Raw genomic sequence first — 57242 nt, 5'->3', positions numbered from 1 at the left:
CTGATGGCCACGATCACGACGGGGAAGACCAGCCGCATGCCGAAGACGGCGATCAGAATGCCGATCGTCAGGAAGATCTTCTGCCAGAAGGCGTTCATCTTCTTGAGGATGCCGGCGTTCACGACCGCGTTGTCGAAGGAGAGGGAGATCTCCAGGATCGACAGGATCAGGACGATCCCGAAGGCTTCCCAGCCCCACTGCCAGGCGGCGAAGGCCAGGCCGGCCGCCGTCACGGCGAACGACCAGCCGAAGGTTTTCAGAACCACTGGTTACCCAATCGTGTGATGGTCCCCCGGGTGAAGCCTGGGGGATTGCCCTCCCCCGCACCGCACGCGGCTTTACGAAACATTGACCCCGAAGTCTAGAGCGATGCCGCGCAGGCCCGATGCGTACCCCTGCCCCACCGCGCGGAACTTCCATTCGCCCTGGTAGCGGTAGAGCTCGCCGAAGATCATCGCCGTCTCGGTGGAGGCGTCCTCCGAGAGGTCGTAGCGGGCCAGTTCCTGGCCGTCGGCCTGGTTCACCACGCGGATGAAGGCGTTGCTGACCTGCCCGAAGGTCTGGCCGCGGTTGTCCGCCTCGTGGATGGAGACGGGGAAGACGATCTTGTCGACGTCGGCGGGGACCTGCGGGAGGTCCACGATCAGGGACTCGTCGTCGCCGTCACCCTCACCGGTGAGGTTGTCGCCCGTGTGCTGGACGGAGCCGTCCGGGCTGGTGAGCTGGTTGTAGAAGACGAACCACTCGTCGCCGAGCACCCGGCCGTCGCGGCACAGCAGTGCGCTCGCGTCGAGGTCGAAGGGCGCCCCGGTGGTGGAGCGTGCGTCCCAGCCGAGCCCGACGAGGACCTGGGTGAGATCGGGTGCGGCCTTGGAGAGGGAGACATTGCCTCCCTTGGCGAGTGTGACGCCCATGCTGGTGTGTCCTCCCCTTGGTGACGTGCGGTGCGAGGGTGCCTCGGTGAGGCACGACCGGCGCCGCACGGGGTGTGCGGCGCCGGAGGCGACCTCGGCCCCGCCCCTGCGGCTGCGGCCGTCCGGCCGACGGCCGTCGGCCGGAGTTGCGGGGGCGGGGCCGTGGGGCGTGCGGATCAGACGTTGACGCCGAAGTCCTGCGCGATGCCGCGCAGGCCCGAGGCGTAGCCCTGGCCGATGGCACGGAACTTCCACTCCGCGCCGTTGCGGTAGAGCTCGCCGAAGACCATGGCCGTCTCGGTGGAGGCGTCCTCCGAGAGGTCGTAGCGGGCGAGCTCGTTGTTGTCGGCCTGGTTCACCACGCGGATGAAGGCGTTGCGCACCTGGCCGAAGGACTGCTGACGGGTCTCGGCGTCGTAGATGGAGACCGGGAAGACGATCTTCTCGACGTCGGCGGGGACGGCGGACAGGTTGACCTTGATCTGCTCGTCGTCGCCCTCGCCCTCGCCGGTGAGGTTGTCGCCCGTGTGCTCCACGGAGCCGTCGGGGCTCTTGAGGTTGTTGAAGAAGACGAAGTTCGCGTCGTTGGTGACCTTGCCCTCGGCGTTGGTCAGCAGGGCGCTGGCGTCGAGGTCGAAGTCGGTGCCGGTGGTGGTCCGGACGTCCCAGCCCAGACCGACGGTCACCGCGGTCAGATTCGGTGCGGCCTTGGTCAGCGAGACGTTGCCGCCCTTGCTGAGGCTGACTCCCACGAGTCCCTCCAGTGGTGTTCAGGGGCAGCGCCCCCGGTGGTGCGTTCCTGTACGGATCAACGAGAGGATCCTAGTGACCGGTTCCCGGGCGAAACAGGCTTTCACCCGCGGGTCCGGTCGGGTGCTCACCCGCGGCGCCGCCTCACAGGGCGCCGAGGGCCGCGACGTAGTCGTTGAGGTCGCGGGCGTCGGGGAGCCCGTTGACGACGGTCCAGCGCACGATGCCCTCCTTGTCGATGATGAAGGTGCCGCGCACGGCGCAGCCCTTCTCCTCGTCGAAGACGCCGTAGGCCCGGGAGGTGTCGCCGTGCGGCCAGAAGTCCGACAGCAGCGGGTACTCCAGGCCCTCCTGCTCGGCGTAGACGCGCAGGGTGTGGATCGAGTCGTTGGAGACGGCGAGCAGCTGCGTGTCCTCGTTGACGAAGGTCGGCAGCTCGTCGCGGAGGGCGCACAGCTCGCCGGTGCAGACCCCGGTGAAGGCGAACGGGTAGAACAGCAGCACCACGTTCTTCTCGCCGCGGTAGTCGGAGAGTGCGACGGTGCGGCCGTGGTTGTCCTTGAGCTCGAACTCGGGAGCCTTGTCGCCGACCTCGATCGCCATGGGAAACCGCCCTTTCAGTGAGCCGGATCTGTGGGCCGAACCGGTGAGCCGGACCGGTCGGTCCCACCCTACGCAGCCGGTGCCGGGCCCGTGGAGGGCCCCCACCGGGCCATGGGGAAGGCCCCCGTCGACGCAGGCCGGTGCTCCGGGCGTCGGCGGGGGCCTTCGGGATGGTCCGCCGGGGGCGCGCGCTGTCAGCGCTTGGTCTTGGCCGCCTTCGGGGTGGACAGCCGGCTGCCGCTCCAGTCCTTGCCCACGCTGATGCTGCGGGCCTGGGTGAGTCCGGCCGTCTGCGCCGCCTCGTTGATGTCGCTGGGCTCGACATAGCCGTCACGGCCGGTCTTGGGGGTCATCAGCCAGATCTCCCCGCCCTCGTCGATCAGGCCGATGGCGTCCACCAGGGCGTCCGTGAGGTCGCCGTCCTCGTCGCGGAACCACAGCACCACGACGTCGGCGACGTCGTCGTAGTCCTCGTCGACGAGCTCCTGCCCGATAACGGCTTCGATTGCCTCGCGGAGTTCCTGCTCGACGTCGTCGTCGTAGCCGATCTCCTGGACCACCTGTCCGGGCTCGAACCCCAGCTTCGACGCCGGGTTGGTCCGCTCCTCCGCGTGGTCCGCGGTCGCGCTCACGGCTTGCCTCCTGATCGTTCTCGGAAAATGCGTCGGCCGCGCGCGTACGCGTGGCATGGGCCGTAGTCCACACGGGCGGGACGGATCGCGCAAGTACCCGGCCGTAGGGACCGCCGAAACGGTGACGTTTGCGGCCGTCTCGGCTCAACTCCAGGCGCTGCCGTCCGTTCGGTCGCACGATCCTCCCGGCCACGCCCTTTGAGGCCCTTTGCGCCAAACCTACCCCTCCATCCGTCGTTCGGAACCGGGCGGCCGGCCGAAACACGTGAACGGTGTGGGCGTAAGGTTGCGGTTCGGTATGGTCCGCTCCCTCGGTCCGACGGGGCCGGCCGCCGCCGCCGGGGGCCGGCGCGGGCCGCCCCGGGCGGTCCGGACCGCCGCCGCGGGCGCCTCGCGGGCCCGCACCGGCGCACCGGCGGACGGATCCGCCGGACACCGGGAGTTACCACTCGGTAGAGATGACGTACGCGGCCCAGCGGTACACGATGGATGCGGTGCGACAGCTCGACCGTCATCACGTCAGCGCGTCTTCCCGCGGCAGCGCGGCCAGACACCCCAAACAGTGAAGGAACAGCGTGGCTTCCGGATCCGATCGCAACCCGATCATCATTGGCGGCCTTCCCAGCCAGGTCCCCGACTTCGATCCCGAAGAGACGAAGGAGTGGCTGGACTCCCTCGACGCCGCCGTCGACGAGCGGGGCCGCGAGCGCGCCCGCTACCTCATGCTGCGCCTGATCGAGCGGGCCCGCGAGAAGCGCGTGGCCGTGCCCGAGATGCGCAGCACGGACTACGTCAACACCATCGCGACCAAGGCCGAGCCCTTCTTCCCCGGCAACGAGGAGATCGAGCGCCGGATCCTGAACGCCACCCGCTGGAACGCGGCGGTGATGGTCTCGCGCGCCCAGCGCCCCGGCATCGGGGTCGGCGGCCACATCGCCACCTTCGCCTCCTCCGCCTCCCTCTACGACGTGGGCTTCAACCACTTCTTCCGCGGCAAGGACGACGGCCGGGGCGGGGACCAGATCTTCTTCCAGGGGCACGCCTCCCCCGGCATCTACGCCCGCGCCTTCCTGCTGGACCGGCTCTCCGAGCAGCAGCTCGACGCCTTCCGCCAGGAGAAGTCCAAGGCGCCGAACGGCCTCTCCAGCTACCCGCACCCGCGGCTGATGCCGGACTTCTGGGAGTTCCCGACCGTGTCGATGGGCCTCGGGCCCATCAGCGCGATCTACCAGGCCCGGATGAACCGCTACATGGAGGCGCGCGGCATCGCCGACACCTCGGGCTCCCATGTGTGGGCCTATCTCGGCGACGGCGAGATGGACGAGCCCGAGTCGCTGGGCCAGCTGTCCATCGCGGCCCGCGAGGGCCTGGACAACCTCACCTTCGTGGTGAACTGCAACCTCCAGCGCCTCGACGGCCCGGTGCGCGGCAACGGCAAGATCATCCAGGAGCTGGAGTCGCAGTTCCGCGGTGCCGGCTGGAACGTGATCAAGCTGGTCTGGGACCGCACCTGGGACCCGCTGCTCGCGCAGGACCGCGACGGTGTGCTGGTCAACCGGCTGAACACCACCCCCGACGGGCAGTTCCAGACGTACGCCACCGAGACCGGCGCCTACATCCGCGACCACTTCTTCGGCGACGACCACCGCCTGCGCGCCATGGTCGAGAACATGACGGACCACCAGATCCTGATGCTGGGCCGCGGCGGCCACGACCACCGCAAGATCTACGCGGCCTACGCGGCGGCCCGGGAGCACAAGGGCCAGCCGACGGTGATCCTCGCGCAGACCGTGAAGGGCTGGACCCTCGGCCCGAACTTCGAGGGCCGCAACGCCACCCACCAGATGAAGAAGCTCACGGTCGACGACCTGAAGGGCTTCCGCGACCGCCTCCACATCCCCGTCACCGACGCCCAGCTGGAGTCCGGCCCGCCGCCGTACTACCACCCGGGCCGGGAGTCGGAGGAGATCCAGTACATGCACGACCGGCGCAAGGCGCTCGGCGGCTACGTGCCGACCCGTGTGGTGCGCTCCAAGCCGCTCGCGCTGCCCGACGACACGGCCTACGCGGCCGTGAAGAAGGGCTCCGGACAGCAGTCGATCGCCACGACCATGGCGTTCGTGCGGCTGCTGAAGGACCTCATGCGGGACAAGGAGATCGGCCGGCGCTTCGTGCTGATCGCGCCGGACGAGTACCGCACCTTCGGCATGGACTCCTTCTTCCCGAGCGCGAAGATCTACAACCCGCTGGGCCAGCAGTACGAGGCCGTCGACCGGGAGCTGCTGCTCGCCTACAAGGAGTCGCCGACGGGCCAGATGCTCCACGACGGGATCTCGGAGGCCGGCTGCACCGCCTCGCTGATCGCCGCCGGCTCGGCCTACGCCACGCACGGCGAGCCGCTGATCCCCGTCTACGTCTTCTACTCGATGTTCGGCTTCCAGCGGACCGGCGACCAGTTCTGGCAGATGGCCGACCAGCTGTCCCGCGGCTTCGTGCTGGGCGCCACGGCCGGGCGGACCACCCTGACCGGTGAGGGCCTCCAGCACGCCGACGGCCACTCCCAGCTGCTGGCCTCGACCAACCCGGGCTGTGTGGCCTACGACCCGGCCTTCGGCTTCGAGATCGCGCACATCGTCAAGGACGGCCTGCGCCGGATGTACGGCGGCGACACCGAGCACCCGCACGGCGAGGACGTCTTCTACTACCTCACCGTGTACAACGAGCCGATCCTGCACCCGGCCGAGCCGGCGGACGTGGACGTGGAGGGCATCCTCAAGGGCATCCACCTGCTGCGCCGCGGCGGGAAGGGCCGGATCCCGGCGCAGATCATGGCCTCCGGCGTGGCCGTGCCCTGGGCCGAGGAGGCGCAGCGGATCCTGGCCGAGGAGTGGGACGTCCGGGCGGACGTGTGGTCGGCGACCTCCTGGAACGAGCTGCGGCGCGAGGCGGTCGCGGTGGACGAGCACAACCTGCTCCACCCGGAGGAGGAGCAGCGGGTCCCCTATGTGACGCGGAAGCTCTCGGGCGCGCAGGGCCCGTTCGTCGCCGTGTCGGACTGGATGCGCTCGGTGCCGGACCAGATCGCGCGCTGGGTGCCGGGCACCTACACCTCGCTGGGTGCGGACGGTTTCGGCTTCGCGGACACCCGCGGGGCGGCCCGCCGCTACTTCCACATCGACGCCCAGTCGATCGTGCTGGCGGTCCTCACCGAGCTGGCCCGCGAGGGCGCGGTGGACCGCAGCGCGCTGAAGCAGGCGATCGACCGCTACCAGCTCCTCGACGTCGCGGCGGCCGAGCCGGGCGCGGCGGGCGGCGACGCGTAGCGGCGGCACGGACGAGGGGTTTCCGGGGGCGGCGGGCCGAGTGGTCCGCCGCCCCCGGGCCGTGCGGGACGGGGACCCGCCGCCCGGACCGTGTCCGGACCGTGTCCGGGGGTCCCTACGATGCTGGGCATGAAAGTCCGGAACGCGCAGGTCCGCTGGGAGCAGCGGATGCAGAACCCCCTGCTGGCCCTGGCGGTGGCCTTCGCCGTCGCCTACGCCGTGCCGATCATGACGCCCGGTGCCCCGTCGTGGGTCCACGGCGCCTGCACGGGCGTCGAGTGGCTGGTGTGGGCCGCGTTCGCGGTGGACTACACGGTCCGGCTGTCGCTGGCGCCCGCGAAGTGGGAGTTCGTGCGCCGCCATCCGCTGGACCTGTGCGCGGTGCTCCTGCCGCTGATCCAGCCGCTGCGGCTGCTGCGGCTGGTGTCCACCGTGCTGCTGGCGGGGCGGCGGGCCAGGATGGCGCCGCAGATCACGCTGACCACCTACGTCGGCGGTTCGGTGGTGGGCCTGATGATGTTCGGCTCCCTGGCGGTGCTGCGGGTGGAGCGGGACGCGCCCGAGGGCAACATCAAGACCCTCGGGGACGCCGTGTGGTGGTCCTTCACCACGATGACGACCGTCGGCTACGGCGACCTGGCGCCCACCACGGGGCTCGGGCGGCTGCTCGCGGTGGGGCTGATGATCTCCGGGATCGCCCTGCTGGGTGTCGTCACGGCCAACATCGCCGCCTGGTTCATCTCCCGCTTCGAGCGGGACGACGCGATGGAGCGCCGCCAGACGGAGCTCCTGGAGGCCCTCACGGCGGAGGTGCGGGTGCTGCGCTCGGAGGTGGCCCGGCTGTCCGCGGGCACGGCGCCGGACGGTCCCGGCGCCGCGGAGGCGGGGGCGGCGCCGGACGGGGCGGACGCCCCGGGGCGCTCCGGGGTGCCGGTGCAGGGGCCCGGGGGCTGAGCGGTGCGGCGAGGGCCAGGGCCCGGTACGGGCGGGCCGGATGCTCCCGGACCCGCCGGGCTCAGTGCTCCCAGACCGTGAAGGCCCGCACCCGGTAGGGGGAGAGCGGCACCCAGGTCCCGCTGCCCGGGTAGGTCTCGAACTCGCCCGTCCCGGCGCACTCGGCGGACTGGTAGGTGGTCACCGGGCGTCCCGTGCGGTTGGCGAGCGAGGCGGCGTCCGCCCCCGCGGGCAGGGGGGTGCAGTCCTCCACCCCGGTGGCCGCCAGTTCGTAGGTGCGGAGGGTGCCGCGGAAGCCCGGCTCCGTCCACAGGCACAGCTCCCCGGCGGCGCAGTCGCCGCCCCGGGCGGCGGCCGGTGCGGGCACGGCCGCGGCGGAGGGCGGCAGCGCCGCCGGGGAGAGCAGTGCGGCGAGGGCGGGGACGGCGGCGATCAGGGTCCTGGGCATGCGGGTCGACCCCCGTGGTGTCGGTGCGGGAGGGGAGGAGCGGTCCCCCGCAGCCTCGCGCCGCCCGCCCCGGCCGGGGAAGGGTCCTCGGCGAGGATCATCCGGACGGGCGACGGCCCCCCGCCGGGTGGGCGGGGGGCCGTCGCGCGGCACGGGGTGCGTCAGACGTGCACGCCGCCGCCGGCCGCGTCGGCGTTGGCACCGCGCCTGGCCAGCGTCGCGACCCCGGCCGCGACCACGGCCACCACACCCGCGACGGTGAACGCCAGGCTCATCCCGGACATGAAGGTGTCGTGGACGACCGTGCCGATGGCCGAGGCCAGCTCGGGGGTCATGCCCGGTGCGTCCGCGAGCCCGGCGGGCACGGCGCCGAACTCGGCGGCCTCCTCCAGCCGCGGGTCCGGCGGGGCGGGGATCCCGGCGGCCGTCCAGTTCTCCGCGAACTCGGCACTGACCCTGGAGGACATCACGGCGCCGAGCACGGCGGTGCCGAGCGCGCCGCCGACCTGCATCGCGGCCTGCTGGAGCCCGCCCGCCACACCGGAGAGCTCCAGCGGGGCGTTGCCGACGATCACCTCGGTGGCGCCGACCATCACCGGGGCGAGCCCGAGGCCGAGGAGGGCGAACCAGAGGGACATCGCGGTCGTGGAGGTGCCGTCGGTGAGGGTCGTCATGCCGAACATGGCGACGGCGGTGCAGACCATGCCGCCGACCAGCGGGACCCGCGGTCCGAACCGGGTGATCAGGGCCCCGGCGAGCGGCGAGGAGACGATCATCATGGCGGTCAGCGGCAGCAGCCGCAGCCCGCTGTCGACCGGGCTGAGCTCCCGGACGCCCTGGAGGTAGAAGGTCACGAAGAACAGCCCGCCCATGAAGGCGAAGGCCATGAGCACCATCAGCACGGTGCCGGCCGACAGCGGGACGGAGCGGAACATCCCGAGCGGGATGAGCGGTTCCCCGACCCGGGTCTCCCAGAGGGCGAACAGCACGAAGAGCAGGACGGCGCCGCCGAGGCACAGCCAGGTCCTCGTCCCGCCCCAGCCCCAGGACTCCCCGGCCTTGATCAGCCCGTAGACCAGGGCGCCCATGGCGCCCGAGAGCAGCAGGATGCCGGGGATGTCGAAGGAGCGCGGGGCGTTCTCGGCACGGTGGTCCCTGAGGATCACCAGGCCGAGGGCGAGGGCGACCACCCCGACCGGCACGTTGATGAAGAAGACCGACTGCCAGCTGACGTGCTCGACCAGCAGCCCGCCGAGGATCGGGCCGCCCGCGGTGGAGGCGCCGATCACCATGCCCCAGATGCCGATCGCCATGTTGAGCTTCTCGGCGGGGAAGGTGGCCCGCAGCAGACCGAGGGCGGCCGGCATCAGCAGGGCGCCGAACAGTCCCTGGAGGACCCGGAAGAGGATCACCAGGGCGATGGAGCCGGAGAGCCCGATGGCGGCCGAGGCCGCCGCGAAGCCGGCGATGCCGATGAGGAAGGTCTGGCGGTGGCCGAAGCGGTCGCCCAGCTTCCCGGCCGTGATCAGCGCGACGGCGAGGGCGAGCAGATAGCCGTTGGTGATCCACTGGACCTGGGAGAGGGAGGCGCCGAGGTCCTTCTGGATCGCCGGGTTGGCGATCGCGACGATGGTGCCGTCCAGGGCCACCATCATCACGCCGACGGCGACGCCGAACAGGGTCAGCCAGGGATGGCCGCGCAGCCCCCCGGACGGCGCGGGCGGCGCGGAGTCCCGGGAGCCTCCGGGCTGCTCCGGAGCCTTTTCGACGATGGTCTGACGAGTCATACCGGGAGGCTAATGTCAGTCGCTGACAGTTGACAAACGGGTTCGGGACCTCCGGCCGCCGACTCCCCCACCCGCCGCCCGCGGGTAGCCTGAGCAGTTCGGATGCTCTCGGAGAAGGACGGTGGCGTGGCGGTCGAGACGACCGGACTGCGGGCCCGCAGGAAGCGGCGCACCCGGGACGCGCTGGTGCGCGTCGCACTGGAGCTGTTCACCGGCCAGGGGTACGAGCGGACCACGGTGGACGAGATCGCGGAGGCCGTGGAGGTCTCGCAGCGCACGTTCTTCCGCTACTTCTCCAGCAAGGAGGAGGTGGCGTTCGCGGTCCAGGACCTGATGGAGTCGCACTACGTGGCGGCGCTGCGCGAACGCCCCGCGGGCGAGGGCCCGATCGAGGCGCTGACCGCGGCGGTGTTCGCGGCCTGGGACACGGTGGAGGAGGCCGTCTCCGAGATCATCCCGATCGATCTGCACATGCGCAGCTATCTGATGATCGAGTCCACCCCGGTGCTGCTCGCCGCGCACATGCGCCGCTCCGCCGAGTCGGAGGAACTCCTCGCCGGGCTGATCGCCCGGCGCGAGGGCCTGGACCCGGCGCACGACCCGCGGCCGCGGGTGGCCGTGGCCGCCTTCGGGGGCGTGATGCGGGCGGCGGGCCGGCAGTGGGGCCGGGGCGGGGACGCGAGCGTGGAGGCCATCCGCACGGTCACCGAGGAGTGGCTGGCCCATCTCGGCCCCGCCCTCGCGGCCGACTGGCGGCCCCCGTCCACGCCGCGGAACGCCTGAGGCCGCCCCGGCACCGACGCGAACAGGCCGGCCACCGGGCGTACTTCGGGGCTGCCCCTCCGTGCTTCCCGCGCACCGTACGCGCACGGAACGTCACCCTTCCCGCAGGCATTCCGTCCCCTCGCGTGATCTGCCTCACCCGCGCCGTGCGGGCGCTCCCGCGTCTCCTAGGGTGTCCCGCAGTGACTCCCATCGACACCGCCCCGCTCCCGACCGCTCGGCGCGCCCTGCTCGTCCTGGCCGTGGTCCTGATGATGCTGGCGACCACCGGCTGGACCGTCGTGCGACATCAGAAGGGCCCCCGCACCGCTCTCGCCGCCGAGTTGGCCCACTGGCGCGAGGCCGCCGCCGCCGGCGGGAGGCTGCCTCCCGCCGACGCCGCGCCCGCACGGATCGCCGCCTTCTTCCACTCGCTCACGCCCCGGGAGGGCTCCCGGCTCGCCGCGCGGTACCCGCATGTGGTCGGCAACCTCAACGGTGCCCCGGTGACACTGCGTTACCTCGCCAACCGTGCGGCGCTCGCCTCGGCGCTCGCACGGGAGGAGGAGCGGGTGGCCGGTAACGGACTGACCGCCGACGGGCGCCGCGAGGCCGCGCGGCGGGTGCACCGGTTCAGCTCGCTGATGGGCGAGGACCGCCGGATCCTCGCCTTCGACCCCTCGGGGCAGGGCAGGGTCGCGGAGGTCTTCGGCGACCTGGACGGGGCCGAGCGGGTCTCCGTCGTGGTGCCCGGGGTGGACACCAACGTACTGACCTTCCAGCGGACCGCCCGCCGGTACTCGGCGCCGGTCGGCATGGCGAGGGCGCTCCACGCCGCCGAGCGGCGGGCGGCCCCCTCGGTGCGCAGCGCCGTGGTCGCCTGGGCGGACTACACCTCTCCCGCCGGAGTGGGCATGGACTCGGCCACCGGACGCCTCGCCGAGCTGGGTGCGGTGCGGCTGACCGCCTTCACCGAGGCGCTGCCGGGCCGCTCCCGGGTGGCGCTGTTCTGCCACAGCTACGGCTCGGTCGTGTGCGGTGTGGCCGCCCGGCACCTGCCCGCCCGGGTGGTGGACGTCACCGTCGCCGGGAGCCCGGGGATGCGCGCCGACGACGTGGCCGGCCTCGGCACCACCGCGCGGATCTGGGCCGCCCGGGACGCCGACGACTGGATCGAGGACGTGCCGCACCTGGCGGTCGGCGACCTCGGGCACGGGGAGGACCCGGTGGCGCCGGAGTTCGGTGCGCGCGTGGTCTCCGCCGTGCGCGCGGTGGGCCACACCGGCTACTTCGAGCCGGGCACGGACAGCCTCGGCAACTTCGCGGCGATCGGCGTGGGAGCCTACTCGGCCGTCCACTGCGCCGACGGCGGTGCCTCCTGCCGGAAGGGGGCGTTCGGCGCGGAGAGCGGCGAACGCGCGTAGAGCACGGGGCGAACGGCTTGCCTCGGAGGGGCGACGGACAGGCCCCGGACGCATACGATGTGGCACATGGGTGACGTACTGGCCGGAATGCACGCCACGTGGGAGTTCGACACCGACTCCGTGCTCATCCGCTTCGAACGGGGTATCCGCGCACCGAGGTTGTTCTCCGTGCTGCGTGAACGGCGCATCCCCTACGAGGCGCTGGCCACGGTGGAGCTGTCCCCCGGCAAGCGGGGCACCGTCGTGCTGCACGCCGCCCCGAGACCCGGCGCGGACCCCCTGATGGAGGCGGCCGCGGGGCAGTTGAAGGAGGGGGTCGACCCCTACCGGCTGGTACTGCCCGGGGAACGCGAGACGCTGGCCGAGTACTACACCGAGGAGCTGCGGTCGCGGCTCGGCCCGGAGGCCGGGGAGAGCGCCGAACGCTACTTGGTGACCGCTCCCGAGGCACCGCTGGGCTTCAAGGCGTATGACGGAAAAGCGACGTTCGACGGCTCCCGGGTCGCGTTCCGCTGGTACTGGACGGGCGCGACCACCGCCAAGTGGAAGGCCGGCGACCAGAGTTTCGCGCTCTCGGAGCTCAGCGGCGTCGAGTGGCGCTCGCCGGAGGTGCTGGGCGGGTACCTGCGGCTGCTCCCCCGCGGCGGCGGCCCCGGCGCCCCGCAGCCGGACCAGGACCCCGCCGCGGTGGTCTTCGGCCTCGGCTACGGGCTGCTGCACGAGTCCCTGCCCTTCGCCGCCGCGGTGCTGCAGGCCGTGCGCAGCCAGAGTCCCGCCCCGGCTTTGACCGCCGCGCAGCCGCGCCGGGACCCCGCCGACATCGCGGACCGCATCCGCCACCTCGGCGACCTGCACGGGGCGGGTCTGGTGACGGACGAGGAGTTCAGCCGCAAGAAGGCGGAGCTGCTCGCGGAGTTGTGAGCACCGGCCGCGGCACCCGCCGGGGCCGGCCCCGGCGGGCGCCCTACTCCCGGGCCGCCGAGGTCGTCGACATGTCGGGGTAGCGGTCGCCGGCCACCCGGTCGGCGATGGGCTCCAGCGCGGCCAGCTCCTCCGCGTCCAGGTGGAGCCCGGTGGCGGCGACGTTCTCCCTCAGCCGGGACGGCTTGCGGGTGCCCGGGATCGGGACGACGGCCAGGCCGTGCACCTCGGCACGCTGCTGCACCCAGGCCAGGGCGACCTGCGCCGCCGTCGCCCCGCGGGCGGCGGCGATCTCGTGCACCGGCTTCAGCAGGGCGGCGTTCGCGGCCGCGTTCTCGCCGGTGAAGCGGGGCTGGTAGCGGCGGAAGTCGTCGGTGCCCAGGTCGGTGCCGGCGTCGGCGAAGGCGCCGGTGAGGAAACCCCGGCCGAGCGGCGAGTAGGGGACGAAGGCCACACCCAGTTCGGCCGCCGCGCCCACGGCGCTGCGCTCGACGTCGCGGCTGAACAGGGACCACTCCGACTGCAGGGCCGCGATCGGGTGGACCGCGTAGGCCTCGCGCAGCTCCGCGCCCGTCACCTCGCTCAGCCCGAGGTGGCGCACGAGACCGCGCTCGACCAGCTCCCCCATGGCACCGACGGACTCGGCCAGCGGCACCGCCGGGTCCCGGCGGTGCATGTAGTAGAGGTCGATCACGTCCACGCCGAGGCGGCGCAGGCTGCCCTCGACGGCCTGGCGTATGTACGCCGGGTCGTTGCGCACCATCCGCCTCTCGTCACCCGCGCTGCGGTCGACGGCGAACTTGGTGGCGATCGTGATCTCGTCGCGGTGGGCGGCGACGAACGGGGCGAGGAACTCCTCGTTCGCGCCCCGGCCGTAGATGTCGGCGGTGTCGAGGAGGGTGACCCCCCGCTCCAGCGCGGTGTCGAGGGTCTCGCGGGCGGCGGACTCGTCGGTGGCGCCGTAGAACTCGCTCATGCCCATGCAGCCGAGTCCCTGGACGCCCACGAGGGGGCCCTGTGCGCCGAGGCGCACCTGGTCGATCACGGGGTCTGCCATGGTGGTTCAGTCCTTCCCGGACGCCGCGACGGCGTCGTGGTAGTAAGCGATCTTGCGGTCGAGGACGGCGAGGGTGTCCCGGAGTTCGGCGATCCGGGCGGCCGTGTCCTCGCGGGTGCGCTCCAGCAGGGCGCGGCGGGCGTCGAAGGTCTCCTCGCCGATCCGGACCATCTCGGCGTAGGCGACCATGTCGGCGACCGGCATCCCGGTCAGCCGGAGCTTGGCCACGAAGGCCAGCCAGTCCAGGTCGCGGTTGCTGAAGCGGCGCTGCCCGGTGTGCGAGCGGTCCACGTGCGGCATCAGCCCGATGCGCTCGTACCAGCGCAGGGTGTGCGCGGTGAGGCCGGTGAGCGACGCCACCTCGCCGATGGTGTAGCGGTCGCGGCCGTCGGGGCGCGGGTGGCGCGGCTCGGAGGGGCCGGTGCCGCGGCCCGCGGGGGCGGCGGCCGGCGCCGGGATGCTCGGGATCACCGTCATGTCCTCCACGCTAGGAGGTTGGAGTGCACTCCAGGCAAGCGCGGGCCTGCGCCGGCCTGGCAAGCGCGGGCCCGCGCGGAAACTCCCGGCGGCCGCCGGGGCGCCCGGACTACCCTGTCGCTCCATGATCCCGCTGCGCCGCGCCATGCCCGAGGACGCCGAGGAACTGGTACGTCTCCGTACGGTCATGCAGGAGTCCCTCTCCGGCCCCGATCCGGACACCGGTCCGGACACCGACTGGCAGCCTGCCGCGGTCGCGACCCTGCGCAGGCGGCTGGCCGAGGCGGACGGGGACCTCGCCGCGTACGTCGTCGAACGCCCCGGGGGCGGTCTGGCCGCCTGCGCGGTCGGGACCGTCGAGTACCGCCTCGGCGGCCCGGGGAACCCCCAGGGCACGACCGGGTACGTGTTCAGTGTCGCAACGGATGCCGACATGCGCCGCCGCGGCTTCTCCCGGGCGTGCATGGAGGGGCTGCTGGGCTGGTTCCGCGACCGCGGCGTCCGGCGGGTGGACCTGCGCGCCTCCGAGGAGGCGGAGCCGCTGTACACCTCGCTCGGTTTCGTGCGCACTCCCGACCCGGCGATGCGGCTGCGCTGCTGACGCGGCCCGGCCTGCGGGCCCGCGGGGCGGGTCCCGCCCGCGGGAGGGGCCTGTCCGGCGGGGCACTAGGCTCGGGGCCATGCAGAGCCTGGCGATGATCGAGAACTGGCCGGTACCCACCGCGGCGGTCGCCGTCGTACGCGCGGACGGGAGCCTCGCCGGGGCCCACGGGCCCACCGGCCGGCGCTTCCCGCTGGCCTCGGTGACCAAGCCCCTCGCCGCCTACGCCGCCCTGATCGCGTACGAGGAGGGGGCCGTCGAGCTGGACGAGCCCGCCGGGCCTGCGGGCTCCACCGTGCGCCATCTGCTCGCCCACACCTCCGGGCTGGCCTTCGACGAGGACCGGGTGACGGCCGCGCCGGGCACCCGCAGGATCTACTCGAACGCGGGCTTCGAGGCGCTGGGCGACCACATCGCGAAGGCGACGGACATCCCCTTCGCCGACTACCTGCGCCAGGCCGTCCTGGAGCCGCTCGGCATGGCGTCCACCACCCTGGAGGGCTCCCCGGCGAAGGACGCGGTGTCCACCGTGGACGACCTGGTGCGCTTCGCCGCCGAGGTGCAGGCGCCCCGGCTGCTGGACCCGCGCACGGTGCTTGAGGCGATGACGGTGGCCCACCCCGGGCTGTCCGGCGTGCTGCCCGGCTACGGGCAGCAGAAGCCCAACGACTGGGGCCTCGGCTTCGAGATCCGCGACGGGAAGTCGCCCCACTGGACCGGCTCCGCCTCCTCGCCGCGCACCTTCGGCCACTTCGGCCAGTCCGGCACCTTCCTGTGGATCGACCCGGACGCGGGGGCCGCCTGTGTGGCCCTGAGCGACCGGGACTTCGGCCCGTGGGCGATCGAGGCGTGGCCCCCGCTGACGGACGCGGTGCTCGCGGAGCTCCGGGGACGGTAGGCGCGGACCGGCCCGGCCGGGTGCCGCCTCAGTCCGTCGGTGCCGGGGCGGGGAGCGGGGCGCAGCGCTCCGCGGGCAGCGGGCCGTCGCTCCCGGTGACCACCACGGAGAGGTCCCCCTCGCGGTCCTGTGCGTGGGCGACCGTGCAGACCAGCTGCCGCAGGCCCGCCTCCCCGATGCCGCCCACCGGGGCGCCCAGGACCAGGGTGGCCGTGGTCCCTGAGGCGGTGACCTCGCGGACCGCGGCGGGCCCGGGGAGCGTCGGGTCGTTGTCCAGGCCGGCCCGCCGCTCGTCCTCGTCCGGCCCGGCGAGCAGCGCGGTGACCGTCCGCACGGGCGGCGGCGGCCCGGGCCTGCCCTCCTCCGTCGGGTGGCGCCCGTCGAGCGCGCCGTCCGGCGGCCCCTCCGCGGTCTCGCGGGGGACGGGCACCACCGCCCCCTCGGGGGTGCGCAGGAAGAGCAGCATCCGCACCTCCCAGGCCGGGAGCACGTCCACGGTGGCCGGGCCGCCCGCCGCGATGACGTCGGTCTCCCGGATGCCGCAGCCCCCGGCTGCCGGGAGTGCCGCGAGGGCGGCGGCGCACAGGGCCCAGGTGCGCAGCGGCCCGGGGCGGCGGGCCCGCCGGGGCCGCGCGGCGCGGGGGTACCGGGTGGTGCGGGGGACGCCGGGGGCGCGTCGGTTCCGGGTGGTGGTCGCGGTCATGGGGAGGCCGCCGCTGCTCCGGCGCCGTCCAGGGGGAGTTCCACCGTGAGGACCGCCCCGCCGCCGGGGGCGTTGGCCGCCTCGACGGTGCCGCCGTGGAGGCGCACGTTCTCCAGGGTGATCGCCAGCCCGAGGCCGCTGCCCGCGGACCGGGTGCGGGCGGCGTCGGCCTTGTAGAAGCGGTCGAAGATGTGCGGCAGGACCTCGGGCCGGATGCCGGGGCCCGCGTCGGCGACCTCGACGAGCAGGGTCCCGCGCCCGTCGGCGCCCGAGCGGGTGCGGGCGCGCACGGTGACCGGTTCGCCTCCGTGGCGCAGCGCGTTGCCGACGAGGTTGGCGAGGACCACGTCGAAGCGGCGCGGGTCGAGCCGGATGCGGACCCCCTCGGGCAGGTCGGTGCGGACCCTGCCGGTCCAGCGGCGGCTGTGCAGCGTCCGCAGGATCGCCTCCGCCGCGTCGACCTCGTCGGTGTTCAGCTCCGCCGCCCGGGCGTCGAAGCGGGAGATCTCCATCAGGTCCTCCACGAGTACCGCGAGCCGACCGGTCTCGGTGCTCACCAGCCGTACGGCGCGTGCGGTGTCCGGGTCCAGGCCGCCGGCGTCCTCGTCCAGCACCTCGGTGACGGCCAGCATCCCCGCGAGCGGGGTGCGCAGTTCGTGCGAGACGTCGGCGGCGAAGCGGCGGGCCCGGACCTCGGCCTGCTGCAGTTCGTCCACGGAGTGCTCCAGTTGGCCCGCCGACTCGTTGAACGTCCGTGCCAGGTCGGCCAGTTCGTCCCGCCCCCGGACGGGGATGCGGGCGTCGAGCCGCCCGCTGCCCATCGAGCGGGCCGCGCCGCGCAGCTCCCGCACCGGCCGCAGCACGCTGCGGGAGGCGAGCAGCGCCGGTACCAGGGCGGCCGCCAGCCCCGGCAGCGCCCCGTCGCGGGCGGCGGTGACGAGCGCGCCGACCGCGGCCTGCTCCGCGGTCATCTGCATGACGGCGAAGAGCACCAGACCGGACGGGAGCGTGCCGCCGCCCGGCCCGACCTGGACCATCACGGGCACACCGATGGTCAGATAGGGGACGCCGTCGCTGACGACCCGCTCGAAGGAGGCGTGGCTGCTGGTCAGGACGGCCCGCCGCAGCCCGGGGGTGACGACCGTGGAGGTCGGGTTCGTCCCCGAGGAGACGCGCAGGGAACCGTACTCGGCGAAGACCACCCAGGGGTGCGGCTTGGCGGTGGCGGCGATGCCCCGCAGCAGTTCCTGGAGGACCCCGGGGTCCACCGGCAGCGCGGGGGCCAGGTTCTGCGCCTGCTCCCGGAAGGAGGCGACCGCGGTGTCCTGGGAGCTGACGAGGACCGCGTTGCGGGCCTCGCGGTAGGTGAGCGCCGCGGTGGTGCCCGAGCTGGCGACGGCCACCAGGAGGAAGGCCAGCACCAGGCGGGTGCGTAGCCCGAAGGCCAGGGTGCGGCGCACCCCTGAGCGGCGGCGCACCCGGCGGGGGCGGGTGCCCCCGGGGGGGGCCTCCGGCGCGGTGGGGACCGGCGAACCGGGCCCGCCCGGCGGGGGGTCCTCCCCCGCTACGGCGTACCCGGGCCCCGCCATCGGGCCCGCGGCTCCGCTCACAGCGGGCCGAAGCGGTAGCCGAAGCCCCGCAGGGTCTGGATGTAGCGGGGGTTCCCCGGTGTGTCCTCGATCTTGGTGCGCAGCCGCCGCACACAGGCGTCGACCAGCCGGGCGTCCCCGTGGTAGCTGTGCTCCCACACGTGCTCCAGCAGCTGCTGGCGGCTGAAGACCTGCTCGGGTGCGGCCGTGAGGTGGAGCAGCAGCCTCAGCTCCGAGGGGGCCAGCGCGAGCCGGACACCGCCCTTGGCGACGGTGAGCCCGGCCCGGTCCACGGCGAGCTCCCCGTGGTGCTCGACGGCGGGGCGGCCCGCGCCCGGGTCCTCGATGCGGCGCAGCACCGCGCGGATACGGGCCGCGACCACCTCGGTCCTGGCGGGCTTGACGATGTAGTCGTCGGCACCCGCCTCCAGGCCGACCACCACGTCGAAGTCGTCGCCCCGGGCGGTGAGCATGATGATCGGCAGCTGGCTGCTCTCCCGGACGCGGCGGCAGAGCTGGACGCCGTTCATCCCGGGAAGCATCAGGTCGAGCAGCAGCAGGTCGGGGCGGAAGGCGTTCAGCGCGTCCAGTCCGGCCTCACCGGTCGCGGCCGTGCGCACCTCGTGGCCGCGGCGGCGCAGCCCGAGCTCGACCCCCTCCCGCACGGAGGGGTCGTCTTCGACGAGCAGGACGCGGGGCATGGCGGTGTCTCCTGAGTGGTCGGGGGCGTTCCGGCGCCGGGAGGAGGCGCGGGGCGCCCGGCGGGGCGGTCTCCCCGGGCGGCGGGGCCGGCCGCCCTCCGCGACACCCACCCCCGCCTTGACGACGCACCTCCGCGGGCCGCCGGTTCCCTCACCGGCCGCTCCGCGGGCGCCGGAGCCGGGCCGCGGCCCGCCCGGTCCACACCTCCAGCTCGGTCAGCCGCAGCGGGCGCGCGCACAGCAGGAACGCTCCGGCGATCGCCGCCGCCCCGGCGGTCGCGGCGGCGGGCGGCCCCGCGGGCGCGGCCCACCGCGCCACGAGGTACCCCAGCACGGTGGCCGGAACGGCGGCGACGGCCAGCCGGGCCTGGGCGGCGGCCGTGGCGGAGCGCAGGAGCCCCCGCCGCGGCGGGCCGGCGGCCCCGGCGGCCGGTCCGGGCACCGGGTCGGGGCGGGACAGCCGCCGGTGGAGCACGGCGGCCGTGACCGCCCACCCGGCGAGCAGCGCGGCGGAGTACGCCCCGGCGATGCCGGTGACCGCCCAGCGGGCGGGCAGCAGCCACCAGGCCGCGAGCGACAGGGCGGTGTTGAGCCCGGCGATCACCAGGTTCAGCAGGAAGGGGGTGCGGGTGTCGGACAGCGCGTAGAAGGTGCGGGAGAGCACGTACTGGCCGGAGAAGGCGACCAGCCCGGGGGCGAAGGCCATCAGCACGCCCGCCATGGCGGCCGCGCCGTCCGCCCCGGTGCGCCCGTACCCGAACACCGTGGCCATCAGGGGGTGCGCCAGCGCGAACAGCGCGCAGGCGGCGGGCACCACGAGGGCGGCGGTGCGGCGCAGCGCCAGTGCGGCGTCCCCGGTCAGCGCGCGGATGTCCCCGTCCGCGGCGGCGGCGCTCATCCGGGGCAGCAGCGCGGTCATCAGGGAGACGGTGACGATGCCGTGCGGGACGGCCCACAGCACGTAGGCGTTGGTGTACGCGCTGAATCCGGCGCCCTCGGTGCCCCCGGCCGCGGCGGCGAGGCCCGCGGAGGTCGCCAGCCGGGTCGTGACCAGGTAGGCGGCCTGGTTGGTGAGGACGAGGAGCACCAGCCAGCCGGCCGAGCGCAGCGGCCGGGCCAGGCCGGAGCCGCGCCAGTCCAGGCGCGGCCGGTAGCGGAAGCGCGCCGACCGCAGCGCGGGGAGCAGGGCGGCGGCCTGCACCGCGATGCCCGCGGTGGTGCCCCAGCCGAGCAGTGCGGTCTGGGCGTCCGTGGGCGGCGCTCCGCCGCCGTCCGCGGCCACCGACAGGTAGAGGGCGAAGACGGCGATGACGACCACGTTGTTGAGCACGGGCGTCCACATCATCGCGCCGAACCGGCCGCGGGCGTTGAGCACCTGCCCCAGCAGGGTGAACAGCCCGAGGAAGAAGATCTGCGGCAGGCAGTAGCGCGCGAACGCGACCGTCATCGCGCCCTGTTCGCCGTCGTAGCCGGTGTAGGCGCCGACGAGTGCGGGGGCGGCCCACACGGCGGCGGCGGTGAGCGCGGCCAGGGCGAGGAGGCAGGCGGTGAGCAGGCGGTCGGTGTAGGCGGCGCCGCCGTCCGCGTGCTCCTTGGCGGCCCGCACCAGCTCGGGCACGAAGACGGCGTTGAGCGCCCCGCCGACGAGCAGGGTGTAGACGATGGTGGGGACGGCGTTGGCGACGGCGTAGCCGTCGGCGACCACGCCCACGCCGAGCGCGGCGGCGACCACGGCGGAGCGCGCGAAGCCGGTGGCCCGGGAGACCAGGGACCCCGCCGCCATGACCAGGCCGCTGCGTGCGAGGGAGGGCGCGTCGGGGGCGGGCCCCGGTCGGCCGCCGCCCGGGGGCGCCGGGGCCTCGGAGGCGGAGGGGGCGCCCGAGGCGGAGGGGGAGGCCGGGGCGGAGGGGGAGGCCGGGGCGGAGGGGGTGGACGGGGCGGACGGGGTGGACGGGGCGGAGGGGGCCCGGTCCGGCGACTCGGGCGCGCCTGGCCTCGCGGTCTCGCCCGGCCTCACGGGCGCGCCCGGCCTCGCGGTGGCCCCCGGCGAGGGCGGTGCCTGCGCTCCCGGTGGCCGGCTCTCCCACCCCGGTGCCTGCGCTCCCGTGCGACCGGCGGCCGTCACCGGCGTGCCTGGGACGCCTGGTGCGCCTGAGGTACCCGGTGTGCCCGGTGTGCCCGGTGCAGTGCGTGGTTGGCGGTGCCGTCCAGCGGTCTCTCCCGTTCCCCCGAGGTCTCCACGGCCTCTCCCCCGGTCCCCGGCTTCCGGCGCAGCCGTCCGGATCCGCGCCCCTCGGGGTCGAGGGTGGAGGGTACCCCGCGCATGGAGGCATCGGGGTGACCGGGGCGATCGTCGCCTCCCGGCCCCCGGCCGCCGCCGGGAGGAGCAGCGCGGACACGGTGGGACCTCGTTGCGTCGTCGCCGAGGCGGCCCGATGCCCACCACCGGCGATGACGGCCCCGCGCAGCCCGTGTGACGGGACGATGACCGTTCCCCTTCAGTCGCCGTCACACAGCCGCATCCCCGCTGAGCTGGGGTTTTCTCCTGCCTACAGTCGTGTCCGCCCTTCCCGGCACCCGGATGGCCACGACTGACGGAGGATGGTCGCCTTGACCCCGATCCCGCACCCCGTACGCACCCGCATCGCCGCGGCGGCCCTGCTGCTGGCACCGCTCGCCGCCTGTTCGGAGGGCTCCGACGGGGCCGTCGCGGACACGGGCCCGGATCTCCCGGCGTCGGTGGCCGTGACCCCCGGGGGCACCTCCGCCCGGGCGGGCGTACCGGTGACGGTCACCGCGACCGGGGGCACGCTGTCCGCGGTGACGGTGGCCGACGCCGAGAGCCGCAGCCTCGCGGGGAAGCCCTCGGCGGACGGGCGGACCTGGACCTCCGTCCGCAAGGCCGCGCCCGGCGCCTCCTACACCGTGACGGCCGTGACCACCACGGCGTCCGGCAGCCGGGCGACGTCGAGGAGCACCTTCACCACGGCACCTCCCGGGAAGGTCAACACGGTGGACTGGCGCCCGGGCGCGGGTGCCACGGTGGGCGTCGCCCAACCCATATCCCTGGTGTTCGACCACCCGGTCACCGACAAGGCAGCCGTGGAGCGGCAGTTGCGGGTCACCACCTCCGACGGCACCGAGGGCTCCTGGGGCTGGATCGAGGACTGGTCAGGGCGCGACCGGGTGGACTGGCGGCCCGCCGCGTACTGGAAGCCCGGCACCGAGGTGACCGTGAAGGCCGAGCTCAACGGCACCGACTCGGGCGACGGGGGCTGGTTCGTCCGCGACTACACGACCCGCTTCACCGTGGGCGCACGGCAGATCGTGACGGTCGACCTGGACGCGAAGCGGCTCACCCTGACCCGGGACGGCGGGGCGGTGCGCACGATCCCCGTCTCCGGCGGCACCCCCGGCGGCGACAAGCGCTCCTGGCGCGGCACCTCGGTGCTGATGGCCAGGGAGGGCACGATCACCATGAACTCCGAGACGGTCGGCCTCGGCGACGCCTACGACAAACTGGTCGACTCCTCGATGCGGCTGACCTGGTCGGGCATGTACGCGCACGCCGCGCCCTGGAACGACCGCTGGATGGGCCGGGCCAACCGGAGTTCGGGGTGCATCGGCATGCGCGACGCCGACGCCGCCTGGCTCTACGCCCAGGTCCGCCCCGGCGACCCCTTCGAGATCACCGGGCGCGACACCAAGGGCGTCCCCGCGCCGGGCAACGGCTTCGGCGCGTGGAACCTCTCCTTCGACCAGTGGCGGGCGAAGAGCGCTCTGCGCTGAGCGGCGTCCTACGAGGGTGGGGCGGTGCCGTCCCCGGCGTGCCCGGCCCGGCACTCGAACCACACCGTCTTGCCCCGCCCGCCCGGGCCCGGCCGCACACCCCACCGGTCGGTGACGGCGTCCACCAGCACCAGCCCCCGGCCGCCCTCGGCCTCAAGGGGCCCGCCCCGCGCCGGGGCGGGCAGCCCGGGGCCGTCGTCGGCGACCTCCACCCGGACCCCGCCGCCGATCCGCGCCAGCACCATCCGGCAGCGGCGGCCGGGGACGTGGCGCACCACGTTGGCGACCAGCTCGGTGAGCGCCAGCCCGGCGGCGTCGGCGAGTTCGGGCAGCTCCCAGGCGGAGAGGTGGAGGTACAGGATGCGGCGGAGATGGCGGGCGGAGTGCTCGGCGACGGCGAACTCCGCCCGGTAGGCGGTCTCTCCGGGGCGGCGGTCCGCGACGTGGGGGCGCACGTCCGCCTCGTGGGGGTGAGTTGCGTGATCCATGCCACCAGAGTGCGATGCACTGGCTACGCTCTGCTACGCAAGGAACCGAACGCCGCGAGGCGTTGCCGACCGGAGGTGCCCGCCGTGGCCAACGTCCAGTCACTCGACCCCAGTGCGTCCCCGCTCGACTACTACGGCTGGGAGCTGCGCCGCCTGCGCGAGGCGCAGGGCCTCAGACAGGGCCAGCTCGGCGAGATCGTCTTCTGCACGGGCTCGCTCATCGGCCAGATCGAGACCACCAAGAAGGTCCCCACCAGGGAGTTCTCCGAGCGGGTGGATGCCGCCCTCGGCACGGACGGGGTGTTCTCCCGGCTGATCGGACTGGTGCTGCGCAGCCAACTCCCCAGCTGGTTCCAGCCGTACGCGGAGATGGAGGCGAAGGCCGCGTACATCTCCACCTACCAGGCCCAGTTGGTCTACGGGCTGCTCCAGACCGAGGCGTACGCGCGTGCGGTGCTCGCGACGGGCGAACCGGACGGTCTCGACGGGCTGGTGGCGGCCAGGATGGAGCGCCAGCGCATCCTTGAGCGCGAACAGCCGCCGCTGGCGCTGGTGGTGCTGGACGAGGCGGTGCTGCACCGGCCGATCGGCGGCCGCGCGGTGATGCGGGCCCAACTGGAGCGCCTGTTGGAGCTGGGCGGACACCGGTGGATGCAGATCCAGGTGCTGCCGAACGAGGTGGGTGAACACCCGGGACTGGCAGGGGCGTTCAACATGCTCAGGTTCGATGCGCATCCGGATGTCTTCTACACCGAGGACATGATGTCAGGCCACATGACCGCCGATCCGCAGGTCTTCAGAGAGGCTTCACTCCACTACGCTCGCATGCAGGCCCTCGCCCTCTCGGCAAGGGACTCGAAGGCGCTGATCGAGCGCGTGATGGAGGAACGCTATGGAGACCAAGACGACCCCGGCGAACACACTTTGGCGTAAGTCCAGTTACAGCGGCCCCAACGGCGGCGACTGCGTGGAGTGCACCGTCGCCGGAGCCGCCGCCTGGCGGACGTCCAGCCACAGCGGCAACACCGGCGGCGACTGCGTGGCGGTCGCCGACGGCTGCCCCGAAGCCACCGTGCCCGTGCGGGACAGCAAGAACCCGCACGGCCCGGTCGTGGTGGTCGGCGCCGCCGCCTGGCAGACCTTCGTGGACGGGCTGCGGTAGGCCGCGCAGCCGGTACGCGAAACGTTCCTCCGCACCCGGCCCCCGTCCGCCCCGGCCGCAGGACCAAGATCGCCACGGGGCACGATGTCCGCATGACCACCGAGAAGAAGCCCGTCGCGCCGCGGACCGCGACGCTCGACGACACCCTCCTCGTCGGCGGCGTCCTCGCCCGCGCCTTCCACGACGACCCGATGACGGCCTGGTTCTTCCCCGAGCCCACCGCCCGAGAGGCGCGGCTCGCGCAGTACTTCGGCACCCTCTTCGCCCGCCAGTACGCCCACCACGGCGTCTGCGAGCGCACCGACGCGGCGGCCGCGTTCTGGGTGCCGCCGCAGGGGCGGGCCAAGGCCGTCCCCGACGCGGAGACCGCAGCGGAGCTGACCGGCCTCCTCGGGGACCGGGCGCCGCTGTTCCTGCAGGCCGTGGAGGCGGCTGCCGCGCACACCCCGGCGGAGGACCACTGGTACCTCGCCGTGATCGGCGCGGACCCGGCAGCACAGGGACGGGGGCAGGGCGCCGCACTGCTGCGCTCCGGGCTCGCACGGGCCGACGCTGCCGGGCTTCCGGTGCTCCTGGAGTCCTCCAAGGCCGCCAACCTGCCGGTGTACGAGCACTTCGGCTTCACCGTGACGGGCGAGCTGCGCCTGCCGGGAGGCGGGCCGCCCCTGTGGGCCATGCGCCGCGAGCCCTTGGCCACCGCGGGAGGCTGAGCCCGCCCCGAGGCCGCCGCGTGCGACCGTACCGGGCCTCCACAAACGAAAAGGCAAGGAGTTCGTCCGCTCCTTGCCACTCTCAACCTATAGCACACCGGGGGCCTTGCCGCAAGGCCCCCGGTGTGCTGCAGAATCACCGACCTGAGCCGGAAACTGCGAGCTTCTCACCTTTGCGGCATGACCTACCGGTATGAGCAGGTTCGTACGCACAGGCAGGGGAGGGAGCAGGGGCCGGAGTGCGCGCCGCCGGGACCGCATGCGGCGGCCGACGGCATACGACGGGTGAAGGGGGATTCCCGATGGACGAGACCATCGACGTGATCATCGCCGGTGGCGGACCGACCGGTCTGATGCTCGCCGCGGAGCTGCGCCTGCAGGACGTGCGGGTGCTGGTGCTGGAGAAGGAACAGGAGCCGACCCGGCAGGTCCGGGCGCTCGGCCTGCATGTGCGCAGCATCGAGGTGATGGATCAGCGCGGCCTGCTGGAGCGCTTCCTGGAGCACGGCACGCGGTACCCGCTGGGCGGGTTCTTCGCCGGCATCGGCAAGCCCTCGCCTGGCGGGCTCGACACCGACCACGGCTATGTGCTGGGCATCCCGCAGCCCGTCGTCGACCGGCTGCTGGCCGAGCACGCCGCCGCGGCGGGCGCCGGGATCCGGCGCGGCTGCGCCCTCGTCGGCCTGGAGCAGGACGGCGACGGGGTGAGCGTGGAGCTGGCCGACGGGACCCGGCTGCGCTCGCGGTACCTGGTGGGCTGCGACGGAGGGCGCAGCACGGTGCGGGGGCTGCTCGGGGTGGGCTTCCCCGGGGAACCCGCGCGGCACGAGACCCTGCTCGGCGAGATGGAGGTGGACATGCCGCCGGAGGAGGTGGCGGCCGTGGTGGCCGAGGTCCGCAGGGCCCAGCTGCGGTTCGGCCTCGGCCCCCTCGGGGAGGGGGTGTACCGCGTCGTCGTGCCCGCCGAGGGGCTTGCCCCGGACCGCTCCGTCCCGCCGGGCCTGGAGGAGTTCAGGGAGCGGCTGCGGGCCGTGGCGGGCACCGACTTCGGGGTCCACTCGCCCCGGTGGACCTCGCGCTTCGGCGACGGGACCCGGCTGGCCGACCGCTACCGGGTGGGGCGGGTGCTGCTGGCGGGCGACGCCGCGCACGTCCACCCGCCCGCCGGCGGGCAGGGGCTCAACCTGGGCCTGCAGGACGCCTTCAACCTCGGCTGGAAGCTGGCCGCCGCCGTGGCGGGCCGCGCCCCTGCGGGGCTGCTCGACAGCTACGAGGCCGAGCGGCGCCCGGTGGCCGCGGACGTCCTGGACACCACCCGCGCCCAGATGGAGCTGATGTCCACCGAGCCGGGGGCCGTGGCGGTACGGCGGCTGCTGTCGGAGCTGATGGACTTCGACGAGGTGAACCGGTACCTGATCGAGAAGATCACCGCCATCGCGGTCCGCTACGACCTCGGCGGGGGCCACGAACTGGTGGGCCGCCGGATGCGGGACCTGAAGCTGGAGCGGGGCCGCCTCTACGAGCTGATGCGCGACGGGCACGGCCTGCTGCTCGACGGCACCGGTCGGCTCTCCGCGGAGGGCTGGACGGACCGGGTGGACCACGTCATCGACCCCGGCACGGACGCCGTACGCCCCGACGCCCCCGCCCTGCTGCTGCGCCCCGACGGCCACGTCGCGTGGGCGGGCGAGGCCCAGGACGACCTGCACGCCGCCCTCACGACCTGGTTCGGCGCGAAGGCGGGTTGAGGGCTCCGGGCCCCTGCGGGAATGGCTCGCCGTCCGCGTTCCGGGGGTCGAGAAGAGTGCCGAGGGGCCAGCCGCGCATCTCGCGCGAACAGGCGGGGGATCGACTGCGTGCCGAGTGCTTGAAATCCCCGCCGCTGGTTCCGCTTCTCGCTCTGCCCGAGGTGATCGCCCCAGGGGATACGTCACCAGCAACACGCTCCGCAATGGGCGACGTTCTCGGACGGCCCCGACCACTGGACCGGCGCCGGACGCCCATCCTGCTGCCAGGACTTAGCCGCTTTGACGGCACCCTCACGGACTCGCGTCACCCTCCCGCCGCCGGGGCGGTTGCCGGGACGCGGTTTGCGTCGGCAGTGGTGGGGGACCTGGGCGCGGATGTGAAGGCCACCGACCCGAGCGGGGCGCCGATGGGTCATCCAGCGCAAGCACCGCCGCAACGGCCTCGCCAGCCTCGCAGTGTCGTTCAAGGGGTGCCGTGCAGCGCCTCGTTGGTCGTGCGCGGCTGGAGTGACAGAAAGCGATCGACCTGGACCGGATTTGTAGGAGTGAGATAAGTTCCCACTGACCACAATTATTTCATGCGATTTTCATGATGCGGGGGAATGAAGAAGATGCAGACGCATGCGCGCATGCGCAGCGTCGGGGGAACCATCGCACTCGCTCTCAGTTCCGCACTCGCGGTCGGGCTGCTGCCCGCCACCGCGACGGCGGCCGTCGTCTCGAAGGCGCCGGACACCCAGAAGGCACTGACCAGCTCTGGGGATGCCGCGCTGTCCGAGGACAGGGCACGGGAGCAGGCCGTACGAACCGGCCGCAGCGTGGAGATCACCTCGATGCGCGGTGAGAGCGCCGAGGTGTTCGTGACCCCCGAAGGGGATCTGGAAAGACGGGAGTACCTACGTCCCGTCCGAGCCAGGGTCGACGGTGAGTGGAAGCCGGTCGACACGGCTCTGGCGCCGAACGGCAGCGGCACAGTCGCACCGAAGGTGGCCACCGTCGGCCTGGAGTTCTCCGGCGGCGGCCTCGACGCTCCGCTGGTGCGGATGAGCAAGGCGGGCCGCGAGCTGGCGCTGTCCTGGCCCGGCATGCTGCCCGCGCCCGAGCTGGACGGTGCCACGGCGACATACCGGGACGTCCTGCCGGGCGTTGATCTGCGGCTGGGCGCTCAGGAGGACGGGTTCACGCAGTTGGTCGTCGTCCACAGTGCGGCGGCCGCGGCCAGTCCGGAGTTGGCCGAGTTGCGGCTCAGGCTCGCCGCGGACGGCATGGAGGTCAGGCAGACCGCGGCCGGTGGACTGGCCGCGGTCGACAAGGGCGCCGGTACCCCGGTGTTCGAGGCTCCGAAGCCACAGATGTGGGATTCCGGCGACGGCACGCTCGGCGGAGGTGCCGACAAGGATGACGACGCCAAGAACACCGTGGAGGGGCCCGCTCCTCAGTTCCTGAAGACCGCCGTCCTGTCGGATGACGTCGATCCTGCTCCGGACGGCGCCACCGACAGTGAACCCGGCCCCGCCGAGTCCGCCAAGCTCGCCCCCGTCGGTGTGGAACTCCCGCCCGGTGGCCGCGAGCTGGTGCTCAAGCCCGATCTGGACGTGCTGAAGGGCGAGGACACCGAGTACCCGGTCTTCATCGACCCCCAGTGGTACACGCCGCGCGCCTCGGCCTGGACGATGGCGTCCAAGTACTGGGCGTCGTCTCCGCAGTGGAAGTTCAACGGCAAGTCGGACTCGGGCCTCGGCTACTGCGGTTGGGCCTACTGCAAGCCGTACGACACCAAGCGGCTCTTCTACCGCGTGCCCACGTCCAAGTACGCGGGCCGGACGATTCTGTCCGCCGAGTTCGTGGTCCGCAACACATGGTCGGCCTCGTGCTCGAAGCGGGAGGTCGAGCTGTGGCGGACGAAGGACATCTCCTCGTCGACGACATGGAACTCTCAGAACGCCTCCGGGTTCTGGATCAAGCAGCTGCGGTCCAGCTCGTTCGCGTACGGCTACTCGGGCTGCGCTTCCAAGGACGCCGAGTTCGATGTGAAGGCGGCGGTGCAGGAGGCCGCGAACGGCAGGTGGCCGACGATGACGTTCGGGCTGCGCGCCGGCAGCGAGTCCGACCGGTACGGCTGGAAGCGGTTCTCCGACAAGGCGTTCCTGCGGGTGAAGTACAACCGTCCGCCGCAGCAGGTGAAGATGTCACAGCTCGCCATGGAGTACGGCGGCACCTGCAAGAAGCCCGGGAGCGCGGCCCGGGTGCGCACGCTGGGCAAGATCTACGCGAACAACGTTACCGACCCGGACGGCGACAACATCGCGGTCCAGTTCCAGGCGAAGTGGGATTCCGGCGACGGCAAGGGCCCGATCGTCCGCTGGAAGCCGGCCCGGACGTCGTACAAGAAGTCCGGTTCGAGCTTCTCCATCGCGCTACCGAAGTCGGTCACGCCGAACAGGCAGGTCCACTGGTTCGTCCGTTCGTACGACGGGGCGCAGTACTCACCGTGGTCGTACGCCGGGGATCCGACCGGCTGCTACTTCGTCTACGACACGAGCGTGCCCAAGGCACCCGCGATCTCCTCGGAGCAGTACCCCGCGTCGGACCCGGAGGACCCCGACGACCCGTGGTACGACGGGGTCGGCCAGTACGGTACGTTCTCCCTTGATTCGCCCTCCACGGACGCGGTCCGCTACCGCTACGGGTTCAACACCGACCCGTCTGCGTCCCGGCAGGTCGCTACCAGCGGAGGCGCGGCCAGGTCCGTGCGGCTGCTGCCCGCCAAGCCGGGCCTGAACTTCGTCACCGCCCAGGCGTTCGACCAGGCGGGCAACGGCTCCGAGGTCCGCACCTACCAGTTCCGGGTCAAGGCCGGGCAGCCCGAGCGGGCGGCCTGGCAGCTGGACGAGCCCGCCGGTGCCACCATGGCAGCGGGTGCGACGCCCCCGAGGACCGTACGGCTGCACGGCGGGGCAACCCTCGGTGCCGAGGGCAGGAAGGGCACCGGGCTCCACTTCGACGGCACGTCCGGGTACGCCGACTCCGACCTCACCGTCGTCGACACCTCGGACAGCTTCTCCGTCTCCGCCTGGGCCCGACTCGACCGGATGCCGGAGAACGCGGCGATCATCGCCGCCCAGCCGGGCAACCATTCTCCGGGATTCGAGCTGTACTACTCGCGGTACTACGACCGCTGGGTGTTCAACCAGTACACCTCCGACACGGCAGGGGCCTCCATCGCCCGCGCCATGGCCGCTGCCCCCGGCGACGCCGAGGCGGGTGAGTGGACCCATCTGGTCGGCGTGTACGACGGCAAGGCGAAACAGCTGCGGCTGTACGTGAACGGCAAACTCGCCGGGTCCACCGCCTACACCACCGCCTGGGAGGCCCGGCGGGGCCTTCAACTTGGCGCCGGCATCTACAGCGGCACCCGCAAGTCCTTCTTCCCCGGCACGGTCGACGACGTGCGGATCTTCGACCGCGCCGTCGGCGCGGCCGAGGCCGCAGCGCTTCAGCAGGGCCAGGACCTCACCGGCGGCCGGCCGGCCCGAGCGGTCTTCCCGCTGGACGAGGACGCCGGAACCACCGAGGTCGTCGGCGCCGCCACCGGGCAGCCGCTGACCCTGCACGGCGGGGCCACGGCAGGTGGGAGCGGGGTCGCGGGCAATGCCCTGACCCTCAACGGTGCGACCGGGTACGCGGCCACCGACCGACCGGTGCTCAACACCGCGGGCTCCTATACCGTGTCTGCCTGGGCGAAGCTCCCCGAGGGCGGCGTGACCGGCAACCGTACGGTGCTCAGCCAGAGCGGCACGTACTACAGCCCGTTCTACCTGTCGTATGAGGCGGGGGCCGACACCTGGAGCCTGCGCACGTCCCTGGAGGACGTCCAGGCAGGCAACATCCGGGACCAGGTGGTGCGAGCGACCCAGCCCGCACGGCCCGGTGAGTGGGCCCATCTGGTGGCGGTCCACGACGCCACCGCCCAGCAGATCCGGCTGTACGTCAACGGGCAGTTGCAGGGCACCGACGCCGCGCCCAAGGCGTGGGAGGCCCAGGGTGCTGTGCAGGTCGGGCGGACCGTCTGGACGGGCAAATACGTCGACTACTTCTCCGGGAGCATCGACGACGTACGGCTCTTCGACCGGCCCGTAGCCGACGACGAGGTCCGCCAGATCTTCCAGCAGCGCCCCCTGGTCAAGAGCCGCTGGACGTTCGAGGAGACCACCGGCACCGGGCCCGTCACCGCGCCGAACGCGGCGGGCGGCGGCGCCCTCACCCTGAACGGCGGTGCGAAGAAGTCCGACACGGGCTTCATCGACAGCGGCAGTCTGGAGTTGGACGGCGTCGGCGGCTACGCGGCCACCACCTCCGTACCGGTCGATACCAGCGCCAGTTACACCGTCGCCGCCTGGGCTCAGGCAGCCGCGCTGCCCCAGCACGGAGTGACGCTGGTCAGCGCCGAGGGCGCCACCCAGAACGCCTTCGAAGTCCGCTTCGTCCCGGATGCCACCGACCCGGAGGGCCTCGGCCACTGGGAGCTGACAGTGGCCGACAAGGACGGCTCGGACGCCACCATCGTCCGCGTCGAGAACAGCGAGTTCTTCGACGCGCGGGATTGGAACCACCTCGCCGCGGTCTACGACGGGTTCGCCAAGCAGACCCGCCTGTATGTCAACGGCACCCTCCAGGTGATCGCCTGCGCCGACAACGACGCCGACGGCGAGACCGACGAGGACGCGTGCGCGGACCAGGTCTCCTGGGCGGAGAACACACTGGCCTTCAGGGCGGCCAAGTCCCTCCAGATCGGGCGCGCCAAGAACGGCGGCTCGTGGGGCGCGTACTTCCCCGGCCTCGTCGACGACGTGTGGACCTTCCAGGGCGCGCTGACCGACAGGCAAATCGAGCACTTGGCCGGCCAGTTCTTTGACATTCCCACGGAGGTCCCTGCCGGATCCTGACTCGGCCGGCCGGGGACCCCAGGGTCCCGGCCCGCCAGTTTTTGTTCTCTCCGTCTGTTCGGGCGCCGCTGAGCGGTCCCCTTCTGATCTGGATGACGCATGTCCATACCCGGAACACCCCGTCTCCGAGGCGGGTTCCTACGACCGGCGGTCACCGCACTGTCGACCGCTCTGATCGCCTCGCTCCTGCAGTTCGCAGCGGCCCCCGCAGCTCAGGCCGAGGACGGCCTGAGAGGGCTGCCGGACGCGGAGAAGCCGGTCAAGGGCTCCGCCGAGAACCGTGTGAGACCCCGCACGCTCGACGAGGGATCGCCGACGCCGTCCCACAAGCCCCATTCCGCCCCGCCTGCCCCGGCGCATGAGATCGTGCAGCTCGGCGACTCGGCCGAGCCGGTGCAAGCAGAAAGCGTGCCCCTCACGGTGGGACCGGCGCACGGCAAGGGCGGCCGGGCCGCCCGGACGACGACGCCGGACGCGGTGGACGTACGCCTGCTGAGCACCGGGGACCACCGCGCCTCAGAAGCCGACGACGTTGTGTTCACGCTCCGCCCCCGGCAATCGGGCGGGAGCACGAGCAGTGCCAGGAGGCAGCATGTGTCGGTGGAGGTCGACTACAAGCGCTTCGGTGAGCAGTACGGCGGCTCCTACGGGTCCCGCCTGCGCCTGGTGCAGATGCCAGCCTGCGCACTGGACGGCGACAAGGGCGGAGAGTGCGGACGGACCAGCCCGGTCGCCGCGATCAACGACAAGGACGCCGCCACACTGACGGCAGGCCACGTCGCCCTCGATGCCGCGCGGCCCACCGTGCTGGCGCTCACCGCTGCCGCCGAAGGCGATACCGGCACCTACAAGGCGACGTCGCTCTCTCCATCGTCGTCGTGGAACACGCAACTCAACACCGGCGACTTCACCTGGCACTACCCGATGCCGACTCCCGAAGTGCCCGGGGCCCTGTCGCCGACGGTCGGGTTGGGCTACTCGGCACAGAGCCTCGACGGCCGCACCACCGCCACGAACAACCAGGGTTCGTGGATCGGCGACGGATTCGAGTATGCTCCCGGCTTCATCGAGCGCCGCTACAAGGCCTGCGCGGATGACGGCGAGAAGAGCAGCACCGGCTCCAAGCCCGGGGACCTGTGCTGGGGCTACGACAACGCCTTCCTCACGTTCAACGGGAACTCCAGCGAACTGGTGCCGACCGGCGCGAACAGCTTCAAGCTGAAGAACGACGACGGCACCAAGATCGACAGACTGCGCAACTCCGGCCTGGCCAACGGGGACAATGACGGCGAGTACTGGCGGCTGACCTCTCCGGACGGGACCCGCTACTACTTCGGCTACAACCGGCCTTCCGGCTGGGCCGCAGGCAAGAACGAGACGAACTCGTCGTGGACCGTCCCGGTGTTCGGCAACGATTCCGGCGAGCCGTGCAACAAAGCTACCTTCGCAAAGTCGTGGTGCCAGCAGACATGGCGCTGGAACCTTGATGCAGTCATCGACCTGCACGGCAATCTGATGTCGTACTACTACGGCAAGGAGAACAACTCCTACGGCCGCAACCTCAAGGCCGCTGACGACACACCCTACGTGCGTGGCGGCTACCTCAAGCGCATCGAGTACGGGCTGCGTGGCAACTTCTACAAGACGCCCAACGCCAAGGTTTTGTTCACCAGCAGTGAGCGCTGCCTGCCCGAACCCGGCGTGTCCTGTGCTGAAGACACCATCGGCGACAAGGCCTCCTACTGGTACGACACCCCCTGGGATCTGAACTGCAAAGTCGGCACGGAGTGTAGCGAGGGCCGTTTCTCGCCGAGCTTCTGGACGCGCAAGCGGCTGACCGAGGTCACCACCCAGGTACTGCAACCCGATGGAACCTTTCACGCCGTGGACTCCTGGAAGCTGAAGCATCGCTGGGGCATGGCGGACACCGACTACCAGCTGCTTCTGGACAGCATTCAGCACACCGGCTCGGGAACCGCCACACCCATCACGCTGCCGAAGACGACACTGGCCTACACCCAGCTGCCCAACCGGCTCGACAAGACCGCGGACGGATACGCCCCGTTCATCAAGTCCCGCCTGTCCTCTATCGCGAACGAGACGGGTGGTCAGACCGACATCACGTACTCTGCACCGGTCTGCGACGCGGCCGACCTGCCCACGCCGCAGGCGAACACCACCCGCTGCTTCCCGCAGTACTACGGCGGCGGGTTCAACGAAGACCCGGCCGTCCACTGGTTCAACAAGTACGTCACCACCTCGGTCGTCGACACTGACCGCACCGGTGGAGCCCCCGATCAGGTCACTCGCTACACGTACCTGGACGGTGCGGCCTGGCACTGGGACGACAACGGGCTGACCAAGGACAAGGAGCGCACCTGGTCCCAGTGGCGCGGCTACGGGCACGTCCGCATCCGCACCGGCGGTGAGGGCGGCGACAGTGCGCTGAGGAGCCAGGAAGACCACTACTTCCTGCGCGGCATGGACGGTGACCGCAAGGACAGGGCCGGCGGCGCGACCAGGAGCGTCTCGGTCACCCTCGACCCCGGCGAGGGCGCCGCGATCAGCGATCACGATGCCTGGGCCGGCTTCAAGTACAAGCAGGTCACTTACGACGCCCCCGGCGGGAAGATCCTCGCCCGTACGGTCAACCACCCCTGGCGGCACGAGACCGCGGCCAAGCAGCGCGACTGGGGTTCCATCGCCGCCCACTACATCGGCACCGCCCACACCAAGACCTTCAACAGCCTCGACGGGGGCGCGGGTGTGAGATGGCGGACCACATCGACCGCGACGACCTTCGATGACACCACCGGGCGTGCCGTACAGGCGAACGACTTCGGCGACGACTCCACAGCCGCCGACGACGAGTGCACCCGCACCACGTACGCCACCAACACCAGTCTCAACGTTCTGGGCCTGACGTCACGTGTGGAGACCGTGGCCGGATCCTGCGCGGACACGCCGGACCGGTCCAGGGACGTCATCTCCGACGTGCGCACCGCGTACGACGGCAAGTCCTACGGCGCCGCCCCGACCAAGGGCGACAGCACCACCACGGCGACACTCAGGTCACACGACGGCACCAAGGCCACCTATCTGGAGACGGGTGCCACCTTCGACTCGTACGGCCGTCAGCTGACCGCCACGGACCTCACCGCCGACGTGATCGTCACCGGCACGGGCGATCCGATACGCACGCCGCGCAGCGACGGCCGCACCACCACAACCGCCTACACACCGGCCACCGGACGACCCACACAGATCACGTCGACCACCCCGCCTGCCACCGCTGGTGACGCCACCACGGCCCAGACCAAGACGCAGGAGCTAGATCCAGTTCGCGGCCTGATCACCAAGGAGACAGACACCAACGGCAAGGTCACCGAGTTCGCCTTCGACGCGCTGGGCCGCTCCACCAAGGTCTGGCTCGCCGACCGACGCAACACTCAAACCCCGAGCTTCCAGTTCTCCTACACCGTCGCCGAGGGCAAGCCCGTCGCGGTGACCACCAAGAAGCTCAACAACACGGGTGGCCAGATCGCCAGCACCGTCATCTACGACGGTCAGTTGCGCAAACGCCAGACGCAGGAGCCAGGTCCCGATGGCGGGCGCATCCTGTCCGACGTCTTCTACGACGAACAGGGCCTGCCCGCCAAGACGTTCGCCCCCTACTACACCACCGGCGCCCCGGGCGCGAGCCTGTTCAAGCCCGAGGACGCCCTGTCCGTCGAGACGCAGACCCGCACCGCCTACGACGGCCTCGAGCGGCCCGTCGAGGTCAAGCAGATCGCCGGCAACGGCGACGGCGGCACAGTCCTGCAGACCACCAGGACGATCTACGGTGGCGACCGCGCCACGGTCATCCCGCCCGTCGGTGGCACCGCCACCACCGCGCTGATCGACGCCCGCGGCCAGACCACGGAACTGCGCCAGCACCACACCCGCAGCGCCAGCAGCGCCTACGACACGACCAAGTACGAGTACGACGTTCGCGACAACCTGGTAAAGGTCACCGACCCGTCGGGCAACATCTGGTCCTATTCCTACGACCAGTTGGGCCGCCAAACCCGCGCCCAGGACCCGGCCAAGGGCACGAGCACCAGCGGCTATGACGACCGCGGCCAGCTGACGTCCACCCAGGACGCGCGCGGCACGAAGTTTGCCTACTCTTACGACAACGTGGGCCGCAAGACAGAACTCCGTCAGGACTCGGCCACCGGACCTCTGCGCGCCAAGTGGGTCTACGACACCGTGCCCGGCGCCAAGGGCTACCTCGCGGAGTCCATCCGCTACGAGGACGGCGAGGCCTACACCAAGAAGGTCACCCAGTACGACCGGCTCTATCGGGCGTCCCGTACCGCAGTCGTCATTCCGGCCGTCGAAGGCGCCCTGGCGGGTACCTATCAGACCGGCACCAGCTACAAGGCCTCCGGTCTGGTCGCCGGCGTGAGCTACTCCGCGGCCGGCGCGCTGCCCGGTGGCGGCTTCAACTACAGCTACGAGGACGAGACCCTCCGCCCGATCAGCGTGTTCGGGCAGGGCATGAGCACCTCGATCTCCTACAGCCTCACCGGCAAGCCCCTGCAGTACACGATGGGACTGACCGCCGGAGGCAACAAGACACAGGTCACCAACACCTACGAGTGGGGCACCCAGCGCCTGGCGACCAGCCGCGTCGACCGGCAGGAACAAAGCGGTGTCGACCGCAACGTCACCTACCGCTACGACGAAGCAGGCAACATCCTCTCCCAGAGCGATGTCTCCCGCACCGGCACCGACAACCAGTGCTACAGCTACGACTACCTGCGCCGCGTCACCGAGGCCTGGACCGCCAAGACCACCACCTGCGCCGCCAAACCCGCCGCGGCTGACCTCGGCGGCCCGGCTCCCTACTGGCACTCCTACACCTACGACAAGGCAGGCAACCGCCTCACCGAAACCCGCCACGACACCGGCGGAAACACCGGCAAGGACACCAAGCGCACCTACGACTACACCCCTCCCGGCACGACGGACGCCAACCAGCTCACCGGCGTCACCACCACCCAGGGGACTGACACGTCGACGGCCTCGTACGGATACGACGCGGCTGGAAACACCACCACACGCCCCGGGCAGAAGCTGACCTGGGACGCAGAAGGCCACGTGGCCACCGTCAGCGAGGGCAGCAGCACCACCAGCTACCTCTACGACGCCGACGGCAACCGCCTCATCACCCGGGCACCGTCCAAGACCACCCTGCACCTCGGCCACACCGAGATCACCCTCGACAAGGGCGCCACCACCGCCAAGGCCACCCGCTACATGAGCCTCGGCGGCGGCAACCAGGCCATCCGCAACAACGACGGCACCTTCGCCTTCACCCTCGGCGACCACCAAGGCACCGCCGGGCTCGCCGTCAAGGCCGACGACCTGGCCCTGTCCCAACGCCGCAACCTCCCCTTCGGAGGCGACCGCGGCACCGACAGCGGTACCTGGCCCGGCACCAAGGGCTTCGTCGGCGGCACCGACGACACCGACACCACCGGCCTGGTCCACCTCGGAGCCCGCGAGTACGACCCGGCCATCGGCCGCTTCATCTCCGTCGACCCCGTCCTCGACGTGACCGACTCCCAGCAGATGAACGGCTACAACTACGCCAACAACAGCCCCATCACCTTCTCCGACCCCGACGGCCTCCGCCCCATCGGCCCCACCGACACCGTCCGCGGCGACGAGGAGTACGCCAGGAAGCACCACGGCTCTCAGTGGGTCAACAACGGCTACGGCTGGTACTGGAAGAACGTCCAGCAAGCCAAAATCGAGGGCCACGGCACCGTCTCCGTCACCACCTACATCGGCCGCGGCACCAAGAACCACCCCGCCCCACGCGGCTCGGTGACCTTCAAGGCCATCAAGCCCAAGCCCAAAGAAATCACGATGCGCCCGTGGATGGGCGGCGGGACGTACGGGCCTTCCGTCACCTACACGCCACCCCCGCTCAAGACCTGGCAGAAGATCGTCCTTGGCGGCATCACGGTCGTAGGCCTCGCTGCAGCGACCGCACCAGTTGCGCTGGCAATCGGCCCCGAAATCGCCGCAGCCTGCCTCGCCAACCCAGCAGGCTGCGCCCAAGTCGCTGCCGAACTCGGCACCGCCGGAGCAGCTGGTGGCAGCCTTCCCCAGGGGGTTTCTACGATTGCCGCAACCCAGGTGAGGTTCAGCCAGAAGTCAGTCACTCGGGCCGGGGGAACGATTGACAGCATCGCGGCGAATGGTTGGAAGGGTGACCCCGTGGACATCGTGGCAATGCCTGATGGCAGGTTCACATCCGTGGATAATCGTCGGGTTCTTGGGGCTAAGAAGGCCGGTGTGGATGTGCAAGCCCGCGTGCACGGATTCGACGATCCCCTGCCGCAGGAAATGATCGATTCGGGCAGGTTCAATACGAAGAAGTCAACACCCACCACGTGGGGTGAAGCTGTCATGGCTAGGATCGACAAGCAGGGCGCAGCGTACAGGAACAACAATCCATATGGATCCGATACTACGAGTTGGAACGGCGAGTAAGGAGCGATGACTCCCATGGAGAAAGAGCGGCCAGAGGGATTCGCGTACCCTGATCTGTTCATGCGAGCAGCTACGGCTGGGCTGCTGGACTTGGATCCGTGGTGGGCGCTGGATGATGCGACGCTAGCCGCTAGATCTGCTGGCCTCAGCCAGCGGTACCCTACGCGGAATCTGATCCCCTTCTCTCGGCGTCAGGACAACGACGAAGTTGCCTGCTGGGATCTGGATCTAGGCGGAGTGTCCGTGGTGGAGGACTACTCACCTCCTGGTCAGGAGCAGATTTCTCACTTCGAAGAATTTAGTCAGTGGCTCGCAGCTGCCCTGAATGATTTCATCGAATACGAAGAGTGAAGTCTTCTCGGTAGCGATCACTCCCAGATTTGCGTTGAGGGCGGGTACGGCTCGGCGATGGGCGATGCCTCTGATGTGGCAGAGGCTGAGGGTGATCCGCTTCAACGCGCGCCAGCGTTCCTCAGGCTCGGTGGCGGTGCGTTCGACCGAGTGCCCGTACGTTGCGCAGGAGCACGTTGTAGGTCCGATCGTCGACGTAAAGGGCCGAGTACTCCACAGCGTGGTGATAGTTCCGCTGCGGAAACTTCGGTGGAGCGCCAGTTCATCAGGGAGGGCCACTCCGCTTCGCTCGGAGTGGCCCTCCCTGCTGAACCTCGCAATTGCTGAAAGAGGGGGGACTTCCTGTGGAATACATAGGTGCGTTCGAAGAGTTGTTCGTGGTCGAGGGGTATCGCGAGATACGTAAGATGGCCGCAGAGCGGTTGGCTTCTGGTCGTTCCGAACCCGCGCTGTACTTGTGGTTGGGGCTTGGGCACATGGCCGAGGATGAAGACGACCATGATGCCGCGGCGGAAGCGGCGTTTCGGCGTGGGCTGGAGCTTGCTCCGGACGACATCGACCTGATCGCCGCGTATGCCGAGCTCTGTCTGCGGGCCGACGGGTTCGACTATCCGGGGCGCGTGAGGCGTGCGCCGGAATTGGTCGCTCGGCTCAAGGAGTTGGCTGCGGGGTCTCCTCAAGACGAGCATGTGCAGGCGGTGTTGGCCTGGCATGGGCGTGGCTATCTCGAAGATTTTCGGCTGGCGGTGGTGGACGCGCGTCGGCGTCGAGCACAGCTGTCGCAGCAGAGTGCAGCCCTCGATTCCGCGGGAGCGGAGGGCTTTCGCGGCGCGAGCGGCGATGAGGTCACCGCTGCGCCCCGACAGGGCGCCGCAACCGTCGTCGAAGAGCATGAGGCGGCAGTGGCTGCCGCGACGGTGCAGGAGTTGTCGGGCCGGGCTGATGCTCCGCTGAGGTGGCTCGCCAGAAATCGTTCCGGGGCCTGGGTGTTGGCCGCGGGGTTGTCGTTCCTGACGAACATGCTGCTGCGCACGTTCGGTGTGGTCGAGGGGTTCACGCTGTGGGGCTTCCTCTGGTTCGCGCCCCTCTTGCTTCTGGACCGCCGCCTGGCTTCTGCCCGGGAACGGGCGCGGCAGTCGGTTGTCGACAGGATCGTCCAGAGCGTTGATCGTGGGCCGGCTGGCGAGCCGGGTACCTCTGATTCCTGACCCACAGGATCGGCAGCGCCTCCGTACGGGGAACGATCACTAGATGAACGGGTAAAGATCTTCAGAGTCCGCTGGCGACGCAGGTCAGACCCACTCGTGAACACCCCCTTGAACTGTCAAAACGCCCAACAACACTAAGGGCTGTCCCGGGGCGGTGATGTGGTCCGCGGCGGTGTTGCTGCCTGCGTTTCCGGGCCGCAGCACAGCGGCCAGCGGTTCGCCGGACCCGCCGGTGGCGAGGGTGTCGATGAGCCGGGAGACCGTCGGATCTGAGGCCACCGTCCCGAACACACCGGGCTCCGCCCACAGCATGGCGACATCGGCGAGGCAGTCGCCGCCGAGCACGACCGCGAGCGCGAGATCCAGCACCGTCTTGCCAGGATCGTGCACCGCGCGGGACTTCCGCCAGGGCGCCAGCGCCGTCGACATCGCCTGATCAAAACCGGACTTGCGGACCTTCTCCACCAGCAGCACGGCCCCGGCCGGCGAGACCACCCCGCGACCGCCGCCCTCAGCGCGAACACGCGAGTACGACTCGATACGACTCCGCGACCTGCAACTCCGCGTCCGTGCCTACCAACAGACACCCGACTGGAAGACCCACTACGCGGTCCACTCCGGAGTGGAAGGCACAGTCAACGAGTTCGCGCACGGCCACGGCATGCGCCGCTGCCGATACCGGGGACAGGGCAAAGCCCACGTCCAGCACGTCCTGGCCACCATCGCCATCAACATCGAGCGCCTCAGCAGTCTCCCACCGACCGAAGAAGCGCCCCCTCCCTGTCGGCCGACCGCCTTCCAGAACTCCCTCGACCAACGCGAGATCCCCCGGCCAAAATCCTGGCGCACCCTGGGCACCTGATCTCGGCAACTCCAAAATCCCCGACAGAGTCAAGTTAAGCCTCGTCTCGCTGCGAACCCCTGCTGACCCGCTGCCAGAGACAGGATGAGAACGGCTCTTTGAGGCCGCTGACTCCTCGCCCCGTCGGCCGAGGGTCGGCGGCAGCCCCAGCCTCGCAGCGGACGCAGCTACCGGAATCTGCCGGGCCGTACGAGGGCACGCAGAGTACAGGACTCTCCGCCGCGAACTCGGAGACTCTGCCGAGGCCGGGGGCACGCACCCCGCCCCCGCCTCACCCCCCGGCCATCTCCCACACCAGCACCTCGGCGCCCGCGCCCCCCGCGACGAGTTCCAGCCCCCGGGAGCCGGTGACACGGGCCGCGTCGCCGGGGGTCAGCAGCGCCTCCCCCAGCGCGGCCTCCCCGCGCACCGCGTGCACATAGGCGAAGGGTGCCTCCGGCAGGGCGGCGCGCTCCCCGGCGGCGAGGCGGTGCACGTGCAGCAGGGCGCCCGCCTCGGGGAGTTCGTAGGGGGTGGCGTCGGCGACGCCGCGGACGATCTCGTACGAGGGGTCACCGCCCGGGTCCCGCGGGGCCAGCCACATCTGCACGAAGACCAGCGGCTCCGTCCCGTCGTTGCGCTCCACGTGCCGCACGCCCGAGGCCGCGCTCAGGCGCTGGACGTCACCGCGGCGCACCACCGTGGCGTGGCCCGCGGAGTCGCGGTGGGTGAGTTCGCCGGAGACCACCCAGGTGACGATCTCGGTGTGGCTGTGCGGGTGCTCCGCGAACCCGGCCCCGGGCGCGAGGCGCTCCTCGTTGCAGGCGAGCAGGGCGCCGAAGCGCAGGTTGTCCGGGTCGTAGTGCCCGCCGAAGGAGAACGCGTGCCGGGAGGTGATCCCGGCGTCCGGCTCGCCTCCCGGGTAGCGGTCCCCGGCGCGGTGGACGGAGATCGTGGTGGCTGTCACGGGACCACGGTAGCGGTGCCCCGCGCCGGCCCGGCGGGACCGGTCGGGCTCCCCCGGCACTCCGCCCGGCGGGACCGGTCGAGCCCCCTGCACTCCGCCCGGCCGTCCGGATAAGGCAGTCTTGTCCCCGTGCCCGAACCTGCCGCGAACGCCTCCCACCCCCACTCCGCGACCCTGCGCCGCCTGGAGCAGTCCTCCGGCCGTCTCGCGGCGAACGCGATCGCCCGCATGGACGAGTCCTTGCCCTGGTACCGGGCGATGCCACCGGAGAACCGGTCGTGGATCGGGCTGGTCGCCCAGGCGGGCATCGCCGCGTTCACCGAGTGGTTCCGGCACCCGGAGACCCCGCAGGCCATCTCGACCGACGTCTTCGGCACCGCGCCGCGGGAGCTGACCCGGGCGATCACCCTGCGGCAGACCGTGGAGATGGTGCGCACCACGATCGAGGTCATGGAGAGCGCGATCGAGGAGGTCGCGGCCCCGGGCGACGAGTCGGTGCTGCGGGAGGCGCTGCTGGTGTACGCGAGGGAGATCGCCTTCGCCACCGCCCAGGTGTACGCGCAGGCCGCGGAGGCCCGCGGCGCCTGGGACGCGCGGCTGGAGTCGCTGGTGGTCAACGCGGTGCTGTCCGGCGAGGCGGACGAGGGCGCCGTGTCGCGGGCGGCCGCGCTCGGCTGGAACTCGCCGGACCATGTGTGCGTGATCCTCGGGACCGCGCCGGACGGTGACAGCGAGCTGACCGTGGAGGCCATCCGCAGGGCGGCGCGGCACGCCAAGCTCCAGGTGCTGACCGGTGTCCTCGGCGACCGGCTGGTGGTGATCGCCGGCGGCAGCGACAACCCGCTCCAGGTGGCCAAGGCGCTGATCGGCCCGTACGCGGCGGGGCCGGTCGTGGCGGGCCCCGTGGTGCCGGACCTGCTGGCCGCCACGCGGTCCGCCCAGGCGGCCGCCGCGGGGCTGAAGGCGTGCTCCGCCTGGCAGGACGCGCCCCGCCCCGTGCTGGCGGACGATCTGCTGCCGGAGCGGGCGATCGCCTCCGACCCCGCGGCGCGCGAACAACTGGTGGAGGAGATCTACAGACCGCTGGAGGAAGCCGGGTCGGCGCTGCTGGAAACTCTCAGTGTCTATCTGGAACAGGCGAGCAGTCTGGAAGGCGCGGCGCGGATGCTCTTCGTCCACCCGAACACCGTGCGCTACCGGCTCCGACGTGTGACCGACGTCACCGGATGGTCACCCTCGGACGTCCGCTCCGCCTTCACGCTGCGGATCGCCCTGATCTTGGGGCGTCTGGCCGACGCGGACACACAGCCCTAGACTTTTGTGGGACACCGACAATTCCCCCGACGGTTCTTCGTCCTTGTCCTCACGGGCGGGCGGAGCCGTCCACAAGAGAGAGTGTGAGGGTGCTCGTACTCGTCGCTCCCGGCCAAGGCGCCCAGACGCCCGGCTTCCTGACCCCCTGGCTCGAACTGCCCGGCGCGGCCGACCGCGTGGCGGCCTGGTCCGATGCCATCGGCCTCGACCTCGCCCACTACGGCACCAAGGCCGACGCGGACGAGATCCGCGACACGGCCGTCGCCCAGCCCCTGCTCGTGGCCGCGGGGCTGCTCTCGGCCTCCGCGCTCGGTGACCTGGTGCCCGGCGCCGTCGCCGGCCACAGCGTGGGCGAGTTCACCGCGGCCGCCTTCGCGCGCGTCGTGGACGACACGACCGCGCTGCGCCTGGTGCGGACCCGGGGGCTCGCGATGGCCGAGGCCGCCGCGGTCACCGAGACCGGTATGTCGGCGCTGCTCGGCGGCGACCCGGACACCAGCGTGGCGCACCTGGAGAAGCTGGGCCTGACCCCGGCCAACATCAACGGCGCGGGCCAGATCGTCGCCGCCGGCACCATGGAGCAGCTGGCGGCCCTGGCCGAGGACAAGCCCGAGGGCGTGCGCCGGGTGGTCCCGCTGAAGGTGGCGGGCGCGTTCCACACCCGCCACATGGCCCCGGCGGTCGAGACGCTGGAGCGGGCCGCGGCGGACGTCGCACCGGCCGACCCGGCGGCCACGTACGTGTCGAACAAGGACGGCGGGATCGTCGGCAACGGCGCCGAGGTGCTCTCCCGCCTGGTGGGCCAGGTGGCCAACCCGGTCCGCTGGGACCTGTGCATGGAGACCTTCGCGACCCTCGGGGCGACGGCTCTGCTGGAGGTGTGCCCGGGCGGCACGCTCACCGGCCTCGCCAAGCGGGCCCTGCCGGAGGTGGCCACCGTGGCGCTCAAGACACCGGACGACCTCGAAGCGGCGCGGGCGCTGATCGCCGAGCACGCCGCAGCCTGAGCCGGACAAGGAGCCGTAGAGCATGGCCAAGATCAAGCCCAGCAAGGGCGCTCCGTACGCACGCATCATGGGTGTCGGCGGCTACCGGCCGACCCGGGTCGTCCCGAACGAGGTCATCCTGGAGCGGATCGATTCCTCGGACGAGTGGATCCGCTCCCGGTCCGGGATCGCCACGCGCCACTGGGCCTCCCCCGAGGAGACCGTGACGGTCATGTCCGTCGAGGCCGCCGGCAAGGCCCTCGCGGACGCGGGCGTCGCACCGGAGCAGATCGGCGCCGTGATCGTCTCGACCGTCTCCCACTTCAAGCAGACGCCCGCGGTCGCCACCGAGATCGCGGACAAGATCGGCGCGGGCAAGCCCGCCGCGTTCGACATCTCCGCGGGCTGCGCCGGGTTCGGCTACGGCCTGACCCTGGCGAAGGGCATGATCGTCGAGGGCTCGGCCGAGCACGTGCTGGTCATCGGCGTGGAGCGGCTGAGCGACCTGACCGACCTGGAGGACCGGGCGACGGCCTTCCTCTTCGGCGACGGCGCCGGCGCCGTCGTGGTCGGCCCCTCGGACGAGCCGCACATCGGCCCCACGGTGTGGGGTTCGGAGGGCGACAAGTCCGAGACCATCAAGCAGACCGTGCCGTGGAACGAGTTCCGGCTCGGCGACCTCTCCCACCTCCCGCTCGACGAGCGCGGAGAGGTCAAGTTCCCCGCCATCACGCAGGAGGGCCAGGCGGTCTTCCGCTGGGCCGTCTTCGAGATGGCGAAGGTCGCCCAGCAGGCGCTGGACGCCGCCGGCATAGCGGCGGCCGACCTGGACGTCTTCATCCCGCACCAGGCCAACATGCGGATCATCGACTCGATGGTGAAGACGCTGAAGCTGCCGGAGCACGTCACGGTCGCCCGCGACGTGGAGACCACCGGCAACACCTCCGCCGCCTCGATCCCGCTCGCGATGGAGCGGCTCCTGGCGACGGGGCAGGCGAAGAGCGGCGACACCGCGCTCGTCATCGGCTTCGGGGCGGGTCTCGTCTACGCCGCGACGGTCGTTACCCTCCCCTAGGCGCCCGTCCGGGCCTCCGGATCCCCGGAACCCGCCCGTACGGCACCTGCCACACCCTCTGATACATACCGAAGGAGCGCCACATGGCCGCCACTCAGGAAGAGATCGTCGAAGGTCTCGCGGAGATCGTGAACGAGATCGCCGGCATCCCGGTCGAGGACGTCCAGCTGGACAAGTCCTTCACCGACGACCTGGACGTCGACTCGCTGTCCATGGTCGAGGTCGTCGTCGCCGCCGAAGAGCGCTTCGACGTCAAGATCCCGGACGAGGACGTCAAGAACCTGAAGACCGTCGGCGACGCCGCGGACTACATCCTCACCCACCAGGCCAAGTAACCGTCCTGGGAACCTGACGCGCTGTCCGCCACCCGCGGTGGCACCGTGACAGTTCGGCACCCCCTTACACGTGGAGAAAGAATTCCTGTGAGCTCGACCAATCGCACCGTGGTCGTCACCGGTATCGGCGCAACCACACCGTTGGGTGGCGACAGCGCATCGACCTGGGAGGGCCTGCTCGCCGGCCGTTCCGGCGCGACGGTCCTGGAGGACGAGAAGTACGCCGACCTCCCGGTCCGCATCGCCGCGACCGCCGCGGTGGACCCGTCCGAGGTCCTGCCGCGCCCGCTGGCCCGGCGGCTGGACCGCTCGGCGCAGTTCGCCCTGATCGCCGCACGCGAGGCGTGGGCGGACGCCGGCTACACCGCCCCCGCGGGCGAGGACGAGGCCGTGGCACCGGCCCGCCTGGGCACCGTCATCGCCTCCGGCATCGGCGGCGTGACGACCCTGCTCGACCAGTACGACGTGCTGAAGGACAAGGGCGCCCGCCGCGTCTCCCCGCACACCGTGCCCATGCTGATGCCGAACGGCCCCTCGGCCAACGTCGGCCTGGAGGTCAACGCCCAGGCGGGCGTGCACACCCCGGTCTCGGCGTGCGCCTCGGGCGCCGAGGCGATCGGCTACGCCGTCGAGATGATCCGCACCGGCCGTGCCGACGTGGTCGTCGCGGGCGGCACGGAGGCGGCGATCCACCCGCTGCCGGTCGCCGCCTTCGCCAACATGATGGCGATGTCCAAGAACAACGAGGAGCCCACCAAGGCCTCCCGCCCGTACGACACCGGCCGGGACGGCTTCGTCCTCGGCGAGGGCGCCGGCGTGGTGGTCCTGGAGTCGGCCGAGCACGCGGCCCGGCGCGGCGCGCGGGTCTACTGCGAGGTGCTGGGCCAGGGCCTGTCGGCGGACAGCCACCACATCGCGCAGCCGGAGCCGACGGGCCGCGGTATCGCGGCGGCGCTGCGGAACCTGCTGGAGAGCACGGACCTCAAGCCCTCCGAGGTCGTGCACCTCAACGCGCACGCGACCTCCACCCCGCAGGGCGACGTCGCGGAGATCAAGGCCCTGCGCGCCGTCCTCGGCGACGACCTGGACCATGTGGCGGTCTCGGCGACCAAGTCGATGACCGGTCACCTGCTGGGCGGCGCGGGCGGCATCGAGACCGTGGCCACGGTCCTGGCGCTGCACCACCGCACGGCGCCCCCGACGATCAACATCGACGAGCTGGACGAGTCGGTGGACGCGGACGTCGTCCGCGACGAGCCGCGCGCCCTCCCCGAGGGCACCATCGCCGCGATCAACAACTCCTTCGGCTTCGGCGGCCACAACGTGGTCCTCGCCTTCCGCACGGTCTGACCGACCCGCGCGACACGCCGGACACGGTGGCCCGCACCCCCGACGGGGGTGCGGGCCACTGCGCGTCGCGGGGCCGGGGCCCCCGGCGGAGGGCTTCCGGGCGGAAGGGGCTCCCGGGGGAGGGCTCCCGGCGGAGGACGGAGAGGGTGCGGGGCTCAGACCACCTGGTGGAGCCAGCGCACCGGGGCGCCCTCACCGGCGTGGCGGAACGGCTCCAGCTCGTCGTCCCAGGGCTTGCCGAGCAGCTTGGCGAGCTCGTCCTCCAGCTCCGTCTCCCCGTGGGAGGAGCGGGCCAGGGCGGCCCTCAGCCGGTCCTCCGGGACCAGGATGTCGCCGTGGATGCCCGTCACGGCATGGAAGATGCCCAGGTCGGGGGTGGCGCTGTAGCGCTCGCCCTCGGCGGTCGCACAGGGCTCGGCCGCCACCTCGAAGCGCACCTGCCAGCCCCGCAGGGCGGAGGCGAGCCGGGAGGCCGCGCCCGGTTCGCCGCGCCAGGAGAGTTCGGCTCTCCAGGTGCCGGGGGACGCGGGCTGGCGGATCCAGTCGAGCTGGACCCGCGTGCCGAGCACCCCCGCGACGGCCCACTCGATGTGCGGGCACAGCGCGCGCGGTGCGGAGTGGACGTACAGAACGCCACGTGTCGTCACCGGGACCTCCAGTGTGGGACGGGGATCACCTTCCCAGCGGCCTCAGTAAACAGCATCCGGCGCGGCGCTCCGCGAAGGGGACATCCGGTGACGCGATGTAATTTACTGGCGCCGATGGGCCAGATGCCTCTGGGTCGACGGGGAAAAGCTACCGTGCGGGCGCGGCCCGGGGGTGGCGTACTCTCGGTCCCGGACCCGTACGCACCAGGTATTCACCCGCCAGGAGTCGATCACCGGGTCCGGGGAGGAGTGGCACGGATGCGCCAGGGCTCCACGGGGCGCCGATCGCGCCGCGGCCCCGCCGCGGCCGCCGCCCTCGGCCTCCTCCTCACCGCCGCACTCGGGGCCTGTGACGCTCCGTCACCGCACGAGGGGACGCGCACCGGGGTGTCCGCGTCCCCCTCGCCCTCGCCCAGCCCCGTGCCCCGCTGGGACCCCTCGCCCGCCTCGCTCGCCGCCGTCGGCGACTCGATCACCACCGGCTTTGACACCTGCCGCCTCCTCGCCGACTGCCCCGAGGCGTCCTGGGCGACCGGCACGGACGCGGACGTGGACTCGCTCGCTCTGCGGCTGCTGGGCCCCGAGGCGCTCGGCAGCCGCAGCTGGAACCTCGCGGAGAGCGGTGCCGACGCCTCCGACCTGCCCGCCCAGATGGCGCGGGCGGCGGCGCACCGGCCGGAACTCGTCACCGTGATGGTCGGGGCGAACGACGCCTGCGCGGACACCCTGGACCGGATGACGCCGGTGGAGTCGTTCCGCGACGCGGTCGAGGAGGCCATGGAGGTGCTGCGGGAGAGCGCGCCCGGGGCGCAGGTGTACATGGCGAGCGTGCCGGACCTCAAGCACCTGTGGGCGACGGGCCGCGACGATCCGCTCGGGCGCGGCATCTGGCAGCTGGGGATCTGCGCGACCATGCTCGCCGACGCCCGGGACGACGGCCCGCAGGCACGCGAGCGCCGGGCGGCGGTGCACCGCAGGGTGATCGCGTACAACACCGTGCTGCGGGAGGTGTGCGAGGCGGACGAGCGCTGCCGCCACGACGGCGGCCGGGTCTTCGGCTTCCGCTTCGGCAAGGAGCAGTTGAGCCGCTGGGACTGGTTCCATCCCAGCCGGGACGGGCAGCGGCGGCTGGCCGAGATCGCCTACCGGGCCGTCACCGCGCCCCGGGCACCGTAGCCGGGAGCCCGCCCGGCCCGGAATACTTCCGCCTCGACCCGACGGAAGGACCACCGTGCCCCTCGACCGCTTACCGATACCGCGGCGGACGCGACCGCGCACCGCACCGGCCGCCCCCGCCCTCGCCGTGCTCGCCGCCTCCGCCGCCCTGGCGCTCGCTTCCGCTCCCCCCGGCGCCGCCGCCCCGCCGCCCGGCGGGTCCGCTCCCCCGCCCGGTGCGACCGCACCGGCGCCCACCGTCGAGGAGCGGCGCCTGTCCCGCCCCGAGCCGCAGGAGATCCTCCGGCGCGGCGGCCTCGCCGACGCGGGGCCCTCGCTGGAGCGGGCGCTCGGCCGCGCCCGGTCGCTCCACCAAGCCGAGGCCGCCGTGGCCCGCCACGGCGCGGCCCTGTGGGAGCGGGCCGTCGCCCGGGCCCAGGGCCGGGGGCCCGCACGGGGCGACCTGGCCCGCGGCGACGACCGCCCGCTCTACTGGGCGCGGTTGGACATGACGGCCCGGCTGCGCCACTGGGAGCCGCCGTTCGCCCTGGACGCGGCGGACCGGGCACGCCTGGAGGAGCGGCTGGAGCGCTCCTCGCGCGGGCAGGACTCGCTGCGCTTCCCGGGGGGCGGGGGCGTGCGGCGGGTGGTGGTGACCGGGTTCGACCCGTTCACCCTCGACCGTGACATCCGGATCGGCAACCCCTCGGGGGCCGCCGCGCTCGCCCTGGACGGCACCTGGATCCGCACGCCCGACGGCCCCGCCCGCGTCGAGGCCGCGGTCTTCCCCGTCCGCTGGGAGGACTTCACCGGCGGCGAGGTGGAGCGGACCCTGGCGCCCGTGCTCCCGCGGGCCGACCTCTTCGCCACCGTCAGCCAGGGGCGGGTGGGGCGCTTCGACATCGAGCGGTTCAACGGGGCCTGGCGCGGCGGCTTCCCCGACAACGCGAACCTCTCCCGCACCGGCACGGTGCCCGTCTCCGACCCGGCCTCGCAGCCCCAGTGGACGGCCACCACACTCCCCTACGCGGCGATCACCGAGGCCGCGACGGGCCCCTTCCCCGTCCTGGACAACACGGCGGTGACGGAGATCCCGGCGGGTTCCGCCGAGCCGGTGGTGCGGCCGCAGGGCCCGACCCCCGGCTCCACGGCCCGTGCGGGCGGCGGTGGTGACTACCTGTCCAACGAGATCGCCTACCGGGCGACCCTGCTGCGCGACCGGCTGGCGCCCGGCGTGCCCGGCGGACACGTCCACACGCCGGTGCTGCGCTTCGGGGAGGGCAACACCTCGCAGGTCACCGACCCCGAGTACGTCCGCAACCGGCGCGCGATCGTCGAGCAGGTGCGCATGATCATCACCGTGGCGCTGGAGGCACCGCCCGGGCGATGATGGCGGAATGAGGATCGCAGCAGCGCAGTTCCCGTCCGTGCCCGGTGACATCGCGGCGAACGTCCGCTCCATGGCCGGCCTCGTCCGCGAGGCCGCCGCCAGGGGCGCACGCTTCGTCGCCTTCTGCGAACTGGCCGCCCACGGCTACGCGCTGGAGCCGATAGCGGCGGACCCGGGAAGCTGGCTCACCGAGGACGACCCCCGGCTGGAGCCCGTGCGCGAGGCGTGCCGGGAGACGGGCACCGCGGCCCTGGTGGGCTGCGCCGCCCGCACCGACGGCGACCGGCCCGCCATCACGGCCCTGGTCATCGGCCCGGACGGGGAACTGCTGACCCGCTACGACAAGCGGCACCTGTACGGCAGGGAGTCGGAGGTCTTCACGGCCGGGGCGGCGGAGGGCCGGTTCACCGTGGACGGGGTGCGCTTCGCGGTGGCGGTCTGCTATGACAACCGCTTCCCCGAACTCGCGCGGAGCGCGGCGGCCGACGGCTGCACGGTCTACGCGGCCTCCTCGGTGCTGGTGGAGGGCAACGACTCCTTCGAGACCGTCTACCCGGTCCGGGCCCGGGAGAACGGGCTGTACGTCCTGGTCGCCAACCAGGTCGGCCCGGCGGACCCGGGCCACTGCCCGGGCGGCAGCGCGGTGTGGTCCCCGGACGGGGCACGGGTCGCGTCGGCGGGCGCGCAGGCGCCGGGGCTGGCGGTGGTGGAACTCCCCTGACCTGCGGGGGCCGCCCGCCGCCGGGCACGGTTCCTTCGGGGCCGTTCGGCACCCCCGGCGGGGTCCACCAGCCCTCCCCCGGGGCCCGCGGGCGCCGCCAGACTGGTGGCGTCGTCCCGACGAGGAGGCCGCCATGAGCAGCAGTACCGCATCGCCGCGCGTCGCCGCCGCGCTGCCCGCCCCGTACCGCGACCGCCTGATGGGCTGCGCCCGCCGGGTGTCCTTCCCCGACGGGGCGCGGCTCTTCGAGGAGGGCGGGGCGGCCGACCGCTTCTGGGTGGTCCGCACCGGGAACGTCGCACTCGACGCCCGGGTCCCCGGCCGCCCCCGGGCCGTCGTGGAGACCGTCGGCACCGGTGAACTGGTCGGCTGCTCGTGGCTGTTCGCCCCCTACCGGTGGAACCTGGGCGCCGAGGCCACGACGCCGGTGCGCGCGGACGAGTTCGACGCGCGGCGGGTGCGGGAGCTGATGGACGCCGACCCGGCGTTCGGCTCGGCGCTGGGGCATGTCGTCGGCCGGGTGCTGGCCCATCGGCTGTCCTCGGCGCGCATCAGGCTGCTGGACCTCTACGCCCCGCACGGCAGCGGCCTGTAGGTCCGTCGCCCGACACGGGGCGGCCCCGCGGACGGCTCCGGGGCCGGCCCGCAGGGCGGCGGCGCCCGGACCTGCCGGACGCTGACGGCGGCGCCCGGACCGGGCGCCGCCGTCAGCAGGGACCCGGGCGGACGCAGGGGCTCAGGCGGACGCCGCGGGGCCCGGGGCGGCGTGGTTCAGCTCCTCCCCGATGTGGTGGGCCCAGCTGCGGATCCTCTCGGGGTTGCGGAAGTCGCCGCCCTTGCCGCCGCGCACCATGGCGCGGGCGAACCGGCCCGGGGTCTCCTCCGTGAGGCTGCCGCCGAAGGTGATGTGCTCGCGACCGCCGAGGCGCTTCATCTGCCGGGCGACACCGGGCACCGGCTCGATCTCCCGTTCCTCGGCGGAGGTGTCGACGGGACCGCTGCTGAACAGCCACACCGGGCGCTCGCGGAGCTGCTCGGCATGGCGGCGGGCGCACCGGCGGGCCTTGCCGCTCCAGTGCCCCGCGTAGAGGGAGCCGCCGAGGACGACTCCGTCGTAGCGGCTGACGTCGGTGACGGACTCCGCGGGCATCACCTCGGCGTCGAGTCCGTCCTCGCGCAGGGACCTGCCGATCTCGTCGGCGATTCCGGCCGTGGCGCCGTGGCGGCTGCCGTAGGCGACGAGCACACGCTTGCGGTTCATGGCTTCTCCCCGGGTGGGATCGATGGCCGGTGGGTGAGGGGGGCGTGCGGTCTCAGTCCGTGTGCGCATGGCGGGCGTGCCGCTGCCGCTCCTCGGCGAAGGCGGGCGGCACCACCTCGACGGGGCAGTGGGCGTGGTGCAGCACGCTGTGGGCGACCCGGCCGAGGGACGGGCGCCCCACGGGCAGTTTCCTGCGGTGACTTCCCATGACCAGCAGGTCCGCGTGGGCGCTGGCCTCGACGAGGGCGCCGGGGACGCTGGTGCCGGTGTCGACGTGGGGGCTGACGGTCAGCTCCGGAAAGACCCCCTGCACCTGGTCGGCCAGGTCCTTGAGCTCCTGCACCCGCTCGCGGGCCACGTCGTCCAGGTCGTCCAGCATCGTGGCGACATCCCCCACATGGCCCAGCACGTTCCAGACGGCGAGCATCCGCAGGGAGGCCTTGCGCGCCTCGGCCTCGGCCGCGGCGAGCAGGAGCCAGTCGAGGTCGGCGGCTCCGTGGACGGCCGCCGTGACCGTGCCCGTGCCCGGGCGGTCCGCCTCGCCCCGGACGACGACCACGGGCACCTCGGCGCGGGCCACCACGCCGAGGCCGACCGAGCCGAGCAGCAGCGCGGAGAACCCGCCGAGCCCGCGGCTGCCGACCACGACCGTCGCCCGGTGAGCGGCCGCGGCCCGCAGTCCCGCCAGCGGCTCCATCCGGCTGAGCTCGGTGGTCATGGCCAGGTCGGGGAAGCGCTCCCGGACGGCCGAGGCGGCCTCGACCAGCAGGTCGTGACCGGCCTCCCGGACCGACTGCAGGGTCTCGGCGGTGGAGAACAGGGCGCGCCGGTCGGTGTCGGCGGCGTGGACGAGGGTGAGCGGGCGGCCCCGGCGGTCCGCCTCCGCGGCGGCCCACAGCACGGCCTCCCTGGCTCCGTGGGAGCCGTCCACTCCGACGACGACCCCGCCGAGTTCCGGGCGGGTGGGGATGTCGCTCTGCATGACTCCTCCTCCGGCATGGGCGGCGGGGCCCGGCGGTGCGCAGCCCCCGGTGCCTCCACCGTCGCACCGCACGACCGGGGCGGGAAGGGCCGACCGGTCCCCGGGGGGCCCGGTCGGCCCCGGCCCGCGCCGTACCGCGCGGAGACGGTCGGCCTCGGGGGGCCCTCCGGGGCCGGGCGGAGGACGATGGGGGCAGGAGGTGATCCGCATGGCTGTCCCCGGCTACCCGCCCGTGAGGGTGTCCGCCCGGCTGGACGAGCCGCTCTCCCGCTGGCTCTGGCTGGTCAAGTGGCTGCTGGCGCTCCCCCACTGGATCGTGCTCGCCTTCCTGTGGACGGCGTTCCTGGTGCTGAGCGTGGTCGCGTTCTTCGCGATCCTGTTCACCGGCCGGTATCCGCGGCAGGTGTTCGACTTCAACCTGGGGGTGCTGCGCTGGTCCTGGCGCGTGTCCTTCTACTCCTACGGGGTCCTCGGCACGGACCGGTACCCCCCGTTCAGCCTGGGCCCGGAGCCGGACTACCCCGCGCGCCTGGACATCGCCTACCCGGGGGAGCTGTCGCGCGGTCTGGTCCTGGTGAAGTGGTGGCTGCTGGCGCTGCCGCACTACCTCGTGCTGGGGGTGTTCCTGGGCGGTGTGCGCGGCACCTGGAGCACCGGGCTGAGCGGTCTGCTGGTCCTGTTCGCGGGGATCGCGCTGGCCGCGACCTCGCGCTACCCGTCCGGCATCTTCGACCTCGAGGTGGGGCTGCACCGCTGGGCGCTGCGGGTGGCCGCCTACGCGGCGCTGATGACGGACGCCTATCCGCCCTTCCGGCTGGAGCAGGGCGGCTCGGAGGCGGACGGGGACGGGCCGGGAGCCTTCGAGGCGGACGCGCCCGGGCCTGCCGCGTCCGGACCGGACTGGACCAAGCCGTCCGGCCCGGCATGACCCGGCCGGTTCCGCCGGGCCTCAGCCTTCGCGGCCCGCCTCGGGCCAGTGGACCGGCGGCGGGGTGGCGCCCGCGGGCGCGGCGGGCGACTGCGGCGCGGCGGGCGGCTGCGGCGCGGCGGCGCCGGGAGCGGCCGCGTCGGCGGCCTCGCCCTCCGGGACCATCGCGCGCGCCATCAGGGTGGCCCCCGCCACCGCCCCGGGCATCAGCAGCACGGCGACGAAGGGCACCAGGAAGGCGAGGACGAGGGGGACGCCGAAGCCGAGCGCGCGCAGCCGCCGGGCGCGCAGCAGGGCGAGGCGCTCACCGAACGGGACCCCCCGGCGCTGGAGCGCGACCGCCGTCAGCTCCTCGGTGAGGAAGAAGCCCGAGACGCAGAAGCCGATCACGGGGACCACGGTCTGCCCGGCGACCGGGATGAAGCCGCAGGCGAAGAGGATCACCCCGTAGAAGGCGACCCGCAGCAGGATCCGCAGGGAGTCCCGCGCGGAGATCCACAGTTCCCGCCAGAGGGGCAGGTCGGAGGTGGGTACCCGGCCGCCCTCGGTGCGGTCCACCTGCTCGGAGAGCGACTCGTAGAAGGGCTGGCCCACCAGCAGGGTGACGGCCGTGAAGGTGATCACCGCGAGGAAGAGGCCCAGCGCGAAGAGCAGCGCGGTCAGCGTGCCCCGGAGCAGGCCCTGCCACGGCGAGGTCCAGTCGTCGGCGAAGGGCGTCGCCCAGGACGTCACGTCGTCGGCGCCGGCGACCAGGCCGGCGAGGGCGGCCGCGTAGAGCACCAGTGTCACCAGACCGGGCAACAGGCCGAAGCCGAACCACCGCCCGTGCCGGAAGACCCAGCGCTGACCCTGCATCAGATAGGAGAAGCCCACCCCGAGATCACGCATGGGCCAAGCCTAAGGGGTGGCTCTTCACCCTCGGTGGCGGAAGCGTCTTCGGTGCGTCCGGATCGTGTACCGGTTCCCGCGGCCTCCCCTGGTGCGGGGCGCCGGGCCGCACGGAGGACGCGGCGCCCGCCCGGGGACCGGGCGGGCGCCGCGGACGGCCGGCCTCCGTCAGACGGCCAGGTCGACCGTGATGTTGCCGCGGGTGGCCTTGGAGTAGGGGCACACCTGGTGGGCCTTGGCGACGAGGTCCCGGGCGGTGGCCGGGTCCACCTGCGGGATGGTCGCCGAGATCCTCACGATGATGCCGAAGCCGTCGTCGTTCCTGCCGATGCCGACCTCGGCGGTCACCGTCGAGCCGGAGACGTCGACGTTCTCCTGACGGGCGACGACGCCGAGGGCGCCCTGGAAGCAGGCGCTGTAGCCGGCGGCGAACAGCTGCTCCGGGTTGGTGCCGGAGCCGCTGCCGCCCATGGCCTTCGGCGGGTTGACGACGACGTCGAGGCTGCCGTCGTCGGTGGCGACGCGCCCGTCGCGGCCGTTGTGCGCGGTGGCCACGGCCGTGTAGAGCACGTCGGACTGCTGGATGGACATGGAGTCGTTCCTCCTGCTGGTTCGCCGCGACTCGCGCCCACGATCGCGACGGCTGCGCAAGAGCCTAACGGGTGACGCTCAGGCCAGGGAAACGATCATCTTGCCGGTGTTCTCGCCCCGCATCAGGCCCGCGAAGGCGTCGTAGCCGCGCTCGATGCCCTCGACCACGGTCTCGTCGTAGCGGAGTTCGCCGGAGGCGATCCAGCCGGAGACGTCGCGGACGAACTGCTGCTGGAGGTGCTTGTGGTCGTTGACCAGCATGCCCTGCAGGCGCAGCCGCTTGCCGATGACCAGGGCCAGGTTGCGCGGGCCGGGGGCCGGCTCGGTGTTGTTGTACTGCGCGATCATGCCGCAGATGGTGGCCCGGCCGCCGATGTTGAACGAGGAGATCGCGGCCTCCAGGTGCTCGCCGCCGACGTTGTCGAAGTAGACGTCGATCCCGTCGGGGGCGGCCTCCTTCAGCTGCTCGGCCACGGGGCCGTTCTTGTAGTTGAAGGCCGCGTCGAAGCCGTACCTGTCGACGAGGAGGGAGACCTTCTCGTCGGAGCCGGCCGAGCCGATCACCCGGGACGCGCCCTTGATCCGCGCCATCTGGCCGACCTGGCTGCCCACGGCTCCGGCGGCGCCGGAGACGAAGACGGTGTCGCCCTCCTTGAAGGAGGCGACCTCGAACAGGCCCGCGTAGGCGGTCAGGCCGGTCATGCCCAGCACGCCGAGGTAGGCGGAGAGGGGCGCGAGCTTGGCGTCGACCGCGACGGCATGCTCGGCGGGGAGCTCCGCGTACTCGCGCCAGCCCAGCCCGTGCAGCACGTGGTCGCCCACCGCGAAGCCCTCGGCGGAGGAGGCGACGACCTCGCCGACCGCGCCGCCGTCCATCGGGCGGTCCAGCTGGAACGGCGGGGTGTAGGACTTGACGTCGTTCATCCGGCCGCGCATGTAGGGGTCGACCGAGAAGTACAGGTTGCGGACGAGGATCCGGCCCTCTCCGGGCGCGGAGACCTCGGCCTCCCGCAGCGCGAAGTCCTCGGGCTTCGGCACGCCGTGCGGACGGGCGACGAGGTGCCATTCACGGCCGGACGTGGGAAGAGCGGACATGGTGCGTGCCTCCAGAGAGATACTTCAGTACGTGAAACAACCATGCCCCTGGATATTTCATGTTGTCAAGTAAATGGGTATCCTGATGCCCATGGCCACTCCCGGAGCAGACCCCCTGACCATCGAGGTCGTCGAACTCATCGGCGCCGTCGTGGCCCGGTACCACGAGGAGTACGAGGAGGCCGCCGCCCAGCACGCCCTCACCGGTGTGCAGGCGCGGGTCCTGAGCCTGCTCTCCCTCGAACCGCTGCCGATGCGCCGCGTGGCCGAGCGGCTCAAGTGCGAGCCGTCGAACATCACCGGCATCGTGGACCGGCTGGAGGCCCGCGGCCTGGTGGAGCGCCGTCCGAGCCCCGACGACCGCCGGGTCAAGCTCGCCGGGGCCACCGAGGAGGGCCGCGCCACGGTCTGCCGCCTGCGCACCTCGCTCGACTTCGCCCGGGAGCCGCTGGGAGAGCTGTCGACCGAGGAGCGCACCGCCCTGCGCGACCTGCTGCGCCGGATGCTCGGCACCCGCGACTGAGGCACCCCGGTACGGCCCCGCACCGGTCCCGGCGTCACGGCCGGGCCCGGCGCACCTGCCGTCGCGGCTCAGACGCACCACCACAGGAACCGCCTGCACGGTGGTGCCTCCGGAGCGGGAGGCGGCGAGGGCGAGGCGGAGACGGAGGGGGAGGCCGAAGGAGGTGCGGCCGAGGACGGCGAAGCGCTCCCGCCGGGACCGCCCGAAGCCTCCGGCGGCCCGCCGGTGGGTGCGGGCGAGGACCCCTCAGGCACCGGGGGCGCCGCCCCGGCCGGCCCCGAGGGGCTCGCGGCACCGGGCGCGAGGGCCGTGGCGGGGGCCCCGCCCGCGGAGGGCCGCGCACCGCCGCCCGTGCCGGAGGGGCGGGCCGTGCCCGTACCGGCGGGCCGGGGGGCCGCGGAGGGAGCCGCCGGCCGCCCGGCGGCCTCCTCGGGGCCGGACGCGGACGCCCGGGGGGTCACCGGCTCCAGCGGCTCCGGCTGCTCCGGCGCGGTGGCGGCGCTCTCCCTCACCCGGGTCGCGGCCCCGTCGCCCGCTCCCCCGGCGGCCAGCTCGGCCAGCCCCAGGAGGCCCGCCGCCAGCACCAGGCCCGACACCCCCACCACGACCGTGCGCCCCCGCCCCCGGCGGGCGCGGCGGGCGCGATGCCCGGGCGCGGCGGCCGTGCGCCCGGCCTGCCGCCGGGCGGACCGCGC

General features: G+C 72.5%; 49 protein-coding genes and 2 pseudogenes (1 of these 51 cut by a window edge). 28 read left to right on the top strand and 23 right to left on the bottom strand.

From position 1 onward, the window contains the following. The 5 genes from ACGF15_RS22835 to ACGF15_RS22815 form a co-directional block, all read right to left on the bottom strand. Nucleotides 1-266, bottom strand: the 5' portion of a protein-coding gene (locus ACGF15_RS22835) for a DUF475 domain-containing protein (protein ID WP_345610221.1). It extends 874 nt beyond the left edge of the window; 266 of the gene's 1140 nt are visible here — the first part of the coding sequence; it begins with the start codon at nt 264-266; its stop codon lies beyond the left edge, outside the window. A 72-nt stretch (nt 267-338) separates the two neighbouring features. Further along, nucleotides 339-914 (bottom strand): TerD family protein, encoded by a 576-nt coding sequence (locus tag ACGF15_RS22830; protein WP_345610223.1) that lies wholly within the window; start codon nt 912-914, stop codon nt 339-341. Between the two features lie 176 nt (nt 915-1090). After that, nucleotides 1091-1666: a TerD family protein gene (locus ACGF15_RS22825; protein ID WP_256523878.1), complete on the bottom strand. Its 576-nt coding sequence runs from the start codon at nt 1664-1666 to the stop codon at nt 1091-1093. Nucleotides 1667-1808: 142 nt separating this feature from the next. Continuing rightward, the gene (locus ACGF15_RS22820; RefSeq protein ID WP_362606852.1) at nt 1809-2267 is read right to left on the bottom strand and encodes a peroxiredoxin; all 459 of its coding nucleotides are present in this window, start codon (nt 2265-2267) and stop codon (nt 1809-1811) included. Nucleotides 2268-2461: 194 nt separating this feature from the next. Further along, on the bottom strand, nt 2462-2899 hold the full coding sequence (locus ACGF15_RS22815) for a DUF3052 domain-containing protein (protein WP_256523880.1): 438 nt from the start codon (nt 2897-2899) through the stop codon (nt 2462-2464). Between the two features lie 575 nt (nt 2900-3474). Between ACGF15_RS22815 and aceE the strand changes: the two genes are divergently transcribed. After that, nucleotides 3475-6222: a pyruvate dehydrogenase (acetyl-transferring), homodimeric type gene (gene aceE / locus ACGF15_RS22810; protein WP_345610230.1), complete on the top strand. Its 2748-nt coding sequence runs from the start codon at nt 3475-3477 to the stop codon at nt 6220-6222. A 120-nt stretch (nt 6223-6342) separates the two neighbouring features. Further along, nucleotides 6343-7176, top strand: a complete 834-nt coding sequence (locus tag ACGF15_RS22805) for a potassium channel family protein (protein WP_376429088.1) — start codon at nt 6343-6345, stop codon at nt 7174-7176. Nucleotides 7177-7237: 61 nt separating this feature from the next. On the opposite strand, the gene ACGF15_RS22800 is transcribed toward ACGF15_RS22805, so the two are convergent. Continuing rightward, nucleotides 7238-7624, bottom strand: a complete 387-nt coding sequence (locus ACGF15_RS22800) for a peptidase inhibitor family I36 protein (RefSeq protein WP_392801447.1) — start codon at nt 7622-7624, stop codon at nt 7238-7240. A gap of 161 nt (nt 7625-7785) precedes the next feature. Then, nucleotides 7786-9279, bottom strand: coding sequence for an MFS transporter (locus ACGF15_RS22795; RefSeq protein WP_392801647.1), 1494 nt, complete (start codon nt 9277-9279; stop codon nt 7786-7788). Between the two features lie 234 nt (nt 9280-9513). Between ACGF15_RS22795 and ACGF15_RS22790 the strand changes: the two genes are divergently transcribed. From ACGF15_RS22790 to ACGF15_RS22780, 3 genes are all read left to right on the top strand, one after another. Next, a complete protein-coding gene (locus tag ACGF15_RS22790) occupies nt 9514-10194 on the top strand; it encodes a TetR family transcriptional regulator (RefSeq protein ID WP_345610238.1) in 681 nt (226 codons plus the stop codon). Nucleotides 10195-10376: 182 nt separating this feature from the next. Then, nucleotides 10377-11597: an alpha/beta hydrolase gene (locus tag ACGF15_RS22785; protein WP_392801444.1), complete on the top strand. Its 1221-nt coding sequence runs from the start codon at nt 10377-10379 to the stop codon at nt 11595-11597. Nucleotides 11598-11663: 66 nt separating this feature from the next. Continuing rightward, nucleotides 11664-12518, top strand: coding sequence for a DUF4429 domain-containing protein (locus ACGF15_RS22780; protein ID WP_345610242.1), 855 nt, complete (start codon nt 11664-11666; stop codon nt 12516-12518). A 43-nt stretch (nt 12519-12561) separates the two neighbouring features. Here the strand turns inward: ACGF15_RS22780 and ACGF15_RS22775 are convergent, their stop codons facing one another. Further along, nucleotides 12562-13575: an aldo/keto reductase gene (locus tag ACGF15_RS22775; protein WP_392801441.1), complete on the bottom strand. Its 1014-nt coding sequence runs from the start codon at nt 13573-13575 to the stop codon at nt 12562-12564. Between the two features lie 6 nt (nt 13576-13581). Further along, nucleotides 13582-14052 (bottom strand): MerR family transcriptional regulator, encoded by a 471-nt coding sequence (locus tag ACGF15_RS22770; RefSeq protein WP_345610246.1) that lies wholly within the window; start codon nt 14050-14052, stop codon nt 13582-13584. Between the two features lie 124 nt (nt 14053-14176). On the opposite strand from ACGF15_RS22770, the gene ACGF15_RS22765 reads away from it, so the two are divergent. Continuing rightward, entirely contained in the window at nt 14177-14653 is a 477-nt protein-coding gene (locus tag ACGF15_RS22765) for a GNAT family N-acetyltransferase (protein WP_345610248.1), read from the top strand. Nucleotides 14654-14732: 79 nt separating this feature from the next. Beyond that, nucleotides 14733-15551: a serine hydrolase domain-containing protein gene (locus ACGF15_RS22760; protein ID WP_362606872.1), complete on the top strand. Its 819-nt coding sequence runs from the start codon at nt 14733-14735 to the stop codon at nt 15549-15551. 28 nt (nt 15552-15579) lie between these two features. Here the strand turns inward: ACGF15_RS22760 and ACGF15_RS22755 are convergent, their stop codons facing one another. From ACGF15_RS22755 to ACGF15_RS22735, 5 genes and pseudogenes are all read right to left on the bottom strand, one after another. Then, nucleotides 15580-16254 (bottom strand): hypothetical protein, encoded by a 675-nt coding sequence (locus tag ACGF15_RS22755; protein ID WP_362606875.1) that lies wholly within the window; start codon nt 16252-16254, stop codon nt 15580-15582. Continuing rightward, complete coding sequence (locus tag ACGF15_RS22750) at nt 16251-17843, bottom strand: sensor histidine kinase (RefSeq protein ID WP_392801435.1); 1593 nt, start codon at nt 17841-17843, stop codon at nt 16251-16253. Before ACGF15_RS22750 ends, ACGF15_RS22755 begins: the two co-directional genes overlap by 4 nt. 17 nt (nt 17844-17860) lie before the next feature. Further along, a complete protein-coding gene (locus tag ACGF15_RS22745) occupies nt 17861-18544 on the bottom strand; it encodes a response regulator (RefSeq protein ID WP_392801433.1) in 684 nt (227 codons plus the stop codon). Between the two features lie 151 nt (nt 18545-18695). Further along, nucleotides 18696-20561 carry a murein biosynthesis integral membrane protein MurJ gene (murJ, locus tag ACGF15_RS22740; RefSeq protein ID WP_392801430.1) on the bottom strand — a complete coding sequence of 622 codons (1866 nt, stop codon included), beginning with the start codon at nt 20559-20561 and terminating at the stop codon, nt 18696-18698. Between the two features lie 104 nt (nt 20562-20665). Beyond that, a pseudogene (locus ACGF15_RS22735) lies at nt 20666-20869 on the bottom strand (hypothetical protein); the annotation flags it as partial. Between the two features lie 276 nt (nt 20870-21145). Here ACGF15_RS22735 and ACGF15_RS22730 point away from each other — a divergent pair. After that, entirely contained in the window at nt 21146-22333 is a 1188-nt protein-coding gene (locus ACGF15_RS22730; protein WP_392801427.1) for an Ig-like domain-containing protein, read from the top strand. An 8-nt stretch (nt 22334-22341) separates the two neighbouring features. Here the strand turns inward: ACGF15_RS22730 and ACGF15_RS22725 are convergent, their stop codons facing one another. Beyond that, nucleotides 22342-22821: an ATP-binding protein gene (locus ACGF15_RS22725; protein ID WP_345610261.1), complete on the bottom strand. Its 480-nt coding sequence runs from the start codon at nt 22819-22821 to the stop codon at nt 22342-22344. An 84-nt stretch (nt 22822-22905) separates the two neighbouring features. Here ACGF15_RS22725 and ACGF15_RS22720 point away from each other — a divergent pair, with 84 nt between their 5' ends. The 8 genes from ACGF15_RS22720 (at nt 22906) to ACGF15_RS22685 (ending at nt 39498) form a co-directional block, all read left to right on the top strand. Further along, nucleotides 22906-23754, top strand: coding sequence for a helix-turn-helix transcriptional regulator (locus ACGF15_RS22720; protein ID WP_256523894.1), 849 nt, complete (start codon nt 22906-22908; stop codon nt 23752-23754). Beyond that, entirely contained in the window at nt 23714-23983 is a 270-nt protein-coding gene (locus ACGF15_RS22715; RefSeq protein WP_256523895.1) for a DUF397 domain-containing protein, read from the top strand. The genes ACGF15_RS22720 and ACGF15_RS22715 overlap by 41 nt, the downstream gene beginning before the upstream one ends. Nucleotides 23984-24075: 92 nt before the next feature. After that, nucleotides 24076-24693 carry a GNAT family N-acetyltransferase gene (locus ACGF15_RS22710; RefSeq protein WP_392801423.1) on the top strand — a complete coding sequence of 206 codons (618 nt, stop codon included), beginning with the start codon at nt 24076-24078 and terminating at the stop codon, nt 24691-24693. Nucleotides 24694-24995: 302 nt separating this feature from the next. Next, nucleotides 24996-26441 carry a rifampin monooxygenase gene (rox, locus tag ACGF15_RS22705; RefSeq protein ID WP_392801420.1) on the top strand — a complete coding sequence of 482 codons (1446 nt, stop codon included), beginning with the start codon at nt 24996-24998 and terminating at the stop codon, nt 26439-26441. A gap of 602 nt (nt 26442-27043) precedes the next feature. After that, a complete protein-coding gene (locus ACGF15_RS22700; protein ID WP_392801418.1) occupies nt 27044-31387 on the top strand; it encodes a LamG-like jellyroll fold domain-containing protein in 4344 nt (1447 codons plus the stop codon). A 99-nt stretch (nt 31388-31486) separates the two neighbouring features. Continuing rightward, on the top strand, nt 31487-37939 hold the full coding sequence (locus ACGF15_RS22695; protein WP_392801415.1) for an RHS repeat domain-containing protein: 6453 nt from the start codon (nt 31487-31489) through the stop codon (nt 37937-37939). Between the two features lie 6 nt (nt 37940-37945). After that, nucleotides 37946-38290, top strand: a complete 345-nt coding sequence (locus ACGF15_RS22690) for a hypothetical protein (RefSeq protein WP_256523900.1) — start codon at nt 37946-37948, stop codon at nt 38288-38290. 344 nt (nt 38291-38634) lie between these two features. Then, nucleotides 38635-39498 (top strand): hypothetical protein, encoded by an 864-nt coding sequence (locus ACGF15_RS22685; RefSeq protein ID WP_392801413.1) that lies wholly within the window; start codon nt 38635-38637, stop codon nt 39496-39498. 153 nt (nt 39499-39651) lie between these two features. On the opposite strand, the pseudogene ACGF15_RS22680 reads toward ACGF15_RS22685, so the two are convergent. Continuing rightward, nucleotides 39652-40038, bottom strand: a pseudogene (locus tag ACGF15_RS22680) (transposase); the annotation flags it as partial. Between ACGF15_RS22680 and ACGF15_RS22675 the strand changes: the two are divergent. Continuing rightward, nucleotides 39947-40360 (top strand): transposase, encoded by a 414-nt coding sequence (locus ACGF15_RS22675; RefSeq protein WP_392801411.1) that lies wholly within the window; start codon nt 39947-39949, stop codon nt 40358-40360. The pseudogene ACGF15_RS22680 and the gene ACGF15_RS22675 overlap by 92 nt on opposite strands. A 271-nt stretch (nt 40361-40631) precedes the next feature. On the opposite strand, the gene ACGF15_RS22670 is transcribed toward ACGF15_RS22675, so the two are convergent. After that, nucleotides 40632-41306: a pirin family protein gene (locus tag ACGF15_RS22670; RefSeq protein ID WP_392801408.1), complete on the bottom strand. Its 675-nt coding sequence runs from the start codon at nt 41304-41306 to the stop codon at nt 40632-40634. Nucleotides 41307-41435: 129 nt separating this feature from the next. Here ACGF15_RS22670 and ACGF15_RS22665 point away from each other — a divergent pair, with 129 nt between their 5' ends. The 5 genes from ACGF15_RS22665 to ACGF15_RS22645 all read left to right on the top strand — a co-directional run bounded on the left by ACGF15_RS22665 (nt 41436) and on the right by ACGF15_RS22645 (nt 46366). After that, nucleotides 41436-42620: a helix-turn-helix domain-containing protein gene (locus ACGF15_RS22665; RefSeq protein WP_256523904.1), complete on the top strand. Its 1185-nt coding sequence runs from the start codon at nt 41436-41438 to the stop codon at nt 42618-42620. Between the two features lie 89 nt (nt 42621-42709). Then, nucleotides 42710-43627 carry an ACP S-malonyltransferase gene (locus ACGF15_RS22660; RefSeq protein WP_345610281.1) on the top strand — a complete coding sequence of 306 codons (918 nt, stop codon included), beginning with the start codon at nt 42710-42712 and terminating at the stop codon, nt 43625-43627. Nucleotides 43628-43649: 22 nt separating this feature from the next. Further along, the gene (locus ACGF15_RS22655; protein WP_256523906.1) at nt 43650-44681 is read left to right on the top strand and encodes a ketoacyl-ACP synthase III; all 1032 of its coding nucleotides are present in this window, start codon (nt 43650-43652) and stop codon (nt 44679-44681) included. 83 nt (nt 44682-44764) lie between these two features. Next, on the top strand, nt 44765-45016 hold the full coding sequence (locus ACGF15_RS22650; protein ID WP_256523907.1) for an acyl carrier protein: 252 nt from the start codon (nt 44765-44767) through the stop codon (nt 45014-45016). Nucleotides 45017-45103: 87 nt separating this feature from the next. Then, on the top strand, nt 45104-46366 hold the full coding sequence (locus tag ACGF15_RS22645; RefSeq protein ID WP_345610284.1) for a beta-ketoacyl-[acyl-carrier-protein] synthase family protein: 1263 nt from the start codon (nt 45104-45106) through the stop codon (nt 46364-46366). Nucleotides 46367-46521: 155 nt separating this feature from the next. Here the strand turns inward: ACGF15_RS22645 and ACGF15_RS22640 are convergent, their stop codons facing one another. Continuing rightward, nucleotides 46522-47013, bottom strand: coding sequence for a DUF3145 domain-containing protein (locus tag ACGF15_RS22640; RefSeq protein ID WP_345610286.1), 492 nt, complete (start codon nt 47011-47013; stop codon nt 46522-46524). A 258-nt stretch (nt 47014-47271) separates the two neighbouring features. Here ACGF15_RS22640 and ACGF15_RS22635 point away from each other — a divergent pair, with 258 nt between their 5' ends. From ACGF15_RS22635 to ACGF15_RS22620, 4 genes are all read left to right on the top strand, one after another. Further along, the gene (locus ACGF15_RS22635; protein ID WP_392801401.1) at nt 47272-48189 is read left to right on the top strand and encodes an SGNH/GDSL hydrolase family protein; all 918 of its coding nucleotides are present in this window, start codon (nt 47272-47274) and stop codon (nt 48187-48189) included. A gap of 127 nt (nt 48190-48316) precedes the next feature. After that, on the top strand, nt 48317-49558 hold the full coding sequence (locus ACGF15_RS22630) for a pyroglutamyl peptidase (protein WP_376427272.1): 1242 nt from the start codon (nt 48317-48319) through the stop codon (nt 49556-49558). A gap of 7 nt (nt 49559-49565) precedes the next feature. Next, nucleotides 49566-50279 (top strand): carbon-nitrogen hydrolase family protein, encoded by a 714-nt coding sequence (locus tag ACGF15_RS22625; protein ID WP_345610290.1) that lies wholly within the window; start codon nt 49566-49568, stop codon nt 50277-50279. 133 nt (nt 50280-50412) lie between these two features. Next, nucleotides 50413-50874 carry a cyclic nucleotide-binding domain-containing protein gene (locus ACGF15_RS22620; RefSeq protein WP_392801399.1) on the top strand — a complete coding sequence of 154 codons (462 nt, stop codon included), beginning with the start codon at nt 50413-50415 and terminating at the stop codon, nt 50872-50874. Nucleotides 50875-51015: 141 nt separating this feature from the next. Here the strand turns inward: ACGF15_RS22620 and ACGF15_RS22615 are convergent, their stop codons facing one another. Together ACGF15_RS22615 and ACGF15_RS22610 are read right to left on the bottom strand one after the other, a co-directional pair. Beyond that, entirely contained in the window at nt 51016-51540 is a 525-nt protein-coding gene (locus ACGF15_RS22615; RefSeq protein WP_345610293.1) for a flavodoxin domain-containing protein, read from the bottom strand. Nucleotides 51541-51592: 52 nt separating this feature from the next. Then, nucleotides 51593-52522, bottom strand: coding sequence for a universal stress protein (locus ACGF15_RS22610; RefSeq protein ID WP_345610295.1), 930 nt, complete (start codon nt 52520-52522; stop codon nt 51593-51595). 208 nt (nt 52523-52730) lie between these two features. Between ACGF15_RS22610 and ACGF15_RS22605 the strand changes: the two genes are divergently transcribed. Next, a complete protein-coding gene (locus tag ACGF15_RS22605; RefSeq protein WP_362607570.1) occupies nt 52731-53450 on the top strand; it encodes a DUF4389 domain-containing protein in 720 nt (239 codons plus the stop codon). Between the two features lie 21 nt (nt 53451-53471). Here ACGF15_RS22605 and ACGF15_RS22600 read toward each other — a convergent pair whose 3' ends face one another. The 3 genes from ACGF15_RS22600 to ACGF15_RS22590 all read right to left on the bottom strand — a co-directional run bounded on the left by ACGF15_RS22600 (nt 53472) and on the right by ACGF15_RS22590 (nt 56024). Next, nucleotides 53472-54338 (bottom strand): EI24 domain-containing protein, encoded by an 867-nt coding sequence (locus tag ACGF15_RS22600; RefSeq protein WP_362607572.1) that lies wholly within the window; start codon nt 54336-54338, stop codon nt 53472-53474. A gap of 168 nt (nt 54339-54506) precedes the next feature. Then, a complete protein-coding gene (locus tag ACGF15_RS22595) occupies nt 54507-54929 on the bottom strand; it encodes an organic hydroperoxide resistance protein (protein ID WP_345610301.1) in 423 nt (140 codons plus the stop codon). 78 nt (nt 54930-55007) lie between these two features. Continuing rightward, on the bottom strand, nt 55008-56024 hold the full coding sequence (locus tag ACGF15_RS22590; RefSeq protein WP_392801395.1) for an NADP-dependent oxidoreductase: 1017 nt from the start codon (nt 56022-56024) through the stop codon (nt 55008-55010). A 91-nt stretch (nt 56025-56115) separates the two neighbouring features. On the opposite strand from ACGF15_RS22590, the gene ACGF15_RS22585 reads away from it, so the two are divergent. Then, nucleotides 56116-56547, top strand: a complete 432-nt coding sequence (locus tag ACGF15_RS22585; RefSeq protein ID WP_345610305.1) for a MarR family transcriptional regulator — start codon at nt 56116-56118, stop codon at nt 56545-56547. The last annotated feature ends 695 nt before the right edge of the window (nt 56548-57242 follow it).

This window comes from Streptomyces sp. NPDC048001, from assembly GCF_043203115.1.
In the GTDB taxonomy this organism is placed as follows: Bacteria; Actinomycetota; Actinomycetes; order Streptomycetales; family Streptomycetaceae; genus Streptomyces; species Streptomyces sanyensis.
Note: the sequence above shows the minus strand (reverse complement) of the source record. Positions and strands in the feature narration are given on the sequence as shown.

Bases quoted from the DNA above. Each gene is read 5' to 3' on its own strand.
- ACGF15_RS22830 (WP_345610223.1), bottom strand. From the start codon at position 914: ATGGGCGTCACACTCGCCAAGGGAGGCAATGTCTCCCTCTCCAAGGCC.
- ACGF15_RS22820 (WP_362606852.1), bottom strand. From the start codon at position 2,267: ATGGCGATCGAGGTCGGCGACAAGGCTCCCGAGTTCGAGCTCAAGGAC.
- ACGF15_RS22805 (WP_376429088.1), top strand. From the start codon at position 6,343: ATGCTGGGCATGAAAGTCCGGAACGCGCAGGTCCGCTGGGAGCAGCGG.
- ACGF15_RS22800 (WP_392801447.1), bottom strand. From the start codon at position 7,624: ATGCCCAGGACCCTGATCGCCGCCGTCCCCGCCCTCGCCGCACTGCTC.
- ACGF15_RS22795 (WP_392801647.1), bottom strand. From the start codon at position 9,279: ATGATGGTGGCCCTGGACGGCACCATCGTCGCGATCGCCAACCCGGCG.
- ACGF15_RS22790 (WP_345610238.1), top strand. From the start codon at position 9,514: ATGCTCTCGGAGAAGGACGGTGGCGTGGCGGTCGAGACGACCGGACTG.
- ACGF15_RS22780 (WP_345610242.1), top strand. From the start codon at position 11,664: ATGGGTGACGTACTGGCCGGAATGCACGCCACGTGGGAGTTCGACACC.
- ACGF15_RS22775 (WP_392801441.1), bottom strand. From the start codon at position 13,575: ATGGCAGACCCCGTGATCGACCAGGTGCGCCTCGGCGCACAGGGCCCC.
- ACGF15_RS22770 (WP_345610246.1), bottom strand. From the start codon at position 14,052: ATGACGGTGATCCCGAGCATCCCGGCGCCGGCCGCCGCCCCCGCGGGC.
- ACGF15_RS22765 (WP_345610248.1), top strand. From the start codon at position 14,177: ATGATCCCGCTGCGCCGCGCCATGCCCGAGGACGCCGAGGAACTGGTA.
- ACGF15_RS22760 (WP_362606872.1), top strand. From the start codon at position 14,733: ATGCAGAGCCTGGCGATGATCGAGAACTGGCCGGTACCCACCGCGGCG.
- ACGF15_RS22755 (WP_362606875.1), bottom strand. From the start codon at position 16,254: ATGACCGCGACCACCACCCGGAACCGACGCGCCCCCGGCGTCCCCCGC.
- ACGF15_RS22750 (WP_392801435.1), bottom strand. From the start codon at position 17,843: ATGGCGGGGCCCGGGTACGCCGTAGCGGGGGAGGACCCCCCGCCGGGC.
- ACGF15_RS22745 (WP_392801433.1), bottom strand. From the start codon at position 18,544: ATGCCCCGCGTCCTGCTCGTCGAAGACGACCCCTCCGTGCGGGAGGGG.
- ACGF15_RS22730 (WP_392801427.1), top strand. From the start codon at position 21,146: ATGGTCGCCTTGACCCCGATCCCGCACCCCGTACGCACCCGCATCGCC.
- ACGF15_RS22725 (WP_345610261.1), bottom strand. From the start codon at position 22,821: ATGGATCACGCAACTCACCCCCACGAGGCGGACGTGCGCCCCCACGTC.
- ACGF15_RS22715 (WP_256523895.1), top strand. From the start codon at position 23,714: ATGGAGACCAAGACGACCCCGGCGAACACACTTTGGCGTAAGTCCAGT.
- ACGF15_RS22710 (WP_392801423.1), top strand. From the start codon at position 24,076: ATGACCACCGAGAAGAAGCCCGTCGCGCCGCGGACCGCGACGCTCGAC.
- rox (WP_392801420.1), top strand. From the start codon at position 24,996: ATGGACGAGACCATCGACGTGATCATCGCCGGTGGCGGACCGACCGGT.
- ACGF15_RS22700 (WP_392801418.1), top strand. From the start codon at position 27,044: ATGAAGAAGATGCAGACGCATGCGCGCATGCGCAGCGTCGGGGGAACC.
- ACGF15_RS22695 (WP_392801415.1), top strand. From the start codon at position 31,487: ATGTCCATACCCGGAACACCCCGTCTCCGAGGCGGGTTCCTACGACCG.
- ACGF15_RS22690 (WP_256523900.1), top strand. From the start codon at position 37,946: ATGACTCCCATGGAGAAAGAGCGGCCAGAGGGATTCGCGTACCCTGAT.
- ACGF15_RS22655 (WP_256523906.1), top strand. From the start codon at position 43,650: ATGGCCAAGATCAAGCCCAGCAAGGGCGCTCCGTACGCACGCATCATG.
- ACGF15_RS22650 (WP_256523907.1), top strand. From the start codon at position 44,765: ATGGCCGCCACTCAGGAAGAGATCGTCGAAGGTCTCGCGGAGATCGTG.
- ACGF15_RS22635 (WP_392801401.1), top strand. From the start codon at position 47,272: ATGCGCCAGGGCTCCACGGGGCGCCGATCGCGCCGCGGCCCCGCCGCG.
- ACGF15_RS22625 (WP_345610290.1), top strand. From the start codon at position 49,566: ATGAGGATCGCAGCAGCGCAGTTCCCGTCCGTGCCCGGTGACATCGCG.
- ACGF15_RS22620 (WP_392801399.1), top strand. From the start codon at position 50,413: ATGAGCAGCAGTACCGCATCGCCGCGCGTCGCCGCCGCGCTGCCCGCC.
- ACGF15_RS22615 (WP_345610293.1), bottom strand. From the start codon at position 51,540: ATGAACCGCAAGCGTGTGCTCGTCGCCTACGGCAGCCGCCACGGCGCC.
- ACGF15_RS22610 (WP_345610295.1), bottom strand. From the start codon at position 52,522: ATGCAGAGCGACATCCCCACCCGCCCGGAACTCGGCGGGGTCGTCGTC.
- ACGF15_RS22605 (WP_362607570.1), top strand. From the start codon at position 52,731: ATGGCTGTCCCCGGCTACCCGCCCGTGAGGGTGTCCGCCCGGCTGGAC.
- ACGF15_RS22600 (WP_362607572.1), bottom strand. From the start codon at position 54,338: ATGCGTGATCTCGGGGTGGGCTTCTCCTATCTGATGCAGGGTCAGCGC.
- ACGF15_RS22595 (WP_345610301.1), bottom strand. From the start codon at position 54,929: ATGTCCATCCAGCAGTCCGACGTGCTCTACACGGCCGTGGCCACCGCG.
- ACGF15_RS22590 (WP_392801395.1), bottom strand. From the start codon at position 56,024: ATGTCCGCTCTTCCCACGTCCGGCCGTGAATGGCACCTCGTCGCCCGT.
- ACGF15_RS22585 (WP_345610305.1), top strand. From the start codon at position 56,116: ATGGCCACTCCCGGAGCAGACCCCCTGACCATCGAGGTCGTCGAACTC.